The organism is bacterium (assembly GCA_037143175.1).
Classification (GTDB): Bacteria; Verrucomicrobiota; Kiritimatiellia; order CAIKKV01; family CAITUY01; genus JAABPW01.
This window is the reverse complement of the sequence record JBAWZF010000024.1, coordinates 1-43,516: the sequence shown is the minus strand read 5'-3', so window position 1 is coordinate 43,516 and position 43,516 is coordinate 1. Positions and strand designations below refer to the sequence as shown.

Genomic DNA, 43,516 nt, shown 5'->3' with positions numbered 1-43,516 from the left:
TCAAGGGAGAGGGAATGCCTATCCGAATCACACCCTCACCCTAACCCTCTCCCCTCAAGGGAGAGGGAATGCCTATCCGAATCACACCCTCACCCTAACCCTCTCCCCTCAAGGGAGAGGGAATGCCTATCCGAATCACACCCTCACCCTAACCCTCTCCCCTCAAGGGAGAGGGAACCTATCGTCTTCTCCCTCTCCCCTTGAGGGAGAGGGTTGGGGTGAGGGGATATTTCCCCTACGGCTTCACAGGCACCGAGACAACATCCGCCTTTTCCACCTTGATGAGCGGCGCAGTTACCTCTGATTTCACTGATAACCCCTCTGTCGAGTCGCGAATCGTCGCCGTCAGGAAAATCAGAAGTTCAATCTTCTCTGTGTTCACAGTGTCACGCCGGAACAATACCCCGATCAGCGGGATACTGCCCAGGAAAGGCACCTTGATCTGGGTATTCTGCTTCTTTTCACGAATCATCCCGCCAATCACAATCGTCTGACCGCTTTTGACCAAAACCTGAGTTTCGGCTTCCCGAGCGGCGATAATCGGATAAGCGGCACCCGATATCTCCGCCCCCGCGCTCGCGTTACCTGACTGGTAGCCAAGTAATTCGCGAACAGAGGGGTGAACAATCAGGTTGATATTATTATCCTCACACACCTGAGGGAGCACCTTAAGTTTAATCCCAATGTCCTCATAGCGCTCAAGCGTTGTTGTAGTCTTCGTAGTTCCCGGAGTATCCCCAGCCCCGATGGTAGAAGAGATGATGGGAAGTTTCTGGCCAACAAGAATCACGGCATCCTGGTTGTCCATCGTCATGACTTTCGGAGCCGACAACATCTTATAGGAGGCATCTTCCTCCAATAGATGCAGCAGAACTGAAAACTGCAAATCCGTTAACTTCTGAAACGCCAGAGACAATCCGGAATTGAAGGGTGACGTGCCAGACAAGGAGGAGGACTGAGGTTTAAAGCTATCCGGCTTGACCCCACTGCTTGATTGGCGCGCACCTGCCGCATAAAGACTACCTGCACCCGAGGTCCCCAGCATTACCCCGCTACCATCCGCCCCGGTTCCCCATTCCACACCAATATCCCTCAGCAAATTAGCCGAAACCTCAACGAATTTCGCTTCGATTTGAATCTGTGAGGGCATCCTGTCAATTTTATCGAGCATCGCCGCCACAGCTTTGATTACCTCCCGAGTGTCCACAATCACCAGCGTCTTACCTCTGACTTGTACGGACTCTTCCTGCACACGCTGCAACCGGCCAAGGCTCTCTGAACTTGTGTTCTGGCCACCGGATGTCGCAGACTGCTCCTTCCAGCTCTGGCTCCTAGCCAAAAGTTTACCTATCTTACCCCGATTTGGTGTGAGTTGACTCTGCACCAATTCCGCTACATCCGACGCATCCAAATATTTCAAGGTAAAGACCTTAACCTCAAGCGGCTCATCCACTTTCGGAGTCTGAGTAACAACCAACGCTGCACCTGGTCCAGCTTTGTTCAACACCACGTCTTTTGGCAGTTTATCTTTCCCGCAAATGATAATGGTATCGCCAACCATATAGTAATCGTAACCGTAGGGCTTCAGGATCACATCCAAGGCATCATTCCATGGCTTATCGGTCACCCGTAACGTAACATTACCCGCTACCTCGGAGCCGATCACAATATTCCGTCCCGATTGGCGCGAAAAGGCATTCAGGACCTGAGTTATCGGGCCATTGTCGACATTGATGGTCACCAGGGAAACATTCGTATTTTGAGCGGGTATGGCACCTGCCGGCGTATCCTGGCCCGAGGCGATCATACCGCCAGTCAAGCTTACCGCCAGGACGACCAGAACGATTCGACGAAGTTCCACGCCCGACCCGATTTTCTTCTCTTTTGCCTTCATAATTCCGAACCTTTCCTTGCCTAACCTTTTAATGTCAAAAACCGGGCCAATTCTTTTGGCCTCGGCGAACGGCTCATTGCCGTACCCGCATCAATCAAACCACGCTCATACAAAGACTTCAGGGAATCGTTCATCGTAATCATCCCCTCTGAACGCCCCGTTTGAATCGCCGAGTAGAGCTGTTGAACCTGCATCTCCCGGATCAAGTTCCGGATCGCCTGATTCACATTCATAACCTCGCACGCCAATACCCGTCGGGTTGCTTCCCGGTTAACCAGAAGTTGCTGCGAGACAATTCCCAGCAATACCATTGAAAGCTGTGTGTAGATCTGCTGCTGTTGGGCAGGCGGGAAGACATCTACAATACGGTTAATCGCGTGGGTGGTGTCCTGCGTATGGAGCGTCCCCATAATCAGGTGTCCCGTTTCCGCCAAGCTCAACACTAATTGGATGGTTTCCAAATCGCGCATCTCGCCAACCATGATCACGTCCGGCGACTGGCGGAAAACACTATGGAGCGCTTCGGTGAACGAATTGGCATCCTCGCCTATCTCTCGCTGGTCAATAACGCTCAACTTGTGGTGGTGCAAGTATTCAATGGGATCTTCAAGACAGACGACATGAAGACGTCGGTTATCGTTGATATAGTCCAGCATAGCCGCCAATGTCGTAGACTTTCCGCTCCCCGCCGATCCCGTGATCAACACTAAGCCATGGGGCCTCAATGCAAATTCTTTAATCGCATCCGGGAGGCCTAATTCCTCAAAAGGAGGAATTTTGAAGGGAATGACCCGAATAGCAGCCGCAATCGAGTCCCTCTGATAGTAAAAATTGAAACGGAACCGGCTGAGCCCCTCGTATCCCTTGGAAAAATCCACGCTTTTGCGGGCAATCAGAACCTCCATGCGCCGCTCCCCTAAAACATTAAAGGCCATTCGTTCGATGACTGATCCTTCCATGGGGGGGTGGTTTGCAGAAACAAGCATTCCATTAATGCGTAACTGGGGGGGGGCGCCGACTGTTAATAGTAAATCCGAGGCCTTTCGCTCACACATCTCCTTAAGGAGTTCTTCTAACAATTTCATGCGTGCCCCTTATTGAAATTCACTCACCTAACAGTGTCTGTTTTAGCCAAGCAAAGGGAAATAATCAAGGTATAATTCAGAAATTGCCTCATAAACAGAGGAATAACCTTGTTAGGTAATACAAGCAATCGGGAAATCCCTGATTCAGCCATCAGGGATTCCCTGATGCTGGCAAGAACGCTACATCCTGACTACTTCTTCACAAACGGCGAGATCGCCCTGAGTCTTGCGATAATTGGAGGCAATTGCTTTATGGTATAATCCACATCTTCAATGGTGGTGTATCGACTCAAGCTAAACCTGACTGACCCGTGAACTGCAGTAAAAGGCACCCCCATGGCACGTAAAACATGGGACGGCTCGAGTGAGCCCGAAGTGCAGGCAGAACCGGAGGAGGCCGCAATGCCGACATCACTCATCATGTACAAAATTGACTCACCTTCAATATACTCAAAACTGATATTCGCAGTATTGGGAAGACGATTAATCCGATCCCCATTCACACGGGAGTCGGGGCAAGTTGCCAAAAGCCCAGTTTCCAGCCGATCCCGTAACACTGACACCGCGGTGGCCTCTTGCTCCATATGACGCTGCGCCAACTCTGCGGCACACCCAAGACCTACAATGTAGGGAACGTTTTCGGTCCCTGCCCGGCGGTTATCCTCTTGGTGTCCACCCAACATAAACGGTTGAACCCGCGTCCCTTTACGAACATACAAGACCCCAATTCCCTTAGGTGCATGGAGTTTATGCCCAGATAGTGAAAGCATATCGACAGGAACTTTTCTGACATCAAGCGGGATTTTACCTACGGCCTGGACGGCATCAGTATGGAACACCCCACCCGCTGCTTTCACCATAACGCTTATCTCGGGAACGGGGAAAATGACGCCCGTCTCGTTATTAGCCCACATGACGCTCGTCAGTGCCGGTCCATCCCTGAGCGCAGCGCCCAGTTGAACTAAGTCCAATTGCCCTGAAGAATCGACATTGATTTCATGGAGCCGATGTCCACGTTCACCCAAATAGCGACAGGGGCCCAAAACTGCGGGATGCTCCACTCTTGTGCAGATGATGTTAAGGTGGCTCCCGACGGCCTCGGCCCCACCCCGAATAGCTGTATTATCACTCTCGGTTCCACAACTGGTGAAAATAATTTCCGAAGGATCCGCATGAATTAATTCAGCCACTTTTTGACGGGCCTCATCAATCGCCTGCTTCACATGTCCACCAAAGGAGTGCATGCTGGAAGGATTGCCCCAATGTTCCTTAAAATAAGGCGCCATCGCCTCAATGACCTCTGGAGCCACCGCTGTTGTCGCGTTATTATCGAGGTAAACGTTTTTCATTCCCGAACCTCCTCCACGGTTAGATCACTGGAAACAAACTCTTTCAGTTTAACGCCCACCACATCTTTCAGCGTAAACGAGGATACCTGACAGCCGGCACACATACCGCGCAAAGCCACCTTGACCCGATTACCCTCAACATCAATCAGCTCAATATCGCCACCATCTCGCTTCAGAAGAGGACGTATTTCACGGTCAATAGTTTGTTCTATAAGTCGGATTTTTTCGATCACGGTCATTTTCCGTGGAGCCGTATGAGCCCCTGCTTTACGCTCCGCATCAAGCCGCTCGTGCACGATTTTATCCACAATCTTGCCGATATCCCCTTTACACTTGCCGCAACCGCCACCAGCCTTGGTATAGTTTGTCACCTGGTCAATTGTGGAGAGTCCATTTTCCCGGACCACTCTCTGGATTTCCTCTTCGGTAACACCAAAGCAGTTACAAACCACTTTCCCACTCAAGATTTTCTTATCGGTTTTGCCGATCCTGTAATTATCAATGGCCGCTTCCAAAGCTTCGCGCCCCATGACCGAACAGTGCATCTTCTGCTCTGGCAGCCCCCCCAGGAAATCAGCGATATCCTGATTGGTCACCTTAGCGGCCTCATCCAGAGTCAACCCCTTAATCATCTCTGTAAGGGCTGATGAGGAAGCAATGGCGCTGGCGCAACCAAAGGTCTGGAATTTCGCATCCACAATTCGTCCGTCTGGCCCCAATTTAAACATCAACTTCAAAGCATCTCCACAGGCCAATGAGCCCACCTCACCGATGCCATCAGGATTCTCAATCACACCGACATTCCGGGGATTCCGGAAATGATCCATTACTTTTCCTGTATAGTCCCACATAGTGTCCATTCCTTTCGGGCTAAGCCCCCACTCGAATATGGTTCAACTATATCACTACAACAGGGTAGGTCGTCAATACTCAAATGATACCTTTTACGTATCCATTCAAAAACCAGCATAACAGTTCAATGGATGTGGGATATTTTTGGAGTGCGGCGGCTTGACGCCGCTTTTCTGAGGCGCGGCTCGACGCGCCGTTATCCCGGTATATGGCTCGTCAAGCCGAGCCATGTGAAAGCGGCGTCAAGCCCGCACTCCAAATAAGATCGATGACACTTCCCCGTAAATCTACCCGGCCCCCATTAAGATAAGTACTTATGCGGCGCTTGTACATGACGGGATACCGTGCTATCTTTAATCACAAGTTAACCGGAGAAGATCGTCTAATATGGATACGCATAACCCTGCTGCGGATTCGGCTCGGGAAAGTTCCCGAACGATGCGCATTGATTTAACGCCGGATATCCTTCCGGATAAGATCGGCTCCAAGTTTTCAACGGCGTCGCGGCGCCCTACCATTCGCATCACCAAAGCCAAAGCCGATACCAGCCTTGTCGGCGACTCCGACTTTCAACAACTCCTTCAAAACGTTTATGACGGCGCCGTCATTACGGACTATCAGGGACGCATTGTAGATGTCAACGTTCGGCTTTGCCAGTTTGTCGGGTACGAACATCACGATCTTTGTCGCATGGAACTTTTCGATCTTCTCTATGGTGCCGACGAGACCATTTTGCCCATGATCCGTGAAAATCTCGCCTCCACCCGCTTCGTTCTGCTTCAGGCTTTTTTTGTAAGGAAGGATGGCTCCGTTTTCCCGGCAGAAACAGCAATTAATCGTCTCTTCCTGTCGGGGCAGGATTATCTTTGTTTCTTTGTGCGCGACATCACCTTGCGCAGGCAGGCAGATGAACAATTACGTACCGAGCATACGGCCATTCAGCTGGCAGGAAGCGGTATTGCCATTGCCGACTTACAATCCAAACTCACCTACGGCAATCCTGCAGCACTCCGGATGTGGGGCGTGGCCAATCAGGAAGAAGCCCAAACCCTTTCTCTTTCCCAGTTGTTCAGCAACCCCCTTCTCGGGAAAACCATCATGGAGATGGTATCCACAGGACAAGCCTGGTGCCAGGAGGTTCAAGCGCAACGTCTGGATGGAAGTCTGTTTTATGTTCAAGCCGCGGCAGCAGCCAACTTCAACACAGATGACGAATTTACCGGCATCGTCCTCTCGTTCAATGATGTAACGGAACGACGTCTGGCTGAAGCACAGCGTGAACAATACGCCGAGCAACTCCGAATCAGAAATACGGAGATGGAAGCGGATCTCGACATGGCCAGAGAGATTCAATTGGCTCTGCTCCCCCGCCAGTTTCCCACCTTCCCTGCCAGCAGTGCACCAGAACAAAGCCTACTGAAATTCAACCATTTCTACCGCCCCAGCACCACCTTGGGCGGCGACTTCTTCTATATCCTCCCCATCTCCAACCATCAGGCAGGCGTCTTTGCCTGTGATGTGATGGGACACGGTATGCGCGCCGCCCTCATCACCGCGATTATGCGGAGTATGGTTGAGGAACTCAGGCCCATCGCCAGCAACCCAGGCGTCTTCATGTCACACATTAACAGGGAATTCATGACCATCATGAAGGATGCCGAGGAATTCATGTTTGTGTCGGCCTCGTATGTCTTTTTCGACCTCGATACAAGGCGCCTTGCGTTTAGCGATGCGGGCCACCCTAATCCATTGCTGATAAACCGCCTCAAAAAAACAGTATCCCCTCTCCGGGACAGACCGGAACCTTTAGGTCCCGCCCTGGGCATAATGGATAAACATACCTACCCCACCATCGAACGCCCTCTGCACACGGGTGATGGAGTTCTTATCTATACGGATGGCATCACCGAAGCTGAAGGGAAAGGTCGCGAGCAATATGGCGAAGAACGCCTCCTTGCCAGCGCCCGGAAACATCTGACTGCATCCCCCGACACCCTTCTCGCGAGTATGGCCGCTGACTCCGAAGCCTTTACCACAGGCGTAGGGTTTGATGACGACGTCTGTATGGTTGTCGCGGAAGTCTTCGGGTTTCCCGGGGGATGAGCCTTTATTCCCAGAGTTTCTCGGGGTAAACGCCCTTTGCCACCAAGATACGGATTCCTTCGACGACCACGGCCTTGTCTTGAGGATAAGTGACGCCAAACCAATGCTCCGGAGTTGAAATTACTTTCGTCGTAGCTTTCCTGGCTTTGATCAGCCCGTCCACCACTGTTGGCAAAAAGAACTCCGCCTTGGCATTCGTACCATTAGTTTTGAGAAAGATTTCAAACTCACGTTGAAGATGGCCGAACAGCGACGGAGTCAGCCCCCACATATTCATCGAGACCACTTCATCGCCGGTCAAGTCAAGGCACGCGCCATCCCCATCGCTAAAACGGGCACCCTTTTCAGTTTTCTCAATATGGGTACGCTCCACCACCCGCGTCAGCAATCCGTTCTTATCGACTTCACACACGCCGCGCGCCACATGCCCATGTTCGGATAACGTATTCCGCAGCGTAAATCCCACCATGCTATAGTCACAGGAATCGGCCTTCACATCCTCAAGAAAAACGCCAAGGGCCTTATAAGAACGGCTTCCATAAAAATCATCAGCATTGATTACCGCAAAGGGGGACTTGACCACCTCACGGCAAGCCAGCACCGCATGGCCCGTTCCCCAAGGTTTCTTCCGGTCGGCAGGCACGGCAAAACCACCCGGCAGATCCGCCAGATCCTGAAAAACGTAATCCACAGGAATTTTCTTTTCGAACCGGGAGGAAACAAGATTGCGAAAATCTTTCTCAATATCGCGCCGAATCACACATACAACCCGGTCAAAGCCAGCACGAAGGGCATCATAGACCGAATATTCAATCACAATGGCACCATGAGGGCCTACAGCCTCAATCTGTTTCAATCCGCCATAACGACTCCCAATCCCCGCCGCCAATATCACCAATGTTTTGCTCATGGGTGCAAATCTACACTAGGCGCCCCATGATCGGCAAGTTCCCAACTGCCCACGCGGCTCAGGCAAGCTTCGCCCTCCAGCAGAATTATCTCTTGTTCCCAATATAGGAACACGATATAAACGAAACAGTTAGATTATTAGCGAATATAAGAGGAAAGCCACCTATGCCTTGTGATATCTGCAGCAACCACACCACACTGACCACCCTGAAGGCTTCAGTCATGAAGCAGGCTGTCGAGGGAGGCTTCGACCCTTTTGCTGAAGGACTGCTCCCGCCCAAGTTAGCCCAACTCGCCACCCCGGATTCACCCGAAGACTGGAAACGGCAGGTCCTTAGCGGCCTGCTCTCGCACTCAGACTGGAATCTCTGTGATAGTTGTCAGTGTGCAGTAGGCAGTGTGCAGTAGGCAGTAGGCAGTGTGCAGTAGGCAGTAGGCAGTGTGCAGTAGGCAGTGAACACTGTTTACTGGCAACTGCTCACTGCCTACTGCTTACTGGCGACTGGCTTCCCTTAGCCACTCGAGCAATGCTTCACGATCTGCAACGGTACCTTCGAGTTGAGCGTCGTATGCCTTCTTCCGCCAGACCCCGACTTCCGGCCCTTCAGGTATTCCCAAAGCGATAATATCACGCCCATTCACCCATGGTTCAGGGAGCACTGGTTCCGAATCCATCTGACGCCGGAATTCCAAAAGATATTCATGATTCACCAAATCCCCATGGCTCGAAGCGCAGTCCAGACGATGCAATTCCATCTCCGATAGAAAAGTCGGGGCCCCAACCAAACGCCGCAAGGTTGCACGCCGCATGGATTTAACATCTATGAAACGCATATGGTTTCCCACCATAAATGATATTACATCACGATCATCACAGGAAAACTTCAACCGCTCAAGGATCACGCGGGCGGCATCCGCCCCCACCTTAGCATGACATTCAAACCGCCACCGCCCCTCCTTAAACTGGGCCGTAGGCGGCTTCCCGACATCATGTAGCAGCACCGCCCAGGCCAGCCGATAATCATCTGTTTTCATCTCATTCAACATAATGATCGTATGCTGAAAAACATCACCTTCGGGATGATATTCCGGCGGTTGTTCCACCCCCTCCATGACCGCCACCTCGGGCAGAATCATCTGTAGAAGACCTAAATCTCTGAGCAGAATAATCGCATCACCCGCCTGTTTAGCTTCCACCAGGAGCCGGTTGAGCTCTTCACGAATCCGCTCTGCGCTGATTAAGGTTATCCAAACCGCCGACCCCCGGATCGCATTCTCAGTGGCTGGCTCAATGGTAAACCCTAATGTGGCGGCAAACCGTGCCGCTCGCAGCATCCTTAAATGGTCTTCACGAAAGCGATCAGCAGGAACCCCGACCGCGCGAATCACTCCCCTGGCAATATCACTTCGCCCATCCACATAATCGATGACTTGCTGCTCAAGGGGATCATAAAACAACGCGTTTACTGTGAAATCACGCCGGTGGGCATCTGTCTCTGGATCTGAGAAGGTGATGCTCGAGGGATGCCGCCCGTCCATATATTCGGCATCCTTCCGAAAGGTTGCCACCTCGTACCAGTTCCCGCAAACAGGCACCCGCACCACTCCAAATGACTTTCCCACAGCCACTGCACCGGGAAACAACTCCATCACTTTGTCGGGAACAGCATTCGTGGCGATGTCATAATCCTTGGCACTCCGCCCCATGATCAAATCACGAACACAGCCCCCTGCCCAGTAAGCTATGAAGCCCATTGCTTTAAGCGTGCGTACAATCTTTATAGCACCCGGCACCGCGACATGGGCGACATTGAGGGGAACCGCAGTCATTCTGACTTCTCTCTCATTGCAAAGGCATGTGGGAGCAAATCTCCCAGAAAAAATACCTCACTTTTATTAAGATCATCCAGCGGGGCCAAGATCAACTGAAAGTCGGGACTGCAAAACTCTGCCAGAACCTGCAAGCATGCCCCGCAGGGCAAAGCCGCTTTGCCTGATCCTCCGACTACCGCCAAGGCCTTGAATTTCTGCATTCCCCCTGAAACGGCCTTCACTATCGCCACGCGCTCAGCACATAGTGTCAGCCCATACGAGGCATTTTCAACATTACATCCAACGCATACATCCCCCGCTGCCGTCAACAAGGCGGCCCCAACAGGAAACCGGGAGTAAGGAGAATAACTTATTCGGGCCGCTTTCAGGGCGGCCTGCAATAGCCTCTTCATTCCTATCTGTTTCTTCATAAAGGCCCTATCTCTTTCACAAATTCCTGCAACAAACGTGTCAGCGTTGGAATCGCCACACGTGCCCCCGCCAAAACTTCATCATGTGAAAGCACCGCCGAGCCACCTGCCGCCGCATTGGTAATACAAGATAGCCCCACCACTTTGAGTCCTGCCGCATGAGCCAAAATTGCTTCCGGTACAGTGGACATCCCCACGGCGTCAGCGCCCCATTGCCGGAAGGCCGTAATTTCAGAGGGGGTTTCATAGGAGGGGCCCGTCACGGCCAAATAAGTGCCATGAGCCAAAGGGATTCCCTCACTCCGCGAGATCTGATCCAGCGTGTCCCGATACCTTTTGTCATAGATACAGGTCATGTCTGGAAAGCGGGTTCCCCAAAACGCATGATGAGGGCCGATGAGCGGATTTACCCCCATCAGGTTAATGTGATCATCAATCACCATCACCGCTCCGGACTGAAACGATTTTCTAATACCACCGGCACTATTGGTCAAAACCATTCCTGACGCGCCCAGCGTTTTAGCGAGACAGGCAGGAAAAGCGATAGGCTCCCACCCTACTCCTTCATACCAATGGCGACGTCCTGCAAAAATCAAGAGATCGATGCCAGCTTGTTCAGCCAACAAAAGCTGCCCCCCGTGGCCCGCCACCTGAGGCGCGCCCAATTCCGGGATATCCCCATAGTCAATGGTTTGCTTGACGGTAAACCCATTCGATACCTCCCGCCATCCTGAGCCCATAACGATGGCCAGTTTGGGGCGAAAGCCCTGAAAGGCACCACGAAGCTTCTCTGCCGCCACAATGAGTTTATCTGTATTCATAGGCTCAAACTCTTTCAAGCACCAGCGGCCCTGAAGGCACCGAGGCCGGACCCACGACGAATGCTTCACGAACCAGTCCCATAGCCGCATCTATGCGGTTCTGTGTGGCCGCATGTAAGGTTGCCAATGGCGCACCAGCGACAACTGGCTCCCCGATTTTCATCAAATTTGACAAACCGGCCGAGTAATCGATTGCATCAGTCGTTTTGGCACGCCCAGCCCCCAATAACAAACTGGCGCGGCCAATTTTCTCAGCATCCACATCCTGTACAAATCCTTTTTCTACTGCAGTAAAGTCAATCTTCATCTTAGCAATCGGGAAACAACGAGGATCATCTAAAAACTCCGTATCTCCTCCATGCAGCCGCACCATTTTTTTAAACACTTCAAAAGGTTCGCCCGACTGCCATTTGCGGCGCACCACCTCCAAACCGGCTTCTGGCGTCGGGACCACGCCGGCCACAACAAGCATTTCTGCGGCCAGCGCCAGTGTCAATTCCGTGCTATCCGCAGGCCCCCGCCCTTTCAAAATATCGATTGACTCCATGATTTCCAAAGAATTACCAACAGCACGTCCAAGGGGTTGATCCATGGCGGTAATTAATGCCGTCACACGCTTACCCATCGCACGACCAACCCGTACGAGCGCTTCGGCCAAAGCCCTGGCCTCGTCCCGGGTTTTCATAAAAGCACCACGGCCACACTTCACATCCAGCACCAGCCCGTCAAGCCCTTCAGCCAATTTCTTGCTCATGATACTGGAGACAATCAGGGGAATGGAAGGCACGGTCGCGGTTACATCCCGCAAGGCATAAAGCTTCCTATCAGCCGGAACCAGTCGTTCAGTTTGTCCAATCAATGAACACCCGCATGACTGTAAAACATTGATAAATTCAGGGATTTGTAACCCCGTACGATACCCGGGGATTGACTCCAATTTATCCAAGGTACCGCCGGTAATCCCCAAACCCCGCCCGGAGATCATCGGAACAGCAACGCCGCAACACGCCACAATGGGTGCCAGGGGAATAGAAAGCTTGTCGCCGATGCCGCCCGTAGAGTGTTTATCCACCTTGGGCCGTAAAATACTTGATGTATCCACGATGTCGCCCGAGTGCATCATAACCCGGGTCAACGAGGTAATCTCCTCTGGAGTCATCCCCCGGAAGAATATGGCCATGGCCAAAGCAGCCATTTGATAATCAGGAATATCCCCCCTGACATAACCTCCAATGAAGTCAGTCAGTTCTTGATCCGAGAGAATTCCACCGTTGCGTTTCTTTTCGATAATCCATTGGGGAAGCATATCGGCACAATACGGAGACCCTCTGCCGCTGTCAAACCCTTATCAGACATCACGCAACCTGATCCAAGAATTGCAAGCCATAGATCCCTGAATTCCTGTCGGCATGACGCGCCTGGGCCGTCAGCATCACCATCCTGTCTGATCCCACCTTGAACGGCAACCAGTCCGGTACTTTAAAGGAGAGCTGACATGACGTCATGGGGGCAAGAAACGTCTGACATTCAATCAACATCCCCCCTTTGGAAATATTCCGGGCGACAGCATGTACCGTCTCAACAAGGCCTGGAGAACTGAAATACAACTCAAGTGGCAATTCGCAGGTAAATCGCTCAAAACTTCGTCGATAGGCCCGATTTAGTGCCTGGCCCTGGCCTTTTATTCTGCTTAACCAAGCCCAAAACCGCCGGGAAAAGGGTTTCCCAAAGGCCTTTAAGCCAATAGGCAAAACACTCTGAAGTTCATCCTCGTCCCAGCCGCCAGAAATCACAGCAACATTCTTACACTTGCATTGTTTCCGCTTCAGATGCTCTAAAAAATCAAGCCCACTGACCGTGGGCATGTCATAATCCGAAATAATAACGTCGGGACATGCTCCCTTCTGTGAACAGGGACATGACTCATCAGCTAACAGAGGACAGGAAGCCGGACTATCATAAGAATCCACTTCATAGCCATCCGAACTCAATACTTTCCCCAGCAGAGTTCGTATCACAGGATCATCTTCAAGAATCATCGCTTTCATCGAATTTCACCTTGCTAATTATGTATCATGGGGTTACTCCCAGCTGAATTGAACTTCGGAAATGGTCGTTGATTCGTGCGCGCACGGCCTGAATCCACACCTCCACAGACCGTCCAAAATGAACATCCAAACAAACACCCGCAGAGAACTTACTTGCGATACTTTTAGTACTGGTCCAACATACCCGACCACGAAGTTTCATGGCCTGACTAAGTCCATTAACGGGTAAATTAACCCACAAGTTAACGACCGCGCCCTCCGGTATTGGTTGATCCGTGGCCAGCTTCATCCCCTGAATCGAAACATCCTCAATCATACATTGCATCCGCGGTTTCCGAATAAATAAATCCCGGAACTTTGAAACGACAACGACCCCTACAGGAATTTCCATCACCATCCTCCGATGGGTACGATTTTCGACAGGTGTTGTCATTCTCCAAGCCTCTGTTTGCAAAACTTTTAATGCGCACCACTACTACGACTAGTGAAGAGTAGCATCTTATATGCCAAGGATATTCCTCAACATAAACATATCACAACTCACTGATTGCAAGAATTTTACGACGATATTTACGAGAACAAAACGAACCAGAAAACCACAGAAGGCGTCAATCTGTAAAAATTACTGACATTACGGCCGGAGTTTGCGATCTCCTGGCTTTTCTTTAAGATGCTTCAACATGGGTACAATCCGATCCTGCAACAGTACCCCAGCTACAAACAGACCCAAAGCGATCACAGTGGCCACAATGACGGGACCGTAGGCTTTGGCCTCCACATGAGCGCCAATGTAAGACGACAGCAGGATACCGGGGAATCTGGCCACCATGGCGGCAATGAAGAAATGCAATGGCTTAACGGGAGTCAGACCCGCAATGTAGGTCAGAATGTCCTTTGGACTGCCGGGAATGAGAAACAAGATCAAAATCACCAATTCTGTCTTCGGATGATTCAATAAAAATTCGAATTTCTGGAAGGTTTTCCCGGGCATAATCACCCTCAATAACGGCAACCCAAACCATCGCCCCAATCCGAATACCATCACTGATCCCATCAAAATACCAAGGATCGAAAAAAGGGTTCCCTGAATGGTTCCGTAAATGAATCCGCCAGCAAACTGGGTTACTTCCCCGGGTATCGGCGCAATCACTACCTGTACCGCCTGAAGCAAAACAAACACTGCCGCGCCCCATATCCCGAAGGAGGCCAGATACTCCCCCAATTGGTTTGCATTGCTGAAGAAGCGGGTCAGGGGCGTGGCATACTTCACAGTGACAAAGACCACCGTACCCACAAAAAACAAGAGAGCTAAACCTTTTACCCACAATAATCTGTTATTCATAATGGTTGTCCGGTTCTGGAATGACATGTCCCCTTACGGACATTCCGGCCCGGCAAGTGGAAGTGACTTTCCCGGTAACCAGCGGGTGCCACACCGGCAGATCATGCCCCTCCGTTAGTAGCCGATAAGAACAACTCGAGGGCAACCAGGCCAACATTTCGGGCGTACAATGGAACAAATCGACACATTCCGGCATGCGCTTTTTCCGATTACCATAACAGGAACAACGGCAAGTTTTGAGATCAAGATGCCGACAAGCCCATTTGGTATAGTGGATTTTCAAGGTATCGGGATCTTCATACTTGATCACACAGCACCGACCACACCCGTCACAAAGGGATTCCCACTCCGCCCGTGTCATCGCCGCCAGCGTTTTCCGTCTCCAGAAATGGGGCTGCTGAATAGATGTTTTGGCACTCACTATTTTCATGATACTGAACGATCAACTCTCCAGCGCCTTTTTCATCGCCAGACGAGCAAGCTGCAAATCATCAAAAGAGACATTGCGACGCTGATAACGGGCCTCCATCCGCTCCAAGAAGTTTTCCCAATCCTCACGTGTCGGCGGCGTGGTGTAATCAAACCGCTCATCCGTGGCCAATTTGAACTGCCACTTGACTCTCCCCTGCTCCACCGTCCACCGCACATCTCGCTTAACCCCGTCCGCATTTTTTTCAATCCAACAAATCTGACGCATCATAATTCAAGTCTCCTGTCAAAGAAACTCTACCCTATCACATCATCATTGTTGTAGGCCAGACCTCTGTGAATGACATCCTAATCGTAATCGTAATCGTAATCTACGGCCCCAGAGAGGATTATGATTACGATTACGATTAAGATTATGAGAGAACTTAGAACCGCGCTTGAAAATGCGCCAAACAATCTCCATAGTGTCGCCCGAAGAAAGATACCACCCCTTATGGCCCTATTAAGTTTAAAAGATGTCAGTGTGAGTTATGGCGGACTTCCGCTCCTGGATGATGTTGAGTTCCACATTGAGCGCGGAGATCGTATTTGCCTACTGGGCGCTAACGGCGCCGGGAAAAGCACCATGCTCAGAATTCTCGCCGGAGAATCCAAGCCGGACCTGGGTAAAGTTATCCAACCTCCCAGTACCCGCGTCAACAGGCTTCCCCAACAAGTACCCCTCCATTTAACTGGCCGGGTACTCGACATCGTCTGCCCGGATCCCGATGCACTGGATAATCACCGCGTCGCTCTTGAGGCCGAGCAAATCCTGACCCGCCTTCAAGTTGACCCGGACGTCCATTTTGAAACCCTTTCGGGGGGGACCCGCCGCCGCGTCCTTCTTGCCCGTACTCTGCTCGGAAAACCGGATGTCGTACTTCTGGATGAGCCAACCAACCATCTGGATCTCGACTCCATCGCCTGGCTGGAAGGCTACCTTCTGCGTCATTGCCGGACGTTCCTCTTCATCACCCATGACCGGGCCTTTCTCCGGCGCATCGCCTCACGAGTGGTTGAACTGGATCGGGGCCATCTCGTCGATTGGCGCTGTGATTATGACACCTTCTTGAAACGCAAAGAGGAGACCCTCCAGGCCGAAGCCCTGCTATGGGAGCGGAACGATAAACGACTCGAGAAAGAAGAGGCTTGGCGCCGCCGCGGCGTCAAAGCACGAACGGTCCGGAATCAGGGTCGTGTGAGAGCCCTGGAGGCCCTTCGCGCTGATCGCCGGCAACGCCGTGAACGTTCAGGAGCTGTCCAAATGGCGATTCAGGAGGCGGATCGTACCGGCCAAATTGTATTGAAGGCCGAGTCGGTTGTTTTCGGGTACGGTAACCGCGCTTTGATTCACGACTTTTCCGAAGTCATCACCCGGGGTGACCGGATTGGGATCCTCGGCCCTAACGGGTGCGGAAAAACCACCTTACTGCGCCTGTTGCTTGAACCAAGTGGAACTGGCCTGACCCCACTATCGGGAAAAATTACGCATGGCACTAACCTGCAAATTGCCTACTCCGACCAGCTTCGCGCACAGTTGGATGAAACCCAATCGCTGGCCGAAAACATCGCACAGGGAAAAGAGTTCATCATGCTGCAGGGCGTCAAACGCCATGTCATGGGATATCTGGAAGATTTCCTATTTACGCCCGATCGTGCCCGACAACCTGTATCGGTTCTTTCCGGTGGGGAACGCAACCGCCTTTTGCTGGCGAGACTCTTTGCACAACCTTCCAATGTACTCGTTCTGGACGAACCTACCAATGATCTGGATCTCGATACACTGGAACTACTCGAGGAGCAACTGGCAGCCTACACCGGCACCGTCCTTATCGTTAGCCATGACCGCTCCTTTTTGAATAACGTGGTCACCAGCGTGCTGGCTTTTGAAAAACACCCCCCGGGTCGCAATGACGTCTGGCTGAAACCAGAGGAAGGCTGGTTTGTAAATGAGTATGTGGGGGGCTATGATGACTGGGCCGCCAAGCGGTTACTGCCCCCGGATGAAGAGCCTGCCGCTAAACCGCCCCCTCTCAAACCGGAGAATCCGCCCCAGCGTAAACTGACGTTCCGCGAACGAAAAGAACTCGATGAATTACCAGGGCGTATTGAGGCGATGGAAGAAGAACAGGCCCAATGGCATGCTTGCCTGGCCGATCCCACATTTTTCCGGAAACCCAAAGCGGAAATCACCCGGGTTACAGAGCGTTCCGAGGATCTTGCCTCGGCCCTTCAGGCGGCGTATCGGCAGTGGGAAAAACTTGAAGCGATTGCCAATAGTTGACAGTAGTTATCGGTTACAAATTATAGGTTATTTGGAATTCCCAATAACTAATAGTTATCAATCCCCTACTTCAACATCTCTGCCACACGAGCCTTGATCCCGGCCAGTTCCTCGGTCAACCGGGCGCGCTCCTGGTCGATTTCAGTCCGTTTCCAATTTGCCAACGAGGCCGCATAATCCTGATCCAACTGCTTAAACCGTCCTTCAATCTCGGCAGCCCGCCTATTTAGTGAGATAAAATCCTCGGTCTTTTCATCCTTTTCATTGGCTGAGGCCAACGCCTTTTTCGCGTCAGCCAGAGGGGCACCAACATCAACCCCAGGGTACTGCTTCTTGAAATCGTCCCAGTAGGCAATCTGTGCAACGGGCGAAGAGGTCATAAAAGTTTTATCTCCAAGCATTTTCTCACGCTGGGCCTTACCGGCAGTCATAATCCGGACTCGTTCAGCCTCAGCCTGTCGACGACTGTTCTCTTCAGCCTTTTCCCGCTCCGCAATTTTTTCCTTCGCCGCTTGCGCCGTAATCAGAAACACCCGCTCAACCCGGCCAGTCAGAAAGTCTACCGTCCCACGGTCATAGTAATATGTCGTACGATGCCCCCCTTGAGCCTTCCCTTTCGGAACTCCCAACTTCTGAACGACCTGCTCAAATGTTTCGCCCTTCACCACCCCTGGCGAGACATCAGCCCCGAAAGCGCATAAGCTCCCCAGTACCGCTGAGACAACTAAAACGCATAACGCTTTCATTCTGACTCCTGAATCCTGTCTTCCGACTTTGGGATCACAACTCCCGGCGCTCAACCCAACTCGGCCAGAACCACCTGATTGACAAGCTTGCCATCAGAACGGCCCTTTACCTTGGGCATCAGCGCCTGCATCACCTTTCCTAAATCCTTCTTCCCACTGGCACCGGTCTCGGCAATGATGGCCTTCACCAACGCTTCAATTTCTGCCTGCCCAAGCTGCTGCGGCTGATATTTACGGAACCATTCGATTTCCTGTTGCTCTTTATCTGCCAAATCCTGCCGTGCAGCGGCTCGGTATTGCTCAACCGAGTCCTGGCGCTGCTTGATAGCCTTGGCAACGATGGTCGCCACCATCTCATCGGATGGCTCCTTCCCCACATTTACCGTAGCATCCTTAACTTGGGAATGCAGCATTCTCAAGGCTGACAACAGCCCCTGATTTTGCGATTTCATCGCCGTCTTCACATCCGCCAACAACGCATCCAACAAAGGTGATCCCATAATTTTTCCTCTCATCTCACACGTCTCACATCTCACACGTCTCATATCTCACTGATAACATACCGCCAGCCAAACAGTATCCTCATCCGGAGAGGTCCACTCCACACGATGCCGGACATGGGCTTTGATATTCGTCCAATCCCCGGGTTCCAACACCATCGGCTCTGCCCGTCCCTCAAACTTCAGACAGGCCCGCCCTTTGATCAGAACAAGAAACTCATGATCTTCCTGATCATACCAGAACCCCTCTGGTGAACTATGTCCTCGGGATACGATTCGTTCCACCCACATTTCACCGGACTGACAAAGCACCTCAATCAATTCTTCAGGCATCGAGTGGGGAATATTTTTCAATAGATTTTTCTTCATAAATACTCCTTCTCTCGCTGTCTGAATACACGTTCACTATCCGGCAATCCGCCAGGGCGGTTGCGGGCCAACCACAATCGCCGATGCTCACTGATGATAAGATTCATATCTGAGCCCAGTTGATGAAGTACTTCGGCATTCTCCGTGTTCTCACAACGACGCATAAGCCCGCGGTCACAGGCATGCAAAAGCATCCGGGCCGTGTTCTGAAATTCATCTGCAACCAAGTTCGCATCTTGGCATTTCATCGACGCCCCGGCAAGACTGCTCATAACCTCGGTAATGGCCTCCTGGGTAGCCCGTAACGAGACTTCCGTGACTGTCTCCGGAATCGTCATATCCAGCGCCTCATGCAGGAGCTTAAACAACATCGAAGCGTTCCCCTGCAAATGGCCACATTTCAGGTATGCATTCCCCAGATCATAGGCAATCCGTCCCATCACTCCTGCCCTATCGTAAAAAACATGAGTATCAAGAACAGACGGCCAATTGCGTTCGCTATTCCCCGCCACATTCCAGGCCATCGCCGCGCCAGCCATAAAACCCAGATAACTCACCGGCAGATACTGCCAATGCCCGTTATCACCCCAGTCGGTGATCAGGTACCCCGTGGCTCCATGTTTCAACCCGTTCTCCGCCGCCGCCCGCAGATTGGTTATGCCATTTTCAGTACGTCCCGCAATGCTATTCCACGAGGAGGTTCCTGGACACACATAAAAGGGCAACCCCGCAGCGGCAAATTTTGCACCATGCTCATCAAAGGGGTGATCCGCCTCATACCCCCACTCCAACACCACAACATCCCCGGGCAACTCCGCCACAAGCTCAGGATGCTTAATAATGATGTCCCCCCAGAAATGCATGGTTTTGCCATGTCCTTTGACTAACTGATGGAGTTTCAGCAGGAAGTCGAGATAGACACGCCCATTCCCCCGCTGCTCACACAAGGCTTTGCATTTCCCCTGCCCCAGATCCCAGGTTTCATCACAACCAACATTGAATTTTTGACTGCTGAAGTTTGGCAATAATTCGTCATACAACTCCCTTAGCAACGCCAGGCTTCGAGGGTCCACAGGATTCAGACTATTCGGCAGGGGGTTATGCGTACCCCACGGCGTATCCCCCCCATTCGGACTTTCCGCAAGCTCCTGATAGGCAGGTTTCGTCAGCCACCGGGTCAGATGTCCGAAGGAGTTTTGATTGGGGACCAGGTCAATAAAGCGTTCCCGGCAATATACATCAAGACGCCGGATTTCCTCAGCGGTCATCGGACTGGCATCCGCCCAAACATCCTGATGATTCCGATACGCAAAGGTGTGCTCTGTGTAAAGCTCGAGATGATTGAGTTTCCACGAGGCGAACTTATCAATCAGTTCAAACAGCGTCGCCATCGTTGGAACTTTGTTCCGACTGATATCCAGCATGACCCCACGCACCGGAAAATCAGGATAATCTTCAATGACCCCACAGGGCAGTGTGCCCTGAGTCTGGCTCAATAGCTGCACCAACGTCACAACCCCATAAAACAAACCCGCCGGATCATGCGCCGATACTTGCACACGATCTGCCAGGATGTCCAACCGATACCCCTGCGGCTGGAGTACAGCAGCCGGAATCACGGTCATCTCGACGACCCCGGCCCCTCCGTCCCCTGAGCTCTCTTCCACCTTCCAGTTCGATGCCACACAGCGTTTAGCACCTGCCTGAAGATAGGTAGCCACCCGAAGCAACTCCGGGGAGTCACCCCTAGGCAGAATCCTGTGCACACTGCTAATCAACAATTCCCCGCCACTCAACACCATCGATCGAGGCTGCGGTAGCAGGTTCCAACGCTCAAGGGTATTCATTACTTTAATTGCGCGGCGGCAAAGTCCCAGTTCACGAGTTTTTCCAAAAATACCGCCACAAAATCTTTGCGGCGATTCTGATAATCGAGATAATAAGCGTGTTCCCAGACATCACAACACAACAGCGCCTTCTGCCCATGCGCCAAAGGAGTATCCGCATTGGACGTCTTGATGACCTGCAGGCCATCCCCCTCCATCACCAACCACACCCATCCACTGCCAAACTGACTTAATGCTGCCGCGGAAAAGGCCTCCTGGAATTTCTCAAAGCTCCCGAAAGATTTTTCGATCTTTTCCAGCAATACCCCTGATGGCTTACCCCCACCATTCGGCTTCATACTGTTCCAAAAGAATGTGTGGTTCCAAATTTGTGCGGCATTATTAAAAACCGCAGGCCCATCCTTGTCCTTGGAGTTCGTGGTCACCTTGATGATCTCTTCCAGGGGCATAGACTCCAATTCCGAAACCGCGATCAGTTTATTCAAGGCATCCACATAGCCCTTATGGTGTTTGCCATAATGGAAACTCATCGTTCGAGCCGAAATGGAGGGTTCCAGCGCATTCTCGGGATAAGGCAGGGGCGGCAACTGAAATGCACCCCACCCGTTACAGGCCACCAACATCCCAACCCCCACACCACACAATATCTGACGTCGCATATTGACCGCCTGTTCAGAATTATTATACGCCCCAGTTGGGAATACCACGACGACGCAGCGCCTGACATTTCACAAACATGATATTGCCGAACTGGCCTTCATCACGGAAACGCTTGATCATCTGGGTGACAGGGTGATAGCGGTATTGGAAACCGGTCACGAGCAACTTGCCAGCCTTCTTGGCCGCCGCGATCATCTTGACGCATTCCGCAGGAGTCATGGCCATGGGCTTTTCGGTGATAACGTGACAACCGGCATTGGAGGCATCAATCGCAGCCTGGGCATGCACACCATTGGGCGTACAGACATCCACGGCATCCGGCTTGACTTCCTTCAGCATGACCTTCCAGTCTTTGTACAATTTTTTGATGCCGAACTTTTCCTGCATCACCGCCAGACGCTCAGGCTTGATATCTACGCCCGCCACAATTTCGACTTCCGGCATGTTGGCAAAAGTTCTCAGGTGTAATTCAGAAATACCACCGCACCCAACGACGGCTACTTTCAATTTCCGGCCCTTATGCTCGACTTTCTTTTCGCTGCCAAAAGATTCGGTTGATACTGCACTGTTCGCCATATAATAAACTCCTTACAATTTATATAATTCCCTGATTGCTCTCAAAAACCATCAGCCGCGTATTATGTTTGTTTTTATATAATCAGCAAGTAAATGAATCAGACCAAGCATGGGCGCCCAAAGAGTCATCTCGCATCTCGGGCGAGGGCCACTACTCTAACTGACTTTTCCCCGCCGAAGATAAATTGTGCAAAGCACGATATCAACCAGAACGAGAGTGGCGTTCAACAGATAGATGGCAATGACCAGATCACGGCTGTACAGCAATTTATGGATAATACCGCAGCCATAGCCGATCAATACGAGCCACAAAAAAATCAGACTCTTACCCTTGTTGGTTTTTGCCTTCCAGGTTTTATAAACAGAAAATGGCCAGCTCGCCCCAAAACACAAAAGCATTCCCGCCTCAAAAATACTCATTCATATCTCCTTGATGACTTACCCCCGTTTTACTGGATCTAAAAATCGCCGCAGATCTTTACTGATTCGCACCCATCATTAAAGACAAATACTTCAACATGAGGGCCTTCTCGGGGGCCTTCTCGGGGGTCTTGACATCGCCGGCACCAATCGGCAACATTGAAGCCATTGCAGCCTAACAATCCAAAGCTGATGTCATTGAACCCATATGAGTGTAAAATTTAAAGACTACTACGAAATTCTCAGCATTCCCCGCACTTCAAGCGCTGACGATATAAAAAAAACATACCGCAAGTTGGCGCGTAAATATCACCCCGACTTGAATAAAAATGCCGGCGCCGAAGCCCGATTCAAGGAAATCGGCGAGGCCTATGAAGTTTTGAGCGATCCAGAAAAAAGGAGTCGCTACGATCAATTGGGAAGAAACTGGCAAGCGGGTCAGGATTTCCGCCCCCCCACCGATTTCGGTGGCGGCAGCCCCTTTGATTTCCGCGGCGCCTCTGGAGGAGGGCGTGGCTTCAAGAGTCAGGACATGGGCGAATTCAGTGATTTCTTCGAAATGCTGTTCGGCCAGAATCCCGGTGGTCGTGGGTCACGTGGGGCCCCATCAAATATGTGGGGTGCCGGAGAAGACTTTTCACCGCCCCAGGGACAGGATCACGAGGCGGAGATCTCGATCTCACTGGAAGAAGCCTGCCACGGCAGCACAAAAAGTATCAGCCTGCAAATCGCCAATCAGGATCCCCGTGCGAGAACCCACACCCAGACTAAGACCTATCAGGTTAAAATCCCGCCCGGAATCAGTGAGGGGGCTCGGATCCGCCTGGCCGGACAAGGTGGTCCCGGCGTGGGGGGCGGTACCGCAGGTGACCTCTATTTGACTATCCACATTGCTCCGCATCCCATCTTTAGGGTGGACGGAAACAATCTTGAGATCGATTGCCTGCTGGCTCCTTGGGAAGCAGCACTTGGGGCCAAAGTCGGGATTCCAACACTACAAGGGCAGGCTTTCATCACCATTCCATCTGGCACCGAATCAGGACAACGGCTCCGCCTTCGAGGAAAGGGAATGCCCCAGAAGCGAGGTGTGGAACCCGGTGACCTCGTTGCCGTCATACGGATCGTCGTTCCTAAACAAATGTCGGCCCGTGAGAAAGCCCTTTTCGAGGAACTCGCCCAAGTCTCCCCGTTCAAACCAAGAGGATAAATTATGAGTACCATTTGCGAAGCCATTGCCGCACTTAGCCCGGGAATGTATCTGTACCTAACAGGCCTTGTGTTCTGGTTCGGCGCCTGCATGGGCAGTTTTCTTAACGTGTGTATTTACCGGATTCCGCGCGAGGAGTCTGTGATCAGCCCCGGCTCCCACTGTCCTCATTGCAATAAAGCCATCCATTGGTACGATAACATACCGCTGGTGAGTTTTATAATCCTGCGTGCGCGCTGCCGGAACTGCAAGGGAACCATATCCCCCCGCTACGTCATCGTGGAAACATTGATCGCCGTGCTCTTTGTGATGGTATGGCTCAAAGCCAGTCCCAATCCGGTACTGGCCATGACGCCTGTCTATTCCTTTGCCATCATCCCCATTTTCTGGCTGGCGGTTTTCGGACTGGCCCTGGGCACCTTTGTGGATCTTGAACACATGATTATCCCTGACCGGGTTTCGCTCGGCGGAATCGTGCTGGGCTTGACCTTCAGCACTCTGGTGCCTTCATTACAAGGCCAACCCAACGCTTATAGCGGATTCGTTGCCTCTCTGCTGGGAGCATCCGTGGGAGTCGGAATCCTGTGGGGAATTGCCGTAGTGGGTAAACTGATCTTCCGAAAGGATGCCATGGGAATGGGTGACGTTAAACTTATGGGAGCCATCGGTGCCTTCCTGGGCTGGCCGGCAGTTATTTTCACATTGATGGTATCCTCTTTCCTGGGGGCTGGCGTCGGGGTGTCAATGATCCTGACGGGCAAGAAAGAGATGCAGAGCCGCATTCCCTTTGGCCCCTACATTGCCGCCGCCGCACTGATCTGGATCGTGTGGGGACCTACCCTGCTCTACGCCTATCTGAACTGGTTAATGCCGCCATCGAGTTAAAGTTGAGGTGGTAGCAAAAGCCTATAACAGCATAATTTCTCCTTGCCTGTCGCTTTCCCCATAACCTATGGTTCCAGCCATGCAATACATCAGTACTCGTGGTGAAAATGAGCGTCGGGGATTTCAGGATGCCGTCATGACCGGCCTGGCACGCGACGGGGGTCTCCTGCTCCCTGACGTGATCCCGAATGTCACCGACAAACTTCAGGCCTGGAAACACCTCTCCTACACCGACCTCGCCTTCGAGGTCATGCGCCTTTATACCGATATTCCCGAGCCAGAATTGCGCGACTTGATTACCCGGAGCTACTCCTCCTTCCGGCATCCGGACGTCACTCCTGTACGCAGCGTCGGGGATATTCATATCCTGGAACTCTTCCACGGCCCGACCCTCGCCTTCAAGGATGTAGCCCTCCAGTTTCTGGGGAATGCCTTTGAATATGTCCTGAAGAAAACCGGACAGGAAATGAACATTCTGGCCGCCACCAGTGGCGACACCGGCAGTGCCGCCATCGATGGCGTAAAAGGCCGCGAACATATCAACATCTTCGTTATGCATCCTCATGGCCGGGTCAGCCCGCTCCAGGAACGTCAAATGACCACCGTGCCGGACGCCAACGTCTTCAACATTGCCGTGGACGGCACCTTTGATGACTGCCAGCGGATCATGAAAACCATATTCAGCGATCTGGAGTTCAAGGATCGCTATTCACTCGGCACGGTCAATTCCATCAACTGGGCACGAGTGTTAGCCCAAATTGTGTATTACTTCTTCGCCGCCTTCCGCGTCATGCGATTGACCGGCGCCAAGACGGTCCAGTTCTCCATTCCCACCGGTAACTTCGGCGACATTTTTGCCGGATATGTGGCGGCCAAAATGGGACTCCCTATCAGCCGACTGGTCCTGGCTACTAATGAGAACGATATCTTGTCGCGATTCTTCAATACCGGCGTTTACAGCAGCGACACCGTTCATGCCACAATCAGTCCGTCCATGGACATTCAGGTTGCCAGTAACTTCGAGCGCTATCTTTATTATCGACTGGGCGCCAACCCGAAAACATTGAGCCAGGTCATGAAGCAATTCGACACGGATAAAAAGATTTCTGTGCCCCCCCTCGCCAATGGTCAAATCGATGACCTGATCTGTGCCGGCGCAGGGAATACGGTACAGACCTTGGCTACCATTAAGGAATTTCAGACGCGCTACGGCTACCTTCTTGATCCTCATACCGCCGTTGGAGTCCATGTTGCTAAACCCTATGTGACAAAGAATTCACCTATGATCTGCCTGGCCACCGCGCATCCGGCAAAATTCAGTCAGGCCATTCAGGATGCCACGGGTTCGGATCTGGCCCATCATCCCATCCTTGAAGCACTGCGCGATCTGCCCACCCGCTGTGCCATCCTCCCCGCCAGCGAGACCGAGATCCGCCGGCATATGGAAAAAAACATCTGATAAACCAAGGACGCTTTGGTTACGGTAAGACAAGAGATTTAACATGGATATACAGGATTTACAGGATAAAGCGCCGCGGGAGGGGGCTCCAAAACCATCCTGTTTATCCTGTACATCCATGTTAACACTAATTCCTGAACTAATCGTTGCCGATACCTTTTGGAAACGCAGTGTTGGGCTGTCGGGGCGTTCCCACCTGAAAACCGGACAGGGCTTGCTCCTGCGTCCCTGCGGCTCCATTCATACCTGCTTCATGCGTTTCCCCATCGATGTCATCTTCCTGGACGACCACAATCAGGTGGTAAAGACCAGGCAGAATGTTGCGCCCTGGAGACTGGTCTGGGGCGGCAGGAAGGCCCACGCCGTCATCGAAGTCCAAAGTGGCTGGCTCGCTCCCCTACCCCGAGTTGGAGACGTTGTTGATGACACGAGAACTCCGCTTAGTGTGGATCAGTGAAGATCAGTGATGAAGTCTTGCTTCCGTTTTGATATGAAAGCCCTCTATGACACAAGGGAGAAATTAACATGAGATATGCTGTGATTATGGCTGGAGGATCGGGAACGCGATTGTGGCCCATGAGCCGGGAAGCCACACCCAAACAATTGTTGCCGTTTATTCAGGGGAAAAGTCTCGTCCAAATTGCCACTCAGCGGCTGGAGGGACTTGTCCCCGCCGCTCAACGGTATATCTGCGCCTCCAATAAGCAGGAACCCCTGATGCGACAGGCGCTTCCCGAATTGGGAGCCAATCAGTTTCTAGGCGAACCCTGTGCTCGCGACACCCTGAATGCGGTCGGCTTTAGCGCCGCAATCCTTGCAAAAAATGACCCGGCTGCCGTCATCGCCATCTTCACGGCCGATCACATTATTGAGCCCATCGATCATTTCCTTAAAATTGTTGATCAGGGCTACCGCCTGGCGGAAGAAATGCCACGCACCCTGGTCACCTTCGGCATAGCTCCCACACACGCCGCCACCGGCTATGGCTATCTGCAACTCAGCAAAGCCCTCGGAAACGGCGCATCGATTGTGGATCAGTTCAAAGAGAAGCCGGCTGCAGAGATGGCTGAAAATTATTTCAAGGCAGGCGCATCAAAATATCTTTGGAACAGCGGGATGTTCGTCTGGCGCGCCTCCACGCTCTTGGACTGTATGCGCCGCTATCATCCGGAAAACCATGCCGGACTCATGAAAATTGCCGCAGCCTGGGGAACGCCATCACAGCAGAAAGTCATCGAGGAAATCTATCCCACCCTGAAAAAAATCAGCGTCGATTTTGCCGTGATGGAGCCGGCCTCCCGTGACACCGCAGTCCAAGTTGCAGCCGTCCCCATGCCGCTCAAATGGCTGGACGTCGGATCCTGGCCATCGTTTGCCCTAACCTGCCCATTGGACGAGAATCAGAATGCCATCGGTGAAGGAAAATCACTACTCATGGATAGCAAGGGAATGCTGGTGGCCTCCAGCGATCCCAAGCACCTGATTGTCACCGTCGGCTGTCATAACCTCATGGTGATTCACACGCCCGAAGCCACCTTGATCTGCCCTGCCGATCAAGCCGAAAGCATCAAGGAAGTGCAGAAGCTGGTCGCCACAAAGTTCGGTGCCGGGTATGTGTAGTTCGCCAATTCACTTCCTGTAATCGGCAAAAGTACGCTCAACAAGCATGGCCGGAATAGGTTGAATGGTCGGTGCCAGCTGCAAGGCTCCCAAAGCGATACGCGCCAATTCCTCTACCGCGCGGGCTTTAAGCACCGCCTCCTCCGAGGTTTGGCCCCAGGCTACCGCACCATGACTCGCAACCAGGACGGCGGGCGTTTCAAGGTGAACCATTCGCCCGAAACGTTCGATAATCACCGCCGCCAGACTCTTTTCATAACTACGATCCAGTTCCGGTTTCCGCAACATGCGCGTGATTGGAATTTCCCCCTTGAAATGCGCAGCATGAAGGGAGCCCAGACAGGGAATGGGCCGCAGGGCCTGGGCAAACATGGCGGTATGCGGGCCGAAACTGCTGACAATAAAGCCTACCTCCATAAATGCTTGGGCAAGATACAAATGCGTGATGGCGTCAGGACTCGGGGCCAAAGTCCCCTCCAGTCTGGTTCCTGAAAAATCCAACACCAGCATATCTTCCGGAATCAGCCGCTCATGGGAAATGCTGGCAGGCTTTACGACCATCACCCCGCGCTCACGATCAAGTCCACTCACTTCACCGCGCCCTAAAAACGTCAGGTTAATGTTCTGAAGTTCGTGATTCGCATCACAAACTTCCTTACGCAAAGCTTTATACGTCATAATCCATCAATCCTTATTGTTCACACGCCATTCCCAAGCAAATGCTGTCCGCCATCCACAAAAAGTGTCTGGCCGGTCACTCCCTCAAGTCTCAACAATGCCACTACCCCGGCCGCCACGTCCTGGGGCGAAATTCGCTGGTTCAGCGGAATCCGGCCCGCATGGTCATAAAGATATTGCGACCCCTTCCCGGGCGGTGGCAACACGGCACCGGGTGCCACAGCATTCACGGTAATAGCCGGTGCCAATGCAAGGGCCGCTTCCTGAGTAAAGGCCGCCAACCCTTTTTTGGACAGCGAATAAGGCATACACTCGATATCATTTGCCAGGATTCGCCGATCCAGTAAATTGATCACGGCCCCCTGCTCCGCCTGCTCTGCAAAAAATCGCGTCAGAAATATAGGCGCGAAAAAATTAATACCCAACTCCGCATTCAACTTGCGCTCTGTCAGAGTCATCAGTCCGTTCTTGTGGAATACCGCGGCATTATTGACCAGAATATCAAGGTGCTTTGCCTGCTTGAGGGAAGCGGCGATCAAGGAGCGGCAATCAGTCTCGGAGTCAATCGCCTCACGTACCACCCACGCCTTGACCCCGCGTTCGCGGATCATCACGGCCAGTTGTTGGGCAGCCAACATCGAGCGGCTGCAGTGAATGACGACATTACATCCTTCATCCGCCAACGCCTCACAAATGGCCTTGCCAATCCTGACGGCACCACCGGTCACTAATGCTGTTTTTCCACGAAGTTTCATAATCTCCTCAAAAGGTGCCCAACCAGGATTCCAGTTTCGCATTCACACGTCCACCCGCATCCGGCAGGACCATGGCAAGACTGGCGTGCTCAGGACGCAGAATCTCACATGCCAACTGCTGAATCTCGGCGGCTGTCACCTTCTTCAACGATTCAATGCCCTCTTCCGGAGCTTTCACACGACCGTAAGCCAGGATGTGTTCGCCAATCCACATCATCTGACTCGTCGTACTTTCCAATCCCAATTGAATCTGTCCGATGGAATAATCACGGGCCCGCTCCAACTCCCGCTTACCCACCGGTGTTTCCTTAATCCGGCGCAACTCACGGGCAATCAACGCCATCGCACGCTCCAAACGGGTCCGATCCAACCCACCGGTAATTACAAACCCACCGGTATCATGAAACATATGTCCGCCACATTGAATGGCATAGGCCAGGCCATACTGCTCCCGCACGACCTGAAACAAGCGCGAGCTCATGTTCTCACCTAAAATGACACTGAATAATTTCAACGCAAACCGGCGGGGATCCCTGCGTCCAAAGGTACGGAAGCCCAATGCCATATGCGCCTGTTCCACCTCTTTTGACAGCACGTCCAGCGGCTTGCGCTTCACGCCTTTACCCAGCGGGGCAAACGGCAGTGGCAGCGCCCGCCCCTTCTCAGGGAAGGCCGCCTGCACGCGCTCAACACAGGCGGCATGATCCAATTTGCCCGCAAACGCCACAACGATATTGGCGGGGACATAATGCTTAGCCTTGTAAGCCAGCAACTCCTCGCGCCCGATGGCCTTCACAGTCTCACAAGTGCCAGCCAGGGGCCGACCCAGTGGGTGATTCAGCCACATCAGCTCACCCAGCGTTTCCTCCACCTGCTGATGGGGCTGATCCCGAACCATCATGATTTCCTCAATGATGACGTCCCGCTCCTTTTTGATATCCACCGGAGACATACGGGGATGTTGAATCATATCTAGGAGAACATCCAACGCCTGCCAGGAATGGGCCGCCGCCACACGGGCGTAATAACAGGTGTTTTCCTCCTGGGTAAAGGCATTGATGTCCCCGCCACGCCCCTCAATGGCCTGCGAGATTTCACGGGCTGTACGGCGGGTGGTTCCCTTGAAAAGAATATGCTCCAGAAAATGACTGACCCCGGACTGGGCCGCCGCCTCACACCGCCCCCCTGCGCCCACCCAGACTCCCATCGAAATGCTTTCGACGTGCGGCATGGGCGCCGTCACCACACGAATCCCGGAGGGAAGCCGTTCGCATTTGGAATTGATCATCATGCGCAGGGAGCCGATCCAGCCACCGCCCGCATGGCGGGAATGGTGACGGCCCCTTCATAGAGGGCTTTCCCCACAATAACGCCATCGAGATTGGAAAGCTTCAAAGCCGCCAGTGCGGCAATATCCTCACATTTAGAAATCCCCCCCGAGGCAATGACATTGGCTTTCACCGCCCGGCATAGAAGGCGTACACCTTCGAGATTCGGCCCCGTCAACATGCCATCCGTGGCCGTATCGGTATAAATGATGGTACGCACACCCACCGCAGCGACCTTCACGGCGAGATCGACGGCCAGCGTATCGGTGGTTTCCACCCAACCCTTGACTTGAACTTTCCCCTTACGGGCATCAATGCCAACAGCGATCCGGTCACCAAAAACCTTTACCAAATCAGCCAGCGCCTGGGGATCGGCACAGGCCCGCGTTCCCAGAATCACCCGGCTCACACCTGCGTCGAGCATCTGACGGATGTCGGCATCCGTACGTAGTCCCCCACCCAATTCCAAGGGAATGGAAATGGCGGCCGCCATGGCCTTGATCACTTCATGATGAACAGGGTGCCCGGCAAACGCCCCATCCAGATCGACCACATGCAACCAGTCGCCGCCGGCATCGGCCCACTGCTTCGCCATGGCAACCGGATCTTCAGAATAAACGGTAACAGCAGAAGCCAAACCCTGACGCAGTCTGACGCATTTGCCGTCCTTAAGGTCAATCGCTGGATATATTTTCAACTTAAATGGCCCCTTTACTTGAGGGCACACCTTTGACGCGTGCATCCTTCTGGCAGGCGGCACTCATCGCACGGGCGACCGCCTTGAAAATTGCTTCGTAGGCATGGTGCGGCTCTTTTCCATAGAGCTGGGCAATGTGCAGATTCATGCGAGCTTTCACGGTAAAGGCCTGAAAAAACTCACGGATCAACAGTAAGTCAAAATCACGGATCTTGCGGGTCCGGTTGGCTACGTCATAAACCATAAAAGGCCGCCCTCCCAAATCCACTACCGCCCGGCTCAAGGCATCATCCATGGGAATATAAGCCGATCCATAGCGCACAATGCCCTTACGGTCACCCAACGCCTGATCAATCGCATCCCCGAGCACCAGCCCGAGATCCTCAACCGTGTGATGATAGTCGACTTCCAGATCCCCATTTGCCACCACGGTGAGGTCGATCAGTGAGTGCTTGGAGAATAATTCCAGCATGTGGCTCAAAAACGGCATCTCCGTTTCAATTTTACTGATTCCGCTCCCATCAAGATTGACCGAAACTTTAATGTCTGTCTCGCGCGTTTTCCGCGCCACTGTAGCCACTCGATTCTTCATGAAATTAGCTCCCGGTATTGCTTACAAATTTTCTTAGTTCTACCACATCATCAAATGCCAGTCTACAAACTACATCCAGCCTGACTCAGAGCCGGGCTCCGGCGGCGACCAGACGCTGCCGGACTGCCCCCAGACCACCGGGTCCTCCGCCTACGACCACAACATCCGCTTCAGCGATCACCGAAATATCCCCCGCACCTTGATATTTCATTAACATCTGCATCTCCTGATATGATTAGAGCCATGGAGTATAATAATTAGGCGTTATATTGGGAATGTGAATTATCTATGGGTACTCAAAACGCTTTTCCTTTTCGTGATGCGGGATTTCTTGTAAATTATGGATAACAAAAGGTGACAATATGCCCGAACTACCAGAAGTTGAAACTGTTGTGCGAGATTTACGAGCCCATGGCCTTGAAAAGGCCGTCATCCAATCTGTGGATATTCGCTGGGCACGAACGATCGAGGGACTGACAGCTGCCCATTTTACCAAGGCCCTCTGCGGCCGCACCATCACTCGCCTGTCACGCCGCGGGAAATACATCCTGATTTTTCTCGATAATGGCCTGCAACTCCTGATCCATCTCCGCATGACGGGCAAACTCCGTTACGCGACGCTCATCGATCCGCCCGGGAAACATGACCATGTGCTGATCACCCTGACGAACGGACATCAACTCATCTTTAATGATACCCGGAAGTTCGGACGGTTCCGCCTCACCCGTGAGATCGGATCTGGGTTGAATCACCTTGGGCCAGAGCCGCTCGATGAGGCCTTCACCGTCCAGGTACTGCAGCATCAACTCAAGGGCAAGAGCCGCATGATTAAACCTCTGCTATTGGATCAGACCTGCGTGGCGGGGTTGGGAAACATCTATGTAGATGAGGCATTGTGGCAGGCCAAGATTCACCCTGAACGCCGCGCCGACACCCTGCTCCCTGCCGAAGTAAAACGTCTGCATCAGGCCATTCGCACCGTATTGCAGCGGGGCGTTGAAAACTGCGGAACCACACTGGGAACCGGAGAAGGTAATTTCTACAGCGTGGCAGGTCACCGTGGCCGTAATGCCGATGCTCTCAAGGTCTTCCGCCGCACTGGCCTGCCCTGCCCTCGCTGCCGTACCGAGATCGTCCGCACTGTGGTCGGACAACGAGGTACCCATCATTGTCCGGTCTGTCAGCACCGCTAAATGCCAATATATCTTCCACTTATTGCGGGATCACCATTTAAGGACACCTGCGGCACCCTTACAAAGTCAAATGCGGGTACTACAAAGACGATGTCATGAGTCGAGGCATTGAAGTCCCTTTGCCGAATTGACTCTCCCTGGCAAAATCAATAAAGTCTTTGGCTCATCCACGTTCAAGAAAGGAATCTGAAGTCGTATGACGACACAGTTAATCGCTGCACGAAAAGGAATTATCACTGAGGTTATGGAAGTAGTCGCCCGCTTGGAAGGCGTTCCAGCCACCTTGGTGCGAGACGAAATTGCTTCAGGCCGGGCCGTCCTGCCAGCCAACCCCGCCCACCCCATGGCCAAACCCGCCATTGCCGGACGTGCCTTCCGCACCAAGGTAAACGCCAATCTGGGCCGCTCCACAGAGCGGTCAGAAGCCGGGGAAGAACTTTGCAAACTCGACATCGCCCTGAAGGCCGGTGCCGATTTTGTCATGGATCTCAGTGTCGGTGCCGATCTGGCTGCCATCCGTGCCGGAATGCTCAAGGCCAGTCCGGTTCCGCTGGGAACCGTCCCCATGTACGAGGCCATCTCTCGCCTTAATGGCAAAGCCATGGATCTCACCGCTGAAGTCCTCATTCAGGTGATCAAGGAACAAGCGGAACAGGGAGTCGACTTTATGACCCTGCATGCCGGACTGCTCCAACACCATGTCCCCCTCGCCCTGAAACGCAAGCTGGGTATTGTCAGCCGTGGCGGCTCTTTATTGGCCGAGTGGATGCTCCTCCACAAAAAAGAAAACCCCCTTTTCACCCACTGGGATGAAATCATTGAAATCTGTCGCAAACATGATGTCACTGTCTCACTTGGCGATGGACTGCGGCCGGGTTGCCTGGCGGATGCCAGTGATGAGGCCCAGTTTGCCGAACTTGACACCCTGGCTGAGCTGGTAAATTGGTGCCGTCGGGAAGGCGTGCAGGTCATGGTCGAAGGACCCGGCCATGTTCCGTTCAACCAGATCCAATCCAATATGGAACGTCAGCAGAAAATTTGCGACGGGGCACCCTTCTATGTACTGGGCCCGGTTGTCACCGATATCGCCCCTGGCTACGACCATATCACCTCCGCCATTGGCGCCACATCGGCGGCCTATTACGGTGCCTGCCTGCTCTGTTACGTCACCCCTGCCGAGCATCTCGGCCTGCCGACCGGCGAAGAGGTTCATCAGGGCGTGATCGCCTATCGCATCGCCGCCCACGCCGCCGATGTGGCACGCGGACTGCCCGGCGCCCGCGTCGTCGATGACGCCATGGCCGATGCCCGTTTTGCTTTCGACTGGAAGCGCCAATTCGAACTGTCCCTGGATCCTGAACATGCCCGGAAGCGTTACGAGCAAACCCGCGTCTGCAAAGAGGGCGAAGACGACCACTGTTCCATGTGTGGCCCCGATTTCTGCGCCATGCGCACAAGCAAGAGGATTTATGAGCACAAAACCAATTGACCGCGTCCTTGAAATTATGCGGAAGCTACGGGATCCCGAAAAGGGTTGCCCGTGGGATCGCGAACAGAATCTGGAATCGCTCAAACCCTTCCTGATCGAGGAGTGTTACGAGCTGATTGATGCCATTGATTCCGGCGACGTTGAGAAGCATAAGGATGAACTGGGCGATATGCTGCTTCAGGTCGTCTTTCAGGCCCAACTCCGCCAGGAAAAGGGCGAATTCGGGTTTGACGACATCTGCACCGTGCTCGCCGAAAAACTGATCCGCCGCCACCCGCATGTCTTCGGCGACGTCACGGTGACCGGCTCCAAGGACGTTCTCACCAAATGGGAACAGATCAAGAATACAGAAAAGAAAAACGGCAAACGTTCCGTAGTCGACGGGGTCCCCAATCACCTGCCCGCCCTGATGAAAGCGCATCAGGTTCAAAGCCGGGCCGCCCGCGTGGGTTTCGACTGGTCCGCCATCCATGATGTCATGGCGAAACTGGAAGAGGAACTCGAAGAGACCAAAGAAGCCATGCGTTCGGGAAATAAAGAGCACATTGCCGAAGAAATCGGGGATCTGCTCTTTTCCGTAGTCAACCTCAGCCGCTTCCAGAAATTACATGCCGAAGAGCTGCTCGCAGCAACCGTCCGCAAGTTCTCACGCCGGTTCCAGGCCGTGGAAGCCCTTGTTCATGCCGCGGGCAAGCAAATGACGGATTGCACGCTGGCCGAACTTGACGCTTTCTGGAACACAGTCAAAACACACCAAACATTGATCAATGTTACAGAATGATGTCGAGTTCGCCCCTGAGATAGGTGACCGCATAGCCGCCGATTTTAACCCGGTCGCCATGGTCCTGGCAAAAGAGTTCACCGCCGCGGGCGGAAACCTGGAGGGCATGAAGTTCCTTCTTTTTGAGCCGCCGCGACCAGTAGGGAATCAGGGTTGAATGGGCAGAGCCAGTTACGGGATCCTCATTAAGGCCGACTTTGGGAGCAAAGAAGCGGGAAACAAAATCCACGGAATCACCAGGGGCGGTCGCAATGACACCCAGACAATCCCACTCACGCAGTTTCTCGAAATCGGGTTGAAGGGACTTCACATCCGCTTCGGATTCGAACACCACCAGATAATCCCGCGCCCGCCATATTTCCTGCGGCATAGTGCCCAATACAAACTCCACCCCGTCCGGGGCCGCACAGCGCACCGGCGGTCGCGCCGGGAAATCCAACATCATCATATCCTCAACCCGCGCCACACTCACCTCGCCACTGCGGGTCTTGAAGGTGATGCTTTCCGCATCCAGGCCTGTCTCAAAAAAGATCGCATGCGCCGTAGCCAGCGTCGCATGGCCGCACAAATCGACCTCCATGATCGGAGAAAACCAACGGAGGCCATATCCTTCGCTTTCGCGGATAACAAAGGCGGTTTCAGATACCCCGTTCTCGGCGGCAATTTTCTGCATCACATCATCAGGCAGCCAGCCTCTGGCCAAAAAACAAACCCCGGCCGGGTTCCCTTTGAATCGCTCCTCCGCAAATGCCGCCAACTGATAGTAGGGTATTTTCATGTGCCGCTCCTGATATCCAGCAGATTCAATTGCAGGGTTGTCCGGTTCATATAAGTGTTGGTACGCAAATTAAACGCCAAATCCACGGGGCCATCGGGCAAATCTTTCAACTGATCTGCCATCTTGAATCCAATCGCATCACACACATCATGCCCCACCCCCACTCGCATCTTGAGATGAGATTCCTTAAGAATCCGGGGGGCTCCCACGATTTGGACGCTTTTCAAGCCCCACACCGGCTCGGCATTGCTTTCACCATAAGGCCCCATGCGGGTGGTCACATCCAGAAACCCGGGATCCAATACTTCGGCCAGGGAAACCCAACTATCCAATGCCAGGGTTCGTCGGAGGTCACGTCCCTTCAAACCCTTCTCACAAACCGTATAAAACGCCTTCTGGAACGACTCAAACACCCCATGCTGTAACTCTAAGCCAGCCGCCATTTCATGACCACCATGCCGGCTCAAATACTCACTGCAAACATTCAGGCCACCCAACAGATCAAAGCCCTCAATGCTGCGGCAGGAGCCCCGCCCTACCCCATTCTCATCAAAGCCGACTACAATCGCAGGTCGTCCATACTTACTCACCAGCCGTGAGGCGACAATGCCCACCACGCCGACATGCCATCCGATGTCTCCCACCACAATTCCAAAATGCAAGTTGGGATCGTAATTGGCCTCGATCCGGCGGACAGCTTCCTCCATGATTTCACTCTCGACCTGTTTGCGATCCTGATTGGCAGAATCCAAAAAGACCGCGAGTTCACGGGCTTTAGCGGGATCCTCAGTGAGCAAAAGTTCCAGGGCAACATCCGCTTTACCCATACGCCCGGCGGCATTCATTCTGGGCCCGAGCACAAACCCGACATGATAGGTACCGAGTTCCCCAGTCGCTCCGGCGACCTCGGAAAGGATCCGTAACCCCAAACGCTCCCGGCGGTTCAATTGGGCAAGCCCATGCCGAACCAGAATCCGGTTTTCATAAATCATCGGCACCATATCCGAAACGGTGCCCAGCGCCACAAGATCCAGGAACTCCCGTAAATCCAGAGCCATGGCGCATTTCTGTTTTTGATCACGCCCCTTTTTCAGCAAGGCATGACAGACCTTGAAGGCAACACCAACACCCGAAAGACAGCGGGCCTGCAGGTCTGAACCCAGCTTGGGATTAACGACCGCCACCACTGGCGCCAGCCCGCCCATCCCCACCTCATGATGATCGGTCACCACAATATCCACACCAGCCTTGGACGCCGCGGCAGCGGCTTCATGTGAGCCGGATCCACAGTCGGTGGTAACGATCAGACTCGGGTTGAAAGCACTGATACACCGCGCCACGGTCTCCGCATTCAGCCCATACCCCTCCTCCGTACGGCTGGGAAGAAATCGGAATACCTTCCCGCCCAGGCGGGTAAGGACATGGCTCATCAAGGCAGCGCTGGTCACGCCATCGACATCATAATCCCCATACACCACCATCGTTTCACCCGCCTTGATCGCCTTCCATATTCTGACCACCGCAGCGTCCATGGCCGGCAGGGTGAAAGGGTCGACAACGTCACTTAGCCTGGGGTTCAGAAACCGTTCCACATCGCCGGCGGCAGATACGCCACGCAACAGGAGTGCCCGGGCCAAGGGGGCTGGCAACAAAGAACGACGGGCCAGTTCTTGAACTGGCCCGTCTTCCGTCTCTCGAAGTCTCCAATTTTTCACGAAGCTTATTTCTGTCCGAGATCCGGGGCCTTCCAGCGGTACCAGGCCAAGGTTACAGGAGTGGCAATATAGATACTTGAGTAGGTACCCGTGATCATACCCACCAACATGGCAACAGAGAAGTCCTTCAATGCGCCACCCCCCATAATGAGCAGGAACAGCACCGACACAAGAGTGAAGGAACTGGTCAGCAACGTACGGGACAGGGTTTGATTAATACTATGATTACACAATTCCTTGAAGGTCTGGCCGCCCCGATAAAGGCGCAGATTTTCGCGAATTCGATCAAAGATAATCACCGTATCATTGCTCGAGTAACCAATAATGGTCAGTACCCCGGCGATCAGCGTCATCGTGATCGGGAAGCCAAACAGATGGCAGATACCGATTGTAATCATGGCATCATGAATGGTCGCCACCACGGCTCCAAGCCCGAAGCCGAATTCAAACCGGAAGGCAATATAAATAACCATGGCCAACGTACCCAAGATAATTGCCCAAGCGGCACGCGCTTTCAATTCCTTTCCGATTTGAGGGCCTACATCGTCCTGCTGCATCAGCTTGAAGCCTGCCTGGGGAATCTTGGTGGTGAGCAAAGATTCAACCTGCTTGCCTTCTTCCAACGTTGCAACCTTAACCAAAAGAATCTCGCGCGTCCCGGCCTCCATGCCCTTCTGGAATTGAATAGACGGATCTTTAATCCCGCCGCCTGTCAAAACATTACGGACGCCATCGATTTCAGGCTTGTCCTGAAAGCTCATCGTCAACTGCGTTCCCCCTGTGAAGTCCACGCCGAAGACACTCGATTTATCTTTCATCCCATGACCAATCATCAAGGTCCAGGAGACCACCACTACCGCAAAGGTGCCCCCCAGCATCCATTTCCATTTCCCGATGAAATCGAAATTCGTCTCAGGAATAAACGACAACATCTTCATGATGGATACTTTGTTGGTCCGTTCAGCGATCAGCATATGGCACATATGGGTGACCGTCACAGCGGTATAAAGATTGATCAACAGACCGGCAATCAAGGTGATGGCATAGCCACGAACCGGGCCTGATCCAAAAATAAACATGATCACGGCCGTCAAGATGGTGGCCACATGGGAGTCAAACACCGCCGCAAAGGCACGTGAAAAACCGGCATCAATGGACGCCTTGAGGCTCTTGCCGCCCTTGATTTCCTCACGAATACGCTCAAAAATCAGAACGTTCGTATCCACGGCCATACCAATACTCAGGGCAATACCCGCAATACCCGGTAACGTCAACACCGGCAGGGCTATGGCGCTTCCGGCCCGGGCATCACTGGAGAACATCCCGAGAATACCGGCCACCACGATCATGCCCAAGGGCAACAACACCACATTCAGGATCAGCGCCAAATCGGCCAGCAAGCCGTTGACCAGATAATAAAGTGCCATCAGGATAATGATCACCACACAGCCATACAGACCGGCATTCATACCGCTGGTAACCGAATCCTTACCCAGTGTGGGATCTACCACCCGGCGTTCAACAATTTCAACGGGGGCGGGCAGTGAGCCAGCCTTCAGAATATGGGTCAGGAACAGGGCCTCACTGAAGGTGAAACTACCGCTGATGACCGCACGTCCGCCATGAATGGCCTCTTTGATCACGGGGGCGGAATACAGTGAACCATCAAGCACAATCGCCATCTGACGACCAACGGGGCCCGGGTTCTTGGCTCCACCGGGCGCATATTCGCCGGTTACCCGCGCAAATTTACGGGATCCTTCGGGATTGAACTCAAGACTGACAACCGACTGCCCGACGCCCTGGGTATCCACCGTGGCACGCTTCAGGGTATCGCCCGTCAACTGCGCCGTTTTTTCGACATAATAAGGCATGAACGCTTCACGTCCGCCCACTTTCTGTTTTTCAAAAAGGAGTTCACAGCGTCGGGGGGCATTGAAAAGTGACACCTTCGCACGGAATGTGGAATCCATTTTTTCGTCTGGAACGGCCTGCCGGTCACGAACCAGATATTCGCGGGAAGCGCCGCCATCGGCGAGGGACATAATCTTGTACCCTTCCGGCGCAACACCCTTCTCAAACAGTTTATTGATCAGTTCAGAATTCTTTTCGTGAACCATGCGGAATTCAAGGAAGGCCGCTTCTTTGAGCATACGCGCCGCTTCATCACGCTTCTTTTCATCGACGCCGGGAAGCTGAACGACAATGCGATTATCCTTCTCCGGGAAGATGATCGGTTCGGCGATGCCCAGGCCATCCACACGATTCCGGATCACTTCAATGGCCCGTGCCTGGGCTTCCTTGAGGGTAGTGATCATCCGATCCTTCACGCGGACCGTGACCTGCTCTTCAGACAATTTGGCGAAATCTTCGGCGCCCAACTTGGCCTTCATCTCCTCACGGATCTGATCCGACATGGCGGATTCGTCGATCTGCACCGTAAAGCTGGTTCCGCCCTTGATATCCAAACCAAAACGAACCTTATCCTTGACGGGGAAAACCATCGCAACCGACATCCCCACCAGAACAATCAGCAACATCCACTTAAAGATCGTTTTCTTATCCATAATCGACTACTCCTCGCTACCCTCGCCCATTATTACTTAGAAATTTCCACGCTGGCGGGAACTTCATCCTTGCCCAGCACGCGGATCACGGCACTACGGACAATCTCCACCTTGGTGGTTTCTGATACCTTGATGACCAGCAACTGCTCTTTGACAGTCGCCACCGCCCCGATCATTCCGCCGCAGAACATAACGCGATCACCAACCTTGATGCTATCCACCATCGCCCGGCGTTCTTTTTCCCGCTTCTGCTGGGGGCGGATCATCATAAAATAGAAGAGCGCGAAAATGATGACCATATAGCCCATCATCAACATTCCGCTACCGCCCTGCGCCTGTCCGCCAGCCGGAGGTGCACCCATACCTAAAAACAACAGTGTCGTCGTCATGCTCATTTAATTCTCCTTATTAGTTGCGTAAAATTCCTGTCTAAACTCATCAAACACCCCATGATCCAGCGCCGCTCGCATCTCGCGCATAAACTCTAAAGTCCTGTGCAGGTTATGGATCGATAACAGACGCACCCCCAGGATTTCCTTCACATTCATCAGATGCCGGATATACGCCCGCGTGAAGTTCTGGCAGCAATAACACTTGCAGCCCTCTTCAACCGGACGGGTATCCTCTTTGTACAGTCCGTTCCGAACCGGGAAATGTCCCGTTCGAGTCATCGCCGTACCATGCCGGGCATATCGCGTGGGCATGACACAATCAAACATATCAATGCCCAATGCCACCGATTCCACGAGTTGCTTCAACACGCCCACACCCATCAGATAGCGCGGCCGATCCACCGGCAATTCCGCCACACCGTTCTTTACGGCCTCCAGCAGAACCGGTTCCGGCTCGCCCACACTCACGCCCCCGACGGCATAACCATCAAAGCCGATCGCGACCAATTCGCGGGCACACCTCGCACGCAGGTCGGCATATTCGCCGCCTTGCACAATTCCAAAGACCAGTTGGCCGTTCCGCGGATGCAGTTCGGCACATAAAGCGGCCCATGATAGGGTTCGCATTACGGCCTGACAAGCGTATTCGTAGGTACTGGGATAGGGAGGACACTCGTCAAAAGCCATCATAATATCTGATCCGAGTCGGCGCTGGATATCCATCGCCTCACGAGGCCCCAAAAACAGCTTTGTTCCATCAATATGCGAGGCAAATTCAACCCCGTCAGGCTTGATTTTGCGGAGTTTGGAGAGGCTGAAGACCTGAAAACCGCCGCTATCAGTCAAAATGGGCCGGTCCCACCCCATAAACCGGTGTAAGCCACCGCATTTTTCAATGATAGCCACGCCAGGCCGCAAACTCAGGTGATAGGTATTCCCTAAAATAATATCGGACCCCGCCTCCTTCATCTCCACGGGAGTCATGGCCTTAACCGTTGCTTGAGTCCCCACCGGCATAAACACCGGGGTTTCAATGGCCCCATGCAAGGTCCATAACCGCCCACGCCGCGCCTTGCTTTTGGGATCAGTCGCCAGAAGTTCGTAGGTGCCCGGCGCCTTCACTTGGCAACCGTCGCCATCAGGGCCACATCGGCCAGCACCAGCGCCGCCATTGCCTCAACCACCGGCACAGCCCGGGGCACCACACAGGGATCGTGCCGGCCACGCGCTTTCAATTCACACTTCTGACCATCCCAATTTACCGTGGACTGGGCACACCCGATCGTGGCTGGCGGCTTGAACGCCACCCGGAAAAGAATCGATTCCCCATTCGAGATGCCACCCTGGATCCCGCCACTGTTATTAGTCAGTGTTCCCAGCGATTTGCCACGCTTCACAAATGGGTCATTATGCACCGAGCCACGCAAACTGGTGGCAGCAAAGCCCAATCCAAACTCGAAACCGCGTGTGGCCGGAATGGTCAGCATGGCACCAGCCAGCAGACCGGACAGCTTGCCGAACACCGGTTCACCCCACCCTGCCGGCACATTGCGACAGACGCAGGAAACCACGCCACCCACCGAATCACCGGCCTCCTTCAGGGAGCGGATCAGCGTGGCCATGGTAGCCGCCTGCGCCTGATCCGGACAACGAACAGGGTTTTTGTCTACCTGCGCCCGGGAAATCGTCGCCGCGTCCACATCGGCAGCCTCAAGTTCTCCCACAGACTGAACCCAGGCGACGATCTCAATCCCGAACCGTTCATGAAGCAGTTTTTCGGCTACCGCACCAGCGGCCACCCGCGCCGCCGTCTCACGAGCGCTTGCACGACCACCCCCACTGGAGGCCAACACGCCGTATTTCGTCATATAGGTGAAATCCGCATGGGAGGGTCGCGGCGCCGCCCGCATTTCACCATAATCCTCAGGTTTGGTATCCCGATTAGGAATCACCAGGGTCACGGGCGAGCCTAAGGTGACCCCTTTCTGCATCCCTGAAATAATCTGTACGGTGTCGGATTCCTGACGCGGTGTGGTCAAATCGCTTTGCCCCGGACGACGCCTATCCAATTGCGGCTGAATGTCGGATTCCTTTAAATGAAACTGAGCCGGCAGGCCGTCAATGACAGCACCCACCATTGGCCCATGCGACTCACCAAATGTTGTAACGCGAAAGACGGTTCCAAATGTATTGCCCATAAATCGTTTCTCCAATCCGCGTACAGTACGAAATCCATCTTGCTCAATGCAATGGTTTCTTGGATAATGATGTATATTGAAATGAGGTCGTCCTCATAAGGGGCATTTTCGTGAGAGATCAAAACAAACGTTTTCCGATTATCATTCTCTTGCTATGCGTGGTGGCATGCAGTTTGATTGCAGGCTATTTTTATTATCTTTCCCTTACCCCGGAGCTTGACAATATGTCAAGGTTACAAGCCATGCTGAAGGGTGATAAGAGTAATAACGACTCCGCTCCTTCAACTAAAGCCGTAACTACATCAGGCCCCATACTCCCTGCCAACACAACCTCAGACAAACCCGATATCGACGTCGCCAAAGTCGAATTCGAGAGCAAACTGGCAGGCTTGGCCGCAGGTACTACGGATGCCGATCTCCAAAAGACTTCTGAGAAATATGCCCTCCCCCCGCCCCGACTGGCACCCGATATGTTTACTTTTTTTTCACTTCCTTCCGATGCGCCTTTCGCAGAATTCCCACTTGTATTAGTTGGTCAGAAAAATCTTGAATGGGTTCGAACCCGGTCAGGTACTGACGGTGGCGGAGCGATGGGTGTTGACGGATCGCAACCTTCTTCCATTTACGGAAACCCACACCCAAAGCCACCACCGACACCCCCCGGGC

General features: G+C 53.0%; 45 protein-coding genes. 12 read left to right on the top strand and 33 right to left on the bottom strand.

Features of this window, described 5'->3' with window-relative positions:
• Positions 1–235: 235 nt before the first annotated feature.
• The 4 genes from WCI03_09165 to nifU form a co-directional block, all read right to left on the bottom strand.
• Positions 236–1,894: a secretin and TonB N-terminal domain-containing protein gene (locus tag WCI03_09165; protein MEI8140024.1), complete on the bottom strand. Its 1,659-nt coding sequence runs from the start codon at positions 1,892–1,894 to the stop codon at positions 236–238.
• Between the two features lie 20 nt (positions 1,895–1,914).
• Entirely contained in the window at positions 1,915–2,979 is a 1,065-nt protein-coding gene (locus WCI03_09160) for a PilT/PilU family type 4a pilus ATPase (GenBank protein ID MEI8140023.1), read from the bottom strand.
• 191 nt (positions 2,980–3,170) lie between these two features.
• Positions 3,171–4,328: a cysteine desulfurase NifS gene (nifS, locus tag WCI03_09155; protein ID MEI8140022.1), complete on the bottom strand. Its 1,158-nt coding sequence runs from the start codon at positions 4,326–4,328 to the stop codon at positions 3,171–3,173.
• Positions 4,325–5,179 carry a Fe-S cluster assembly protein NifU gene (gene nifU, locus WCI03_09150; GenBank protein MEI8140021.1) on the bottom strand — a complete coding sequence of 285 codons (855 nt, stop codon included), beginning with the start codon at positions 5,177–5,179 and terminating at the stop codon, positions 4,325–4,327. Before nifU ends, nifS begins: the two co-directional genes overlap by 4 nt.
• A gap of 388 nt (positions 5,180–5,567) precedes the next feature.
• Between nifU and WCI03_09145 the strand changes: the two genes are divergently transcribed.
• Positions 5,568–7,283, top strand: a complete 1,716-nt coding sequence (locus WCI03_09145) for a SpoIIE family protein phosphatase (GenBank protein ID MEI8140020.1) — start codon at positions 5,568–5,570, stop codon at positions 7,281–7,283.
• Between the two features lie 4 nt (positions 7,284–7,287).
• Here the strand turns inward: WCI03_09145 and WCI03_09140 are convergent, their stop codons facing one another.
• Complete coding sequence (locus WCI03_09140; GenBank protein ID MEI8140019.1) at positions 7,288–8,193, bottom strand: nucleotidyltransferase; 906 nt, start codon at positions 8,191–8,193, stop codon at positions 7,288–7,290.
• 164 nt (positions 8,194–8,357) lie between these two features.
• Here WCI03_09140 and WCI03_09135 point away from each other — a divergent pair, with 164 nt between their 5' ends.
• Positions 8,358–8,600 (top strand): hypothetical protein, encoded by a 243-nt coding sequence (locus WCI03_09135; GenBank protein ID MEI8140018.1) that lies wholly within the window; start codon positions 8,358–8,360, stop codon positions 8,598–8,600.
• 84 nt (positions 8,601–8,684) lie between these two features.
• On the opposite strand, the gene WCI03_09130 is transcribed toward WCI03_09135, so the two are convergent.
• The 9 genes from WCI03_09130 to WCI03_09090 all read right to left on the bottom strand — a co-directional run bounded on the left by WCI03_09130 (position 8,685) and on the right by WCI03_09090 (position 15,346).
• On the bottom strand, positions 8,685–10,022 hold the full coding sequence (locus WCI03_09130; GenBank protein ID MEI8140017.1) for a CCA tRNA nucleotidyltransferase: 1,338 nt from the start codon (positions 10,020–10,022) through the stop codon (positions 8,685–8,687).
• The gene (locus tag WCI03_09125) at positions 10,019–10,435 is read right to left on the bottom strand and encodes a cytidine deaminase (GenBank protein ID MEI8140016.1); all 417 of its coding nucleotides are present in this window, start codon (positions 10,433–10,435) and stop codon (positions 10,019–10,021) included. Before WCI03_09125 ends, WCI03_09130 begins: the two co-directional genes overlap by 4 nt.
• Positions 10,432–11,256 (bottom strand): purine-nucleoside phosphorylase, encoded by an 825-nt coding sequence (locus WCI03_09120; GenBank protein ID MEI8140015.1) that lies wholly within the window; start codon positions 11,254–11,256, stop codon positions 10,432–10,434. Before WCI03_09120 ends, WCI03_09125 begins: the two co-directional genes overlap by 4 nt.
• Positions 11,257–11,260: 4 nt before the next feature.
• Positions 11,261–12,562, bottom strand: coding sequence for a thymidine phosphorylase (locus WCI03_09115; GenBank protein ID MEI8140014.1), 1,302 nt, complete (start codon positions 12,560–12,562; stop codon positions 11,261–11,263).
• Between the two features lie 49 nt (positions 12,563–12,611).
• Entirely contained in the window at positions 12,612–13,304 is a 693-nt protein-coding gene (locus WCI03_09110; protein MEI8140013.1) for a response regulator, read from the bottom strand.
• A gap of 25 nt (positions 13,305–13,329) precedes the next feature.
• Positions 13,330–13,737, bottom strand: coding sequence for a PilZ domain-containing protein (locus tag WCI03_09105; GenBank protein MEI8140012.1), 408 nt, complete (start codon positions 13,735–13,737; stop codon positions 13,330–13,332).
• Positions 13,738–13,935: 198 nt separating this feature from the next.
• A complete protein-coding gene (locus tag WCI03_09100; protein ID MEI8140011.1) occupies positions 13,936–14,646 on the bottom strand; it encodes a VTT domain-containing protein in 711 nt (236 codons plus the stop codon).
• Positions 14,639–15,076, bottom strand: a complete 438-nt coding sequence (locus WCI03_09095; protein MEI8140010.1) for a YcgN family cysteine cluster protein — start codon at positions 15,074–15,076, stop codon at positions 14,639–14,641. Before WCI03_09095 ends, WCI03_09100 begins: the two co-directional genes overlap by 8 nt.
• 12 nt (positions 15,077–15,088) lie before the next feature.
• Entirely contained in the window at positions 15,089–15,346 is a 258-nt protein-coding gene (locus WCI03_09090) for a hypothetical protein (GenBank protein ID MEI8140009.1), read from the bottom strand.
• A 222-nt stretch (positions 15,347–15,568) separates the two neighbouring features.
• On the opposite strand from WCI03_09090, the gene WCI03_09085 reads away from it, so the two are divergent.
• The gene (locus WCI03_09085; GenBank protein ID MEI8140008.1) at positions 15,569–17,398 is read left to right on the top strand and encodes an ATP-binding cassette domain-containing protein; all 1,830 of its coding nucleotides are present in this window, start codon (positions 15,569–15,571) and stop codon (positions 17,396–17,398) included.
• Between the two features lie 65 nt (positions 17,399–17,463).
• On the opposite strand, the gene WCI03_09080 is transcribed toward WCI03_09085, so the two are convergent.
• The 7 genes from WCI03_09080 to WCI03_09050 form a co-directional block, all read right to left on the bottom strand.
• Complete coding sequence (locus WCI03_09080) at positions 17,464–18,144, bottom strand: hypothetical protein (GenBank protein ID MEI8140007.1); 681 nt, start codon at positions 18,142–18,144, stop codon at positions 17,464–17,466.
• Between the two features lie 50 nt (positions 18,145–18,194).
• Positions 18,195–18,644, bottom strand: coding sequence for a GatB/YqeY domain-containing protein (locus WCI03_09075; protein ID MEI8140006.1), 450 nt, complete (start codon positions 18,642–18,644; stop codon positions 18,195–18,197).
• Between the two features lie 48 nt (positions 18,645–18,692).
• Positions 18,693–19,013 carry a cupin domain-containing protein gene (locus WCI03_09070; GenBank protein ID MEI8140005.1) on the bottom strand — a complete coding sequence of 107 codons (321 nt, stop codon included), beginning with the start codon at positions 19,011–19,013 and terminating at the stop codon, positions 18,693–18,695.
• Positions 19,010–20,860 carry a glycoside hydrolase family 20 zincin-like fold domain-containing protein gene (locus WCI03_09065; GenBank protein ID MEI8140004.1) on the bottom strand — a complete coding sequence of 617 codons (1,851 nt, stop codon included), beginning with the start codon at positions 20,858–20,860 and terminating at the stop codon, positions 19,010–19,012. The genes WCI03_09070 and WCI03_09065 overlap by 4 nt, the downstream gene beginning before the upstream one ends.
• Positions 20,860–21,483: a superoxide dismutase gene (locus WCI03_09060; GenBank protein MEI8140003.1), complete on the bottom strand. Its 624-nt coding sequence runs from the start codon at positions 21,481–21,483 to the stop codon at positions 20,860–20,862. Before WCI03_09060 ends, WCI03_09065 begins: the two co-directional genes overlap by 1 nt.
• A 58-nt stretch (positions 21,484–21,541) precedes the next feature.
• The gene (locus tag WCI03_09055) at positions 21,542–22,096 is read right to left on the bottom strand and encodes a Gfo/Idh/MocA family oxidoreductase (GenBank protein MEI8140002.1); all 555 of its coding nucleotides are present in this window, start codon (positions 22,094–22,096) and stop codon (positions 21,542–21,544) included.
• A 156-nt stretch (positions 22,097–22,252) separates the two neighbouring features.
• Positions 22,253–22,516 (bottom strand): hypothetical protein, encoded by a 264-nt coding sequence (locus tag WCI03_09050; protein MEI8140001.1) that lies wholly within the window; start codon positions 22,514–22,516, stop codon positions 22,253–22,255.
• A 208-nt stretch (positions 22,517–22,724) separates the two neighbouring features.
• Here WCI03_09050 and WCI03_09045 point away from each other — a divergent pair, with 208 nt between their 5' ends.
• The 5 genes from WCI03_09045 to WCI03_09025 all read left to right on the top strand — a co-directional run bounded on the left by WCI03_09045 (position 22,725) and on the right by WCI03_09025 (position 27,687).
• Positions 22,725–23,723, top strand: a complete 999-nt coding sequence (locus tag WCI03_09045) for a DnaJ C-terminal domain-containing protein (protein MEI8140000.1) — start codon at positions 22,725–22,727, stop codon at positions 23,721–23,723.
• Between the two features lie 3 nt (positions 23,724–23,726).
• Positions 23,727–24,608, top strand: a complete 882-nt coding sequence (locus WCI03_09040; GenBank protein ID MEI8139999.1) for a prepilin peptidase — start codon at positions 23,727–23,729, stop codon at positions 24,606–24,608.
• Between the two features lie 79 nt (positions 24,609–24,687).
• The gene (gene thrC, locus WCI03_09035; protein ID MEI8139998.1) at positions 24,688–26,067 is read left to right on the top strand and encodes a threonine synthase; all 1,380 of its coding nucleotides are present in this window, start codon (positions 24,688–24,690) and stop codon (positions 26,065–26,067) included.
• Between the two features lie 118 nt (positions 26,068–26,185).
• On the top strand, positions 26,186–26,524 hold the full coding sequence (locus WCI03_09030; protein MEI8139997.1) for a DUF192 domain-containing protein: 339 nt from the start codon (positions 26,186–26,188) through the stop codon (positions 26,522–26,524).
• A 68-nt stretch (positions 26,525–26,592) separates the two neighbouring features.
• On the top strand, positions 26,593–27,687 hold the full coding sequence (locus WCI03_09025; GenBank protein MEI8139996.1) for a mannose-1-phosphate guanylyltransferase: 1,095 nt from the start codon (positions 26,593–26,595) through the stop codon (positions 27,685–27,687).
• Positions 27,688–27,696: 9 nt separating this feature from the next.
• Here WCI03_09025 and WCI03_09020 read toward each other — a convergent pair whose 3' ends face one another.
• From WCI03_09020 to WCI03_08995, 6 genes are all read right to left on the bottom strand, one after another.
• Entirely contained in the window at positions 27,697–28,365 is a 669-nt protein-coding gene (locus tag WCI03_09020; GenBank protein MEI8139995.1) for a class II aldolase/adducin family protein, read from the bottom strand.
• A 20-nt stretch (positions 28,366–28,385) separates the two neighbouring features.
• Complete coding sequence (locus WCI03_09015; protein MEI8139994.1) at positions 28,386–29,120, bottom strand: SDR family NAD(P)-dependent oxidoreductase; 735 nt, start codon at positions 29,118–29,120, stop codon at positions 28,386–28,388.
• A 7-nt stretch (positions 29,121–29,127) separates the two neighbouring features.
• Positions 29,128–30,411, bottom strand: a complete 1,284-nt coding sequence (locus WCI03_09010) for a pitrilysin family protein (protein MEI8139993.1) — start codon at positions 30,409–30,411, stop codon at positions 29,128–29,130.
• Positions 30,408–31,145 (bottom strand): 1-(5-phosphoribosyl)-5-[(5-phosphoribosylamino)methylideneamino]imidazole-4-carboxamide isomerase, encoded by a 738-nt coding sequence (gene hisA, locus WCI03_09005; protein MEI8139992.1) that lies wholly within the window; start codon positions 31,143–31,145, stop codon positions 30,408–30,410. Before hisA ends, WCI03_09010 begins: the two co-directional genes overlap by 4 nt.
• Position 31,146: 1 nt before the next feature.
• Complete coding sequence (gene hisB, locus WCI03_09000; protein MEI8139991.1) at positions 31,147–31,737, bottom strand: imidazoleglycerol-phosphate dehydratase HisB; 591 nt, start codon at positions 31,735–31,737, stop codon at positions 31,147–31,149.
• A gap of 85 nt (positions 31,738–31,822) precedes the next feature.
• The gene (locus tag WCI03_08995) at positions 31,823–31,948 is read right to left on the bottom strand and encodes a hypothetical protein (GenBank protein ID MEI8139990.1); all 126 of its coding nucleotides are present in this window, start codon (positions 31,946–31,948) and stop codon (positions 31,823–31,825) included.
• A gap of 151 nt (positions 31,949–32,099) precedes the next feature.
• Between WCI03_08995 and mutM the strand changes: the two genes are divergently transcribed.
• The 3 genes from mutM to mazG all read left to right on the top strand — a co-directional run bounded on the left by mutM (position 32,100) and on the right by mazG (position 35,200).
• Complete coding sequence (mutM, locus tag WCI03_08990) at positions 32,100–32,930, top strand: DNA-formamidopyrimidine glycosylase (GenBank protein ID MEI8139989.1); 831 nt, start codon at positions 32,100–32,102, stop codon at positions 32,928–32,930.
• Positions 32,931–33,126: 196 nt separating this feature from the next.
• On the top strand, positions 33,127–34,419 hold the full coding sequence (gene thiC / locus WCI03_08985) for a phosphomethylpyrimidine synthase ThiC (GenBank protein ID MEI8139988.1): 1,293 nt from the start codon (positions 33,127–33,129) through the stop codon (positions 34,417–34,419).
• Positions 34,400–35,200 (top strand): nucleoside triphosphate pyrophosphohydrolase, encoded by an 801-nt coding sequence (gene mazG, locus WCI03_08980; GenBank protein ID MEI8139987.1) that lies wholly within the window; start codon positions 34,400–34,402, stop codon positions 35,198–35,200. Before thiC ends, mazG begins: the two co-directional genes overlap by 20 nt.
• Here the strand turns inward: mazG and WCI03_08975 are convergent.
• The 6 genes from WCI03_08975 to aroC are packed head-to-tail and all read right to left on the bottom strand — an operon-like array spanning position 35,190 to position 42,850.
• The gene (locus WCI03_08975; protein MEI8139986.1) at positions 35,190–35,978 is read right to left on the bottom strand and encodes a PhzF family phenazine biosynthesis protein; all 789 of its coding nucleotides are present in this window, start codon (positions 35,976–35,978) and stop codon (positions 35,190–35,192) included. The two genes, mazG and WCI03_08975, sit on opposite strands and share 11 nt — an antisense overlap.
• A complete protein-coding gene (gene recJ, locus WCI03_08970) occupies positions 35,975–37,693 on the bottom strand; it encodes a single-stranded-DNA-specific exonuclease RecJ (protein ID MEI8139985.1) in 1,719 nt (572 codons plus the stop codon). Before recJ ends, WCI03_08975 begins: the two co-directional genes overlap by 4 nt.
• 5 nt (positions 37,694–37,698) lie before the next feature.
• Entirely contained in the window at positions 37,699–40,260 is a 2,562-nt protein-coding gene (gene secD / locus WCI03_08965; GenBank protein MEI8139984.1) for a protein translocase subunit SecD, read from the bottom strand.
• Positions 40,261–40,292: 32 nt separating this feature from the next.
• The gene (yajC, locus tag WCI03_08960) at positions 40,293–40,655 is read right to left on the bottom strand and encodes a preprotein translocase subunit YajC (GenBank protein ID MEI8139983.1); all 363 of its coding nucleotides are present in this window, start codon (positions 40,653–40,655) and stop codon (positions 40,293–40,295) included.
• Positions 40,656–41,774, bottom strand: coding sequence for a tRNA guanosine(34) transglycosylase Tgt (gene tgt / locus WCI03_08955; GenBank protein ID MEI8139982.1), 1,119 nt, complete (start codon positions 41,772–41,774; stop codon positions 40,656–40,658).
• On the bottom strand, positions 41,771–42,850 hold the full coding sequence (gene aroC, locus WCI03_08950) for a chorismate synthase (protein ID MEI8139981.1): 1,080 nt from the start codon (positions 42,848–42,850) through the stop codon (positions 41,771–41,773). The genes tgt and aroC overlap by 4 nt, the downstream gene beginning before the upstream one ends.
• Positions 42,851–42,960: 110 nt before the next feature.
• On the opposite strand from aroC, the gene WCI03_08945 reads away from it, so the two are divergent.
• Positions 42,961–43,516, top strand: a 556-nt coding sequence (locus tag WCI03_08945) for a hypothetical protein (GenBank protein ID MEI8139980.1), incomplete at its 3' end; no start/stop codon positions are given.

Excerpts from the sequence above, each read along its gene's own strand:
- WCI03_09165 (MEI8140024.1), bottom strand. The coding sequence starts at position 1,894 with ATGAAGGCAAAAGAGAAGAAAATCGGGTCGGGCGTGGAACTTCGTCGA.
- WCI03_09160 (MEI8140023.1), bottom strand. The coding sequence starts at position 2,979 with ATGAAATTGTTAGAAGAACTCCTTAAGGAGATGTGTGAGCGAAAGGCC.
- nifS (MEI8140022.1), bottom strand. The coding sequence starts at position 4,328 with ATGAAAAACGTTTACCTCGATAATAACGCGACAACAGCGGTGGCTCCA.
- nifU (MEI8140021.1), bottom strand. The coding sequence starts at position 5,179 with ATGTGGGACTATACAGGAAAAGTAATGGATCATTTCCGGAATCCCCGG.
- WCI03_09145 (MEI8140020.1), top strand. The coding sequence starts at position 5,568 with ATGGATACGCATAACCCTGCTGCGGATTCGGCTCGGGAAAGTTCCCGA.
- WCI03_09140 (MEI8140019.1), bottom strand. The coding sequence starts at position 8,193 with ATGAGCAAAACATTGGTGATATTGGCGGCGGGGATTGGGAGTCGTTAT.
- WCI03_09135 (MEI8140018.1), top strand. The coding sequence starts at position 8,358 with ATGCCTTGTGATATCTGCAGCAACCACACCACACTGACCACCCTGAAG.
- WCI03_09130 (MEI8140017.1), bottom strand. The coding sequence starts at position 10,022 with ATGACTGCGGTTCCCCTCAATGTCGCCCATGTCGCGGTGCCGGGTGCT.
- WCI03_09125 (MEI8140016.1), bottom strand. The coding sequence starts at position 10,435 with ATGAAGAAACAGATAGGAATGAAGAGGCTATTGCAGGCCGCCCTGAAA.
- WCI03_09120 (MEI8140015.1), bottom strand. The coding sequence starts at position 11,256 with ATGAATACAGATAAACTCATTGTGGCGGCAGAGAAGCTTCGTGGTGCC.
- WCI03_09115 (MEI8140014.1), bottom strand. The coding sequence starts at position 12,562 with ATGCTTCCCCAATGGATTATCGAAAAGAAACGCAACGGTGGAATTCTC.
- WCI03_09110 (MEI8140013.1), bottom strand. The coding sequence starts at position 13,304 with ATGAAAGCGATGATTCTTGAAGATGATCCTGTGATACGAACTCTGCTG.
- WCI03_09105 (MEI8140012.1), bottom strand. The coding sequence starts at position 13,737 with ATGACAACACCTGTCGAAAATCGTACCCATCGGAGGATGGTGATGGAA.
- WCI03_09100 (MEI8140011.1), bottom strand. The coding sequence starts at position 14,646 with ATGAATAACAGATTATTGTGGGTAAAAGGTTTAGCTCTCTTGTTTTTT.
- WCI03_09095 (MEI8140010.1), bottom strand. The coding sequence starts at position 15,076 with ATGAAAATAGTGAGTGCCAAAACATCTATTCAGCAGCCCCATTTCTGG.
- WCI03_09090 (MEI8140009.1), bottom strand. The coding sequence starts at position 15,346 with ATGATGCGTCAGATTTGTTGGATTGAAAAAAATGCGGACGGGGTTAAG.
- WCI03_09085 (MEI8140008.1), top strand. The coding sequence starts at position 15,569 with ATGGCCCTATTAAGTTTAAAAGATGTCAGTGTGAGTTATGGCGGACTT.
- WCI03_09080 (MEI8140007.1), bottom strand. The coding sequence starts at position 18,144 with ATGAAAGCGTTATGCGTTTTAGTTGTCTCAGCGGTACTGGGGAGCTTA.
- WCI03_09075 (MEI8140006.1), bottom strand. The coding sequence starts at position 18,644 with ATGGGATCACCTTTGTTGGATGCGTTGTTGGCGGATGTGAAGACGGCG.
- WCI03_09070 (MEI8140005.1), bottom strand. The coding sequence starts at position 19,013 with ATGAAGAAAAATCTATTGAAAAATATTCCCCACTCGATGCCTGAAGAA.
- WCI03_09065 (MEI8140004.1), bottom strand. The coding sequence starts at position 20,860 with ATGAATACCCTTGAGCGTTGGAACCTGCTACCGCAGCCTCGATCGATG.
- WCI03_09060 (MEI8140003.1), bottom strand. The coding sequence starts at position 21,483 with ATGTTGGTGGCCTGTAACGGGTGGGGTGCATTTCAGTTGCCGCCCCTG.
- WCI03_09055 (MEI8140002.1), bottom strand. The coding sequence starts at position 22,096 with ATGGCGAACAGTGCAGTATCAACCGAATCTTTTGGCAGCGAAAAGAAA.
- WCI03_09050 (MEI8140001.1), bottom strand. The coding sequence starts at position 22,516 with ATGAGTATTTTTGAGGCGGGAATGCTTTTGTGTTTTGGGGCGAGCTGG.
- WCI03_09045 (MEI8140000.1), top strand. The coding sequence starts at position 22,725 with ATGAGTGTAAAATTTAAAGACTACTACGAAATTCTCAGCATTCCCCGC.
- WCI03_09040 (MEI8139999.1), top strand. The coding sequence starts at position 23,727 with ATGAGTACCATTTGCGAAGCCATTGCCGCACTTAGCCCGGGAATGTAT.
- thrC (MEI8139998.1), top strand. The coding sequence starts at position 24,688 with ATGCAATACATCAGTACTCGTGGTGAAAATGAGCGTCGGGGATTTCAG.
- WCI03_09030 (MEI8139997.1), top strand. The coding sequence starts at position 26,186 with ATGTTAACACTAATTCCTGAACTAATCGTTGCCGATACCTTTTGGAAA.
- WCI03_09025 (MEI8139996.1), top strand. The coding sequence starts at position 26,593 with ATGAGATATGCTGTGATTATGGCTGGAGGATCGGGAACGCGATTGTGG.
- WCI03_09020 (MEI8139995.1), bottom strand. The coding sequence starts at position 28,365 with ATGACGTATAAAGCTTTGCGTAAGGAAGTTTGTGATGCGAATCACGAA.
- WCI03_09015 (MEI8139994.1), bottom strand. The coding sequence starts at position 29,120 with ATGAAACTTCGTGGAAAAACAGCATTAGTGACCGGTGGTGCCGTCAGG.
- WCI03_09010 (MEI8139993.1), bottom strand. The coding sequence starts at position 30,411 with ATGATGATCAATTCCAAATGCGAACGGCTTCCCTCCGGGATTCGTGTG.
- hisB (MEI8139991.1), bottom strand. The coding sequence starts at position 31,737 with ATGAAGAATCGAGTGGCTACAGTGGCGCGGAAAACGCGCGAGACAGAC.
- WCI03_08995 (MEI8139990.1), bottom strand. The coding sequence starts at position 31,948 with ATGAAATATCAAGGTGCGGGGGATATTTCGGTGATCGCTGAAGCGGAT.
- mutM (MEI8139989.1), top strand. The coding sequence starts at position 32,100 with ATGCCCGAACTACCAGAAGTTGAAACTGTTGTGCGAGATTTACGAGCC.
- thiC (MEI8139988.1), top strand. The coding sequence starts at position 33,127 with ATGACGACACAGTTAATCGCTGCACGAAAAGGAATTATCACTGAGGTT.
- mazG (MEI8139987.1), top strand. The coding sequence starts at position 34,400 with ATGAGCACAAAACCAATTGACCGCGTCCTTGAAATTATGCGGAAGCTA.
- WCI03_08975 (MEI8139986.1), bottom strand. The coding sequence starts at position 35,978 with ATGAAAATACCCTACTATCAGTTGGCGGCATTTGCGGAGGAGCGATTC.
- secD (MEI8139984.1), bottom strand. The coding sequence starts at position 40,260 with ATGGATAAGAAAACGATCTTTAAGTGGATGTTGCTGATTGTTCTGGTG.
- yajC (MEI8139983.1), bottom strand. The coding sequence starts at position 40,655 with ATGAGCATGACGACGACACTGTTGTTTTTAGGTATGGGTGCACCTCCG.
- aroC (MEI8139981.1), bottom strand. The coding sequence starts at position 42,850 with ATGGGCAATACATTTGGAACCGTCTTTCGCGTTACAACATTTGGTGAG.